This is a genomic window from Falsiroseomonas tokyonensis (assembly GCF_019024325.1).
GTDB lineage: Bacteria > Pseudomonadota > Alphaproteobacteria > Acetobacterales > Acetobacteraceae > Falsiroseomonas > Falsiroseomonas tokyonensis.
In genome coordinates, this window is sequence record NZ_JAFNJS010000015.1 from 1 (window position 1) to 46,584 (window position 46,584).

A 46,584-nucleotide genomic window follows, 5' to 3' on the forward strand; every position below is an offset into this window, starting at 1 on the left:
CGGTATGGCGACCGCTTCTGGCAGCAGCTGCGCGACCAGATCGCCGATGCTCCGCTGCGGGTGAGCGAACTTCCCGCCGCTGGGAATGTCGCTGACCCGCCGCCGCCATCGCAGGCCGCGCCGGCGCTAGCCGCATCCGACACCCAGCGCCCGCGTGGCTGGCTCGCGCCGCGCAGCGGCTGGCTTCGCTGAAGGAGGACGATCATGGACCCGACCGTCCTCGCCTGGGCACTGGCGCAGCCTGCCGGCACCCGCGCCGCTGTGCTGGCCGCTGCCTTCACTGGTGGCACCACGCGCGTGACCTTCGACGGCCGCACCGTGGAATACCGGTCGCTCGATGAGCTCGGTCGTGCGCTCTCGGTCCTGCATGCTGCCGAGAACACCGCGGCACGCCGGCCCAGCGTGACCTTCGCCAGCTTCTCTCGCGAGGGCAGCAGGTGATGGGGCGCCTCCGCGATGCTTGGCAGGCGCTGCGTGGCTATGCCGCCGCCCAGGACAGCCGCGCCTCCTCCTGGGCGGCCTCGGGCGGCAGCGCCACGGCCGAGGTCGGCGCCGCGGCCCCCACCGTGGCCCGCCGCGCCCGCGACGCCGTGCGCAACGACCCGTATGCCGCCCGCATCGTCGATCTCTGGACCGGCAACGCCGTCGGCGCCGGCATCACCACCCGCTGGCCGGACAAGCCACATGCCGAGGCCTGGCGCCGCTGGTCCGACAGCACCGCCTGCGACGCCGAGGGGCGGCTCGATCTCTATGGCCTGCAGGCCCTGGTCATGCGCGCCGTGGTCGAGAGCGGGGAATGCTTCGTCCGGCTGCTGCCGGCCGACATCACGCCCGCCAATCCGATCGGGCTGCGCCTGCAGGTGCTGGAGAGCGACCACCTCGACACGGCGCGGCAGGGCGTCATCGAGGGCGTTCCCACGCTGCAGGGTATCGGCCTCGGCGATGCGGGTGAGCCGGTCGGCTACTGGTTGCATCGCGTGCATCCCGGCGCATCCTGGGTGCTGCCGGGCGGCGCCACCTGGCTGAGCAGCCAGCGGGTCCCCGCCCGCGATGTGCTGCACATCTATCGCAAGCGCCGGCCCGGCCAGCTGCGTGACGTGTCGTGGCTCGCCCCGGTGCTCACCCGCCTGCGCGACCTTGGCGACTACGAGGCTGCGCTGCTGATGAAGGCAAAGATCGAGGCCTGCCTCGCCGCCGTCGTCTCCGAGGATGGCGACGAGGCGATGACCGGGCCGGCTTCGGGTCTCCTCCGCGATGCGCAGGGCCGCACGGTGGAAAGCTTCGAGCCCGGCATGATCCTGTATCGCCGCGGCATGGGATCCGTGGAGGTGGTGAACCCGTCTGGCGGCGGCAGCCACGCGGCCTTCGCGCGCCGCGCGCTCGAGGCGTCGGCCGTCGGCACGGGCCTGACCTACGACCAGGTCGCGGGTGACCTCACCCAGGCGAACTACTCATCGCTTCGGGCCGGCAAGATCGAGTTCCGGCGCCTCTGCGAACAGGTGCAGTACGGCATGCTGATCCCGATGCTGGTCCGGCCGATCGCCGGCCGCTTCCACGCCCAGGGCGCGCTGCTCGGGTTGTGGGGCGCGGAGGTGCCGGACGGCCTGTCCCACGTCCCGCCGGCCCACGAGATGATCGACCCGCTCAAGGACACCACCGCGCTGATCGCGCAGGTGCGTGCCGGCTTCGTGCCGCAGCCCGAGGCGGTGGGCGCCTTCGGCTATGACTTCCGCCAGGTGGTCGAGATGATCCGCGAGGCCAACGCCCTGCTCGACGAGGCGGGCCTCTCCCTCGACAGCGATCCGCGCCGCGTCGCGAAGTCGGGCGCGGCCCAGGACGCGGCGCAGCTCGCCGCCATCGAAATCGCCGCCACTGGTGCCGCGTCGCCGCGCGCCGAGCCGACACCCGGAGCATCCCCATGATCGCAGGCGCCTACGACTGGACCGACGACATGCTCAAGATCAAGAGCATGCAGAAGAAGTTCCGCGATAGCTTCAACGGCACCGAGATCAACCCGGCGCGGTGGGAGATCGCGGCCAGCGGCGGCGGCATCACACACACCGTCGCGGATGGCGCCGTGACCATCTCCGCCGGCACGACCCTCGACGATGAGCTGACGCTCACCAGCCGCACCACCTTCACCATCCCGCTCCGGGTCATGGTGGCGGTGAACATGAGCCAGCGCATCGTCGGCCAGTCGGTGTGGCTCGAGCTGGTCAGCATCGATCCCACCACCGCCCAGCCGGATGGGCGCAGCGCCGCGGCTTGGCGGCTGGACGGCGCCAGCGCCACGCTCGCGAACTACGAAGTCCAGAGCGAGGGGGCGCCGCGCCTCGGCAGCACTTCCGGCAGCACCATTCCCACCACCGCCCCCGCGGGCTGGTCGGTGCTGGAGCTCGAGCCGACCAACGACGAATGCTACTTCCACGGCCGCCTGCTCGACACCACAGCGGCGCGCTCGAACTCCTATGTCCGCCATCAGCAGATTCCCGAGCCGAATGCGCTGTATCGCTTTCGGATCCGCGTGCGGAACCGGCAGTTCATCAGCGGTATTTCGGCGGTGGCGAACAATGGCGGTGGGGCGGTGCGCATCACTCGCGCGGCGCATGGCTTTGCCACGAATGACACGGTGACGGTGGCGGACGTGTCGGGCGTGCCCGGGGCGAATGGGACCTTCACCATCACGGTGATCGACGCGAACAGCTTCGATCTGGTGGGCTCGACCTTCACCGGCGCCTATCTCAACACCGGCTGGGCCTCGATCTCGCGCAACCTCGCGCCGGTCTCGAACACGGACATCAAGGTCCAGTTCGTCACCATCGCGGACTATGCTGAGCTCACCACCGAGATCACGGCCGGCCGCGGCCAGTCGGTCGCGGGCCAGGGGCTGGGCGTGAACGTCCTCAGCACCATCCCCCCGACGGTCACGCCCGTGGGTGGTCAGGCGCGCAACACCAGCGGCGCCGTGCCGGTTCTGGCCGCAACCGGCTACTCGGCCAACCCGGTCGCCGTCACAACGGCGCGGGGCGTCGATCTGCTGGCGACGCTGATCGGCGCGCTGGTCACCAAGCCCTATGCCATCCCGGAGGCGGACTGGCAGTACGCCGCCGCCGCGGGTGGGATCATCAACACCGCCGATGTGGCGCTCCGGGCTGCGGCGGCTGCCGGCATCCGGAACTACGTGACCTCGATCGACATCCGCAACGCGCACGCGACGGTCGCGACGGAGGTGGTGATTAAGGACGGCGCCACGGTGATCTGGCGGCAGCTGCTGCCGGCGGCGATGGCGGCCCCGGTGGAGATCACCTTTCCCACGCCGCTGCGCGGCACCGCGGCCACGGCCATGAACGTCGCCTGCATCACCACCGGCGCGCAGGTCTACGTCAACGCGCAGGGCTTCGCCGCGCCGTAACGGCGCAGCCCAGGAGCACACCTCATGACCGAGCCAATCGAACCGAGCGCGGAATCCCCCGCGCCGGATCGACTTCCCGACGCTGGGCAATCGATCGTGGCCTGCCGCGCCCTGGCGGCGCCCGTCACGGTCAATCGCTCTGCCCGCACCGTCGAAGTGGTGTGGAGCACCGGCGCACGGGCCCGCAACTTCGTGCCGCCCTATGGGCCGATCCTCGAAGAGCTCGACATGGCACCCTCAGCGGTGCGCATGGATGCGCTCCGGTCCGGCCGCGCCCCCGTGCTGGACACGCATCGGCGTGCCGGCACGCGCGATGTTCTGGGTCGCGTCACCGCCGCTCGCCTCGAGGCCGGCCGCGGCTACGCCACCCTGCAATTCAGCGGTGCCGATGACGTGGAGCCGGTCTGGCAGCGCGTCGCTGACGGCACGCTGCAGTCTGTCAGCGTCGGCTACCGGGTGCATCGCTACGAGCCCCGGCCCGACGCCAGCACCGGCCAGACCATCCACCGCGCCGTGGATTGGGAGCCCTACGAAATCTCGATCGTGCCCGTCCCCGTGGACGGCCTGGCCGTGATCCGTGGCGAGGGGGATCAGGGCACCCCCGCCACCGCCATCGAACCCGCCCTGACCATCCTCGAGGAACCACCCATGCCCGAGACGACGCCGGCTTCGCCGGATCCCGCGCCGGCGCCGCCCGCGCCGCCCATCGCCCCGCCCCAGGAGACCATCGTGACCACCACCGCTTCGCCCGAGCCGACCCGCGCTGTCCCGCCGGCCCCCGACCTGGAGGCCATCCGCGCCGAGGCGGAGCGCGCCGCCGTCGAGCGCATCGCTGGCTACGAGCCGGTGCTGGCCGCCGCCCGTGGCCTGGTGACCGCCGACATGCTCGACACCATGCGCGAGGCCGCCATCCGCGACCGCGTCTCGCCCGAGGTGCTGCGCGGCCGGCTGTGGGAGGCCTTCACCAGCGGCGCCGCGCGCCCCTCCCTGCCGGCGCGCCCCGACACCGGCCCGTCCAACGAGGACCCGTCGCAGCTTCTCGACGCCATGGCCGAGGCGCTCGCCGCCCGCACCATGCCCGGCTACCAGGCGCCGGCCACCGGCCGCCACACCGAGTTCCTGGGCTGGCGGCCCTCCGACATGATCGGCGAGCTGCTGCGTGCGCGCGGCGAGCGCAACGTCCCACGCAACCCGACCATCCTGGCCGAACGCGCCTTCCACACCACCAGCGACTTCCCGGCGCTGCTCTCGGCCGCGGCCAACAAGATGCTGCTGGCGGCCTACGCGCCGGCCGCGCCGACCTACCGCACGCTGTTCCTGCGGCGCGATTTCCGCGACTTCAAGCCGCACCGGCATCTCCGCGTCGGCGACTTCCCGACGCTGCTGCCGCTTTCGGAAAATGGCGAAGTCCAGGCCGGCACCATGTCCGAGAGCCAGGAGCTGGTCTTCCTGCAGACTTTCGCGCGGCGCATCCGTGTGACGCGCCAGATGCTGGTGAACGACGATCTCGGCGCGTTCACCGACTTCGCCTCCATGATCGGCCGCCGCGTCGCGGACTTCGAGAACGCCACGGCCTACGCGCTCGTGAACAGCGCGGCCGGCGACGGCCCCACGCTCACCACTGGCGCGGCGGCGGTGTTCGGCACGGCAGCAGCGCGGGCCAACAAGGCGGGCGCGGGCACCGCGCTCGACCTGCCCAACCTGGCGTTGGGCCGTGCCGCGGTGATGCGCCAGAAGACCCTCGACGGGCTTCCCATCGCGGTCGGCGCGCAGATGCGCCTGCTGGTCGGGCCGAACCAGGAACTCGCGGCGCGGCAGCTCACCGTCTCCGTCCAGGCGACGCAGACCAGCAACGCCAATGTCTACGCCGGCTTCGTGCAGCCGCTGGTCGAGCCGCTGATCCCGGCAAACCGCTGGTATCTCTTCTCGGATCCGATGGCGGCCCCGGTCTACGTCTACGGCTACCTGAACGGCGCCGAGGGTCCGCAGGTTACCACCGGGAATGTCCAGGGCGTGGACGGCGTCGAGGTCAGCGTGATCTTCGACTTCGGCGTCGGCGCCATCGACTGGCGCGGCGCTTGGTTCAACCCGGGCACCTGACCCCGGCTCCTCCCGTACATCGTGAACCCATGCAGAGGGCGCCCCACCGGGCGCCTTCTGCGTTTCTGGAGACCTCATCGCCATGCGCAACTATGTCCAGCCGGGCGACAGCCTGGCGCTCGCCGTGCCCTATGCGGGCGGCGTTACCTCCGGCCAGGGCGTCCTGGTCGGCGCGCTGTTCGGTGTCGCCGCGGTCGATGGCGTGCAGAACGCCGTCATCGAATGCCAGACCAAGGGTGTGTTCGACATCACCAAGGAGCCGGCGCTCGCCATAACCGCCGGCGCCCGGGTGTTCTGGGACAACACGAACCGGCGCCTCACCACCACCGCCACCGGGAATTTCCAGGTGGGCCTCGCCACGGTGGCGGCGCTCGCTGCCGACACCACCGTGCGTGCCGTGCTGCTGCGCGTTCCGGCGTCCGGCGCATGAGTCTCGATCCCAAGGCCACGCGGGGCTATCGCAACCGCAACCCAGGCAACATCGAGCATGTCCCCGCCAATGCGTGGCAGGGGCTGGCCGATCCGCCCTCGGACGGGCGCTTCTGCCGCTTCACCAGCCACGAGTTCGGCATCCGCGCGCTCGCCGCCCTGCTGGTCACCTATCAGGACCGGCACAAGCTGCGGACGCCGCGGGCGATCATCGAGCGCTGGGCACCCAAGGTGGAGAACGACACCGCCGCGTACATCGCAGTGGTGGCGCGGCGGATCGGCGTTGGGCCGGACGAGGCGATCGACCTGCATCGGCACGATCACCTCCGGTCGCTGGTCGAGGCGATCATCCACCACGAATGCGCCGGGCTGTCCTATCCGGCCGCGGTGATCGATCGGGCCCTGACGCTCGCCGGGGTGCCGCCGGCGCCACCGGTGACGCTGCGGGAGGTCGCGGCTGTCACCGGCACCGGGCGTGGTGCGGTGCTGGTGGGTGCGGCGGGCATCGCGACCGCCGTGGCGCAGGCCGCGCCGGCGATCCAAGCCCTCGGCACGTTAGCGCCGGCCGTCGCCATCGCGGTCATCGCCGCCGCCGTGGTGGGCGTGCTCGCCTGGCGACTGCGACGGCCGGCATGAGCGCCTTCGCCGCGGCCATGGACGTGCTGGCCGCGGATCCGAACATCGGGACGGATGCGAGCTATCGCGCGGGCGGGATCGGGGCGCCGGTCCTGCTCCGCGTGATGCGCTCGGCGCCGGACCGGCTGGGCGACGCCTTTGGCACCAGCGTGATCCAGGCGAGCGACGTGTTGACCGTCGCCATCGCCGTGCTGCCCGCTGTGGACGCGGACGACACCTTCACCCTGGGCGCCGACACCCTGACCGTCCAGCACGCCGAGCGCGACGCGGCCGGCATCGCCTGGCGCGTCTTCTGCCGCCGATAGGAGCACCGCCATGATCGACCCCGAACGCATCGGCGGCATTGTCGGCGAGGCGCTGCTCGCCGGCGCCCTGGGTGCGCTCGGGGCGATGGCGCGCTTCTCGTCCACAGACCGACCGCTGCTGACCCGCGCCTATCTGCTGCACGCGCTGGCCGGTGGCAGCCTTGGCACTGGCGCCTGGCTCATCGCCCATGCCTTCGAGCTCGATGGCTGGTGGCTCTTCGCCGTCGCGTGGCTGGCCGGCACGCTCGGCTATGCCGCCCTGCATGACCTGCTGCTGCGCATCCTGAGCCGCAAATTCGGTGGGCGCTGATCCATGCGGCTCGGGGCCGCCATCGTCGGCGACCTCCGCAAGGTGCTGGCCGATGAGGTGAAGGCGGGTGAGCGCGCGGCCATGACCGCCATCCGCGCGGAAACCGACCAGGTGAAGGCCGAACTCCGCCGCCAGGTCACCACCGCCTTTTCGGCCAACGCGCGGGGCATCGCCAATGCTTGGCGGTCGATGATCTTCCCGCGGTCCGGCCAGTCACTGCGGCCGGCGGGGCTGGTCTTCACCAAGGTGCCGAACGTCATCGACGCCTTCGAGCGCGGCGCCCTGATCCGAACCAAGGGGGGCGGGAAGTTCCTGGCCATCCCGACCGGCTTCAACGCCGCCAGGGGGCGGCGTGGCCGAGGCGAGAAGGGCATGCGGGTGACGCCCGCGCAGATGGTCGCCTCCGGCCAGGGCTTCCTCCGGCCCTTCAAATCGGGCCGGGGCTTCGTGTGGTGCCTGCCGCTGCGGCAAGGCGAGCAGATCGGGCGGCGCCGCCGAACCCGGCTGGTGGCGGGCGGGGTCACGGAAGTAGGCACGGCCAACCGCAAGGGCCGCGAGGCCTGGGCGCGCGGCCTGCTGGAGCAGGGAATGGTGCCGATGTTCCTTCTTCTGCCGCAGGTGAAGCTGGCTAAGCGGCTCGATGTGCGCGGCGCGGCTGAGCGAGGGCTGCGCCGTCTGCCGGGGCGCTTCGTGGCGGCGTGGGAACGCGAGAGCGGCAGGGCCGCGTGAGCGCGCGCGAGACCGCCATCGCCGCGCTGCACAGCCGGCTGATCACGTCGCTGGCCGTCAGGAACCCAGCGCCGACCGTGCTGCGGGGCGAGACCATCCCGCAGCGCATCCCCGCCGGCGGGCTGGTCGTGGTGCGCGACGGCGAGGCGGTGGAGGAAACGCCGATCCTTTCCCCGCTCGCTTGGCAGATCGAGCATCGTGCCGAGGTCGAGATCACCGTCGCCGGCGCCACGCCCGCTGCACGCAACACGCTGCTCGACGCGCTGCTGGTGGATATCGCTGCAGCCATCACCGCCAACCGCAGCCTCGGCGGTGCCGTTGAATGGGCGCAGCCCGGCAGTGCGTCCTTCGAGGATGTCGAGTTCGAGGGCGCTGCCGCGGCCCGCGCCGCAGCCATCCCCGTCACCCTCTGGTTCACCGTCGCCGGCTCGCCGCTGGCCTAATCCCCCTCCAGGAGAACGACCATGCCCCGTGCCATTGGCGCGAATTGCCGTCTGCTCATGCTGCCCGAGACCGTCTACGGCACCGCGCCCGGTAGCAACTGGCGGCGCATGCCGTTCCTGTCCTGTGATCTTGGCGCAGAGCAGCCGCTGCTGGATGCCGACGTCATCGGCGTCGGCAGCAACCGCGACCCGGCCGCGCCCTTCCTCGACACGGTCACGGTCGCCGGCCAGGCGGTGGTGCCGGTCGACCTGATCAACATCGGCCACTGGCTGCGGCTGCTGTTGGGCCCGCCGACCACTACCGGCACCACCAACTTCATCCACACCTTCGGCTCGGGCGCGGCGTCGCTGCCGAGCAACGCGATGGAGATCGGCTATCCCGATGTCCCGTCCTTCGACGTGTGCACCGGCGTGCGCGCCGACACGCTGGAGATGGACTTTACGCCGACCGGAGCGGCGACGGCGACCTTCGGGCTGCTCGGCCAGGGCTCGGTGCGCACCGGCGCAACGTCGGGTGGCACTCCGACCAGCGCGGCCTACACCGCCTTTAACAAAGCGCAGGGGAGCATCACGCGCAGCGGCTCGGCCCTAGCGCAGGTCACCGGCGCGCGGCTCACCTACGCCAACGGGATGGAGGCGGTGCGCACCATCCGCGCCGATCGGCGCGTCGATGGCGTAGACCCCGGCATCGCGCGCTGCACCGGCCAGATCACCGTGCGCTTCGAGAACACGACGCTGCTCGCCCAGGCGCAGGCCGGCACCTCGGCGGAATTTGCGCTGGCCTTTACCATCGACGCGAACCGCAGCCTGACGATCACGCTGCACGAGGTCTATCTGGCTCTCGCCAAGACCCCGATCGAGGGGCCGGCCGGGGTGGAGGCCAGCTTCGAGTTCAGGGCCGCGTTCAACGCCACGGCGACGCGCATGATGACGGCGGTGCTGCGGAACCAGCAGGCTGGGACGGAGTATGCCTGAGCCCATTAAGCGGCCAGGACATCATAGATGGATTGCGGTTCTGCGCTGTCAGACCGCATCATTGTCTTGATGAATGGTCGGGGGGAGTAGAGGTTGGGAGTTCTTCAGCCGGTTTGGACGGAGCGGGCGACAAAAAGTTCTGGCCGGGACCCTTTGGGGATGCAGGCCACCTCGGTCCGCATCTACCGTACCCTGGTACCCGGGCTAACCAACGTGACGAACCGGCTCCGCTATTACAGCTTCTACTGCTGGACAGTGGCGACCTTTAACCGAGAGGTCCACAACAACGACACTGCACATTGGCGGCGCTTCATCCGCCGCGCCGAGGCCCTGCTTGCCCTCGCCAGTTACCGCCACGATAGGGACCGCTCGGGCGGCATGGCCGGGAGGGAATGGGCCGAGCGCTTGGATCGCGAGCGCCTGTTGGATGGCATCAGTGTCCTCGATCTCTCCATTCAAGATGCGGCGGCAACGCGAGCTAGATCTCTCGACAGCTACCTCGGGGCGATCGGTGGAAATTTTGGGCAGTTCTACATCGCCAGCATGTTGGAGGTTGGCCTACTGTCCCCCTCGAAGGGCGTGCCGCTCATTGCGGATGGTCCGGGCCGCGCAATGGCGGCAGCCTATCGCCAGGCGGTGGGTCCGATGGGCGATGTTGCCCTGAAGGCTATCCTGACGGGCGAGGTAGCTGTTGCCGACCTGGAGGCCATCGGCGAGGCGATGGGGCCTCATTGCATTCAGCTGCCAAGCGAGGAGATGAATCTGCTCCGCGGCTTTATCCGCGGCGACGGTGGCCGACCAGGTGTCGGTGGTGCACGCCGATCCAGTGCCTGGCTCCTTCTCCACTACATGCGGCGTCTGCGCGAAGTTGGAGGCGACCCGAAAAAACATAAGGACGACCACGTTCGTGAGGCCTTCTACAACGGCTTGATGCCAGGGAAGGAGCCGTTCGAAGCGCCGGGCGAGACCGTCAAAGTTTGGCGTGCCTACCAGGCAAATGAGCTCTGCCATGCTGCGCTCGCCGCAATCTTCAATGTCATGCTGAATCACGCAGAGCGTGCTGACGGACCCGCGCCGGACGTGCTCTGCGCTGAGGTTTCCGGTCGGCTAGCAGAGGCGGCCGGCGCTACAACAAGTTGGGCTGATTGGGCAGAGGCTTGCGGCGAGCGGTTCACGCAAAAGGAGGCGGAACTTGAGGATGCAGCTCGACGCTGCCTGGTGAAGCTTCCTGAGCAGGAGGGATTGCCCGAAGGTGCGGTCGAGGCACTACAACTGCTTGGCACGCTTTGGGCGCGCTGGGCGGCTCGGCAGGATGGAGTATTGGCGGTGGTCGATCGGCACGCCGGTGGGGGCGCGCGCTCCCTATCCGCGGTGCTTCGAACGCTCAACGACCACCGCGATCAACCTCTTGCAGAGGCACTGGCCTCTGTCATGCGCCTCCACCTCATCCGCCAACACCTGGAGATTGCTGGCCACAAGCTGCTCGCGAACAGCCTCGATACCTTCCACTTCACCCTTGAGGACGGCCGGGTGTGCGAGAGCTACACACGCGCCTTCTTCAACACTGCGCCTCGGCTTACAAACCTCAGCCGCTTTCTTGAGGACGCCCGCTACCACGAAGGCAACCAGCTAACGGCCGATGGCCACGCATTCCTGGACAGCCATGCTCCTGACTAAGCTCCTCGACGAGGTGAAGAAGCAGAAGGGTTTTCACTCCTCCATCACCACCACCTTCTCGGTGGACGGCGCCTTCTACGACTCCGGCATTGAGCGGCGGCTGAACCGCGATAGCTGCCGCAACAACATTCTCCTTGCGGATGCGACGATGTTCGCGACGTCCCTGGCTACGTTGCCGGAGGCATTTTCGCGCGCGGGGCGTCGCTATGCAGTCGTGCCTGCCCGCGCCCAAGCCTGTTTCCACCCAAAGCTGATGATCCGCTTGGGTGAACGGCGGGCACGGCTTAGCGTGTCCTCCGCTAACGCAACCGCGGCAGGTTGGTGCAGGAATCTCGAGCTGGTCGGCTCTCTCGCCTGGGACGCCAGGGACGACGGCCTGGACAATGCCGCGCAAGGGCAACTGATCCGCAAAGCGTTCAACTACGTACTTCCCTGGATGAGGGCCGTGCCAGGTGATGCCATGGAACACAAGTTAGCGCTGCTGCACCGTGACAGCCCTTGGCTTGCCGAATTCCGTGAAAACATCGAGCCACTCACGCTGCAGGATGGAACGCAGATTGACCTGCTGCTGGAGCGGGGCGACGGGGCCGGTGTCGGCATTCTGGAAAAGCTACGTGGCATCATCGGCCATCGCCAAGCGCACCGCGTAGTGCTGATCTCCCCGTTCTGGGATGCCGAAGCCCAAGCCATCGAGGACATTGCGAGCGCCTTCCCCAGTGCAGAAATCGTTGTCGGGCTTCCCGACCGACGCCCCAATTTCCCCGCCTACATGAATCTCAGTCATCTGAACCTGCGGCTCGCTCGGCTGCCCGCAGCACTTGGCGCGATGCGCGACCTGCACGCAAAGCTTGTTATCATTCAGTGCGAGGAGGGCGACCACGTCCTCTACGGCAGTGCGAATGTGAGTCGTGCCGCCCTGGGCTCACCCGGTCGGGCCGGCCGAAATGCTGAGGCCTGCGTCTATCGGCGGTATCCACGAGACGAGGCACTCTCCTGGCTAGGGTTGGAACTGGACCAGCCATTCGATCGGAGCTTGCTTCCCTCGGTCCGACCAGAGCCCGAGCCTGCAGGTGACGCCGAACTCCTTCCCGGTACGGTCGAACTGGATGAGCAGCAGCTGAGGTGGTGGCCACTGTCCAGCGGGTACTTAACCTCAGCGACGGTCCTGTTGCCGGGCGGTTCTGAGCACGCGGTGCGCGTGGGGGGCAACGGTCAAGGACTTGCCGACATTCCAGGTACGCCGAGCTGGCCGCTGATCGTGCGCTTCCGCCTTGCTGATGGTCGCAGGACGCTGCCTGCCCTCGTACATGACCCTAAACGACTTTGGCTGGCCTCCCCGGGATCCTACGGCGGCGCCACGTCGCTCGTTACCGGCTTCGAACAGGGCCGATTTGACATCATGGATCTTGCGGAGCTGGCCGATCTGCTCTTCGAGCGGCCTGATCGTGCCTCGGGTGGCGGCGGAAAGGGAGGCTCGGGGGAGGAACACCGCGACCACTACGACAGCGAGGAGGAGTTCCGTCGCGAGACCGAGGACACCAGCCGCAAGCATGCGATCTCTTTCCAGGCCAACCACGGTATCTGGAGCGGCCATCCCATCCAGGCTCTGGCCTCTCGCATCGCCATGGGCTGCCTGACCGGTGCCCCCGACCCGCGCACCGAGCGCGAGCGTGAACTGCGCGAGGAGGACGACCTAGCAGCGGGAGAAGACGAGGACGGCGAGCATGACGCGATGCCTAGGCCGGAGGACGTCGCCAACCCAGCCGAACAGGAGGCATCCTCGGCGGCCCTCTCCCCAGAGGAACAGGCCAAAGCCGAGGCTCGGCGGCGGCGACAGCACGACAGGCGCCGAAAGGTGCTTTTGCGCGCGCTCAAGCTTTTCGATGCCTGGCTTGCCGAACGCGTCCAGAACGCGTCCTTGCCTGTAGATGATGTTCCCGCCAAGGCATCCTTCATTCTCCGCCTGTTGCACGAGGCAGCGCGGCTTCGGCCCGATTCTGAGACATCCGCTTTTGCGCCATTGCTGAGCGAGTTGCCGGTGGGCAGGGACCGCCTGAGCGGCACGACCACCCTAGTGATTTCGATCCTTGAGCGGATCTGGGCCAGCCAGAAGGGCCAAGCCCCCTTGGCGCAACGGCTTGATCCAGAAGCCCGCAACGCCCGCGATCGTACAGATGCACTCGCGTTTGCCCGTTACAGCCGATGGGCGGCGGTGCGTTCGCTCCTGCTGCTGGAGGCCGGTGGACCGGCCCTAGCCACGCTGCCCCTCGTCCTGCAGCGCCCGATCGTCGCCATTTTGCGCAGCACCTATCTCGTCGCTCCGGATGGCCCGGACGAACACGAAAGCCTTCAGAAGCTTGAGGCAAGTATCGGTGGCGAGCCAGAACTGGCTGATGCCACCTACGAGCGCCTACGGCAGTTCCGCCTCCAATCTGCCGCAACGCATTAGCTGCTCCTCTGATCTGGCAGCACCGAATGGCGGCGGCATCGACATGACAGCCGACCCGTAGCGGCTCACGTCAAGTGCCTGACATCGAGACGTCTCGTCCGAGTATCACGCAAATGGAGAAATGCATGCTCACCCTCGACCTCCCGGTCGAGCCGTACTGGCTCGACCTGCCGCGCGGCGTCCGCGTGGAAATCCGCCCCGTCACCACCGCTGTCATGGCCGCGGCCCAGGCCGGCTCCGCCCGTCGCCTCGGCGCGCTGAGGGCCGCGGAGGCCGACCTCGACCCCGACATGGCCCGCGGCCTGGCCTTCGCCTTCCTGGTCAAGGCGCTCGCCCGCCACGCCGTCACCGCCTGGGAGGGGGTGGGCGACGCCGCCGGCAAGCCGCTGCCGCTCTCGCCGGAGGCCGTCGAGCGGCTGATGGATAGGGACGAGATGGCCGCCGCCTTCTGGGATCGCGCCACCGGTCCGGTCGCCGCAGTGGCGCTGGAGGGAAACGGCTAAGGGCCCGGGCCGAATGGCACTTCGGCCAGGGCCCTGACTACTGCCGCGGCTGCGCGGCCCTCGATCGCGACTGCGGGCTCGCCTGCCCCTACGCCGCCCACGCGCCGGCCAGCGTCCCGGGCGCCGCGTGCTGGGCTGCTGGCACCACCTGCGCCACGGCGACCATGAGCGGCCTCGACCTCGACATGCCGGCCGCGCTCGCCACCGCCCGCGAGATGGGGGCGGCCGGCTGGGCCGCGGCGGAACTGCTGCTGGCCATGCGCATGGGCCTCGCCGCCGGCAGCGCCGCTCGCCGCAGTGATCCCCCCGGACCCTGACGACCCCACCGACGCAGGAGGCGTGACGCATGGCGGATAGCACGCGCCGCGTCTCGGTCCGGCTGTCGCTCGACGATGCCGCCCGGGTCAATCAGGAGCTGCGCGAGGTCGGCGAGACCGGCCAGCGCAGCCTGGAGCGCATCCAGGGCGGCGCCGATCGCGCCTCCCGCGCGCTGGACCTGCTCGACGTCGCCGTCCGCGGCGTGCAGATCGCCGGCCTCGCCGCCGGGCTTCGCGCCGTGGTCGTCGCCGGCGACGCGCTCACCCAGTCCATGGGCCGGCTGAATACCGCGCTCGGCTCGATCGAGCGCGCCGGGGAGATCTACGACCGGCTGTACCGCGACAGCCTGCAGACCGGCGTTGCCGTCCGCGAGAGCGTCGACGCCTTCGTCCGCTTCTCGATCGCGGCCCGCGAGATCGGCGCCACCTCCGACCAGGTCGCCACCCTGGTCGGCGGCCTGCAGCGCATCGCCATTGCGTCGGGCGCCTCGCAGCAGGAGATCGCCTCCTCCACCCAGCAGCTCGCCCAGGCGCTGGCCTCCGGCACGCTACAGGGCGATGAGCTGCGCAGCATCCTCGAAGGCCTGCCGACGCTGGCGCAGGCGCTGGCGCGCGAGCTCGGCGTCTCCATCGGCGAGCTCCGCAAGCTCGGCTCCGAGGGCAAGCTCACCGCCGACACGGTCTTCCCGGCGCTGCTGCGCGCCGTCGAGCGGCTGAATGGCGAGTTCGAGCGCGCGCCGCTCTCGGTCGGCCGTGCCTTCGGGCAGCTTACCGCCGCCGCCGACCAGTTCCTCGCCCGTCTCGACCAGGCGATTGGCCTGTCCAACGCGCTGGCGCGCGCCCTGTCCGGCGCCGCCCGCGTGCTGGACGGCGTGCGTCGGGGCTCCGGCCTGCTGCTGCCCTCGGAGCAGGAGGCGGACCGCCGCGCCCAGGCCGAGGCGCTGCGCGCCCAGATCGCGCGCATCGAGGCGGAGAGTGACGGCCGCGACAGCCTGCGCTCCCAGCCGCGCCGTGGCTCGATCCAGAGCGGTCTGGTCGGCACCGCCCAGCGGCAGGCCGGCGTGGACCGCGCCGCGCGCCTCGAGGAACTGCGCCGGCAGTACAGCGAACTCCAGGAGGAAATCACCCGCGGCGAGCAGGCCGCGGGCGAGCGGCAGCGCACCGAGCAGGAGACCGCGGCCGCCCAGGCCGCCGAGGCACGCCGTCGCCGCACCGCCGCGGATGCCGAGGAACTGCGCCGCGCGCTCGACGACCGCTTCCGGATCAACAGCGAATACGACGACCGCGTCCGCCGGCTGCGCGAGGCCGAGGCCGCGGGTGGCATCACCGCCGCCGATCGCACGCAGTTGGAGACACTCGCCCTTCGCGACCGCGACGAGGCGCTGCGCCGCATCGAGGGCACCACCCGCCGTGTGGCCAGCATCCCGCGCCCCGACCGCGAGGCCGAGCGCGAGATCAACGACATCATCCGCGAGCGCGAGCGGCTGATTCAGAACAACGAAAACGCCCAGGAGCGCTACACCCGCCGCCTCGAAACCCTCGGCCGTCTGGTCGAGCGCTCCGAGCGCACCGGCCAGCCCATCCCCGACGAGACCGTCTCGCGCGAGGCCAATGCCGCGCTCGAGGAGCTGGAGCGCAGCCAGCAGCGTGTGCAGCAGGCCACCGAGCGCACCAGCAACACAGCGCGGGAACTTGGCCTGACCTTCTCGTCGGCCTTCGAGGACGCGATCATCAAGGGCGAGAGTTTCTCGAAGGTCCTGCAGGGCATCCTGCAGGACATCGCCCGCATCGTCGTTCGCCGCACCATCACCGAGCCGCTGGGCACGGCGGTCACCTCCAGCCTCAGTGGCTTCGACTTCGGCTCGATCTTCTCGGGGATCGGCTCGGCACTGGGCGGGTTGTTCCGCGCCGAGGGCGGGCCGGTGGCCGGCGGCCAGCCCTACATCGTCGGCGAGCGCGGGCCCGAATGGTTCGTGCCAAACCGCAGCGGCACCGTGCTGCCGAACGGCATGGCGCCGGGCGGGCCGGTGATCAACCAGAGCATCACCATCGATGCCCGCGGCGCCGATGCCGGCGTAGAGGCGCGGCTGCGGGTGCTCTCGGCGCAGATCGTGCGCCAGGCCAGTGCGGCCACGCTCGACGCCATCCGCCGCGGCGGCAGCGCCACCTCTATCGTGCGGGGATAGCCATGACGGAATATGCTTGGCCCGCCGTGCTGCGGCCGTCGCGGCTCAGCTTCTACCTGCAGCACAACACGCTGCGCTTTGTCTCGCCGGTCACCCGCGCTACGCAGGTGCTGCGGCGCGAGGGTGCGCGCTGGGTGGCAGAGGCGAGCTTCGAGCCGTTGGGCCGCGTGCAGGCCGGCGTGATGGACGGGCTGCTGGCGGCACTCGCCGGTTCCGCCAACACGGTGCGCATATGGGACTGGCGGCGCGAATACCGCACAGGCGATCCCCGCAGCCAGGGCGACGTGCCGACCGGACCCTACAGCTTCTCGGACGCCACCATCTTCACGGACGGGACCGGGCTGGTGGTGGGCTCCGGCAATCCGTCCCTGGCGGCCGGCGCACCACGCGGCGCGCTGTCGATCGTCACGCAGGGCTGGTGGCCGAGCACGGTGGCCGTCGGCGCGGGCGACTACATCGGCCTCGGCGGGCGGCTCTACATCGCCACCGCCGCGGTCGCTGCCTCCGGCGCGGGCACCGCCACCATCGCCATCGCGCCGCCACTGCGCGCCGCGGTGGTGGTCGGCGAGCCGCTGATCCTCTCGCTGCCGAGCGTGCCGATGCGCCTGGTCTCCGACGACGAGGCGGCGAACCCGACACGGCCCGGGCCCTTCGCCGCCGTGACCATCCGCTTGGAGGAGGCGCTTTAGCCATGTCCGGCACCCCACGCCTCAGCAACCAGGCGGCGGCCGCGGCCACCGCGCCCATCGCAACACCGGTGGTGCTGGTCGAACTCGACTTCGCCACCGGCCCCTTTCGCGTCTGGACCGGGCTCGGCCCGCTCGACTGGGCCGGGAAGGTGTTCGAGGGCGCCGGTAGCATTGGCGCCATCTCGGATGTGGAGGAGACGGTCGAGTTGCGTGCCGTGCGGCTCACCCTCGCCCTGTCGCCAGTGCCGCAGGAGGTGGTGGACATCGCACTGGCCGAGCGCAGCTATCGCCTGCGACCGGTCACGCTGTGGGGCGCGCTGCTGGACGCGCAGGGCGCCTTTGTCGCGGACCCGTTTCCGCTCTGGGCCGGGCTGATGGACACCATGGAGGTGACGGACGGCGGGGAGCCCTCCGTCGCGCTGGCCTGCGAGAGCCGGCTCGTGGACCTCGAGCGCGCCGAGGTGCGGCGCTACACCGACGCCGATCAGCAGGCCGAGTATCCGGGCGATCGGTTCTTCGAATTCGTGCCGGCACTCCAGGAGGCGGAAATCCGGCTGCCGAACCAGTGAGCCGGCTGCCCGACTGGCCGGAGCGGCTGGCGGCGCTGATCAGCGCCGCTGAGCATCGGCCCTTTGATGCGGCGCGCTGGAACTGCGGGCGCTTCGCCCTGGCGGCGGTGGTGGCCTGCACCGGGCGGCGGCCGTCGTGGCAGCACCAGCCCTCCCTCGCCGCGATGGCCGACACCGCAGGGTACCCGCGCGTGCCGGTCCCCTTCGCCCGCGCCGGCGACGTTGTGCTGGCCAGTGACCCGGATCGCCTCGGCGTCGTGCTCGACGCCGGCCGCGCCGCCTTCGTCGGACCCGCGGGCCTGCTCCGCCGCCCCATTACTGCCTGCACCATTACCTGGAGGGTTGGCTGATGCCCGTCGCCATCCCCTTCATCGCCGCTGCCGCGGGGGCCGCCGCCTCGGCCGTCATCGGCGGTGGCGTCCTGGGCGCCGTGGCGGCCGCCGGCGCCGCCCTGGTGGTCTCCGCCGTGGGTGCCGCGGTCTTCCGCCCCAAGTCGCCCTCCGCCGCCCGTAGCGCCAATGTCACCCCAGGGACGGACACCGGCCCGGGCTCCGGCTTCGATCCCCGCACGCCCGGCGCCGGCCGCACCCAGTCCTTCCGCCAGCCCATCACCGAGCACCAGGTCGTCTTCGGGCGCTGTCGCACATCGGGCCCCGTGGTGTTCCTGCATTCCGCCACCGATGACGAGGGCCGCGCCGACGGCTTCCTCCACGTCGTCGTGGTGCTGGCCGCCCACCGCGTCCGCGCCATCGGTGAGGTGTTCCTCAACGGCACCGCCTCCACCGACGCGAAGTTCGCCGGCCTGCTGCGCATCGACCGCGCACTGGGCGATCCCGGCCAGGCGGCCAACGCCAACCTCGTCGCAGACACTGGCGGCCAGTGGACCGCGGCCCATCGTGGCCAGGGGCGCGCCTATCTCGCCGTGCGCCTCAAGCTGCGGCCCGAGGCCTTCCCCTCCGGCGCGCCCAGCCTCTCGGCGATCGTCGAGGGTGCGGACACCATCCTCGACCCGCGGACCGGCGCCGCCGGTTGGTCCGACAATCCCGCGCTGTGCCTGGCCTGGTACCTGACTTCGCCCTTCGGGTGGCGCGCCGCGTGGTCGGATATCGACCTGCCGGCGCTGATGGCCGCGGCCAACATCTGCGACGAGATCATGGGCCGCCGCGATGGCACCGCGGAGCGCCGCTACACCGTCAACGGCGCCGTCACCCTGGGCGAGGGCAAGATCGCCATCACCCGCAAGCTGGTCGCTGCCATGGCGGGCGCGCTGGTCGTGAGTGGGGGGCGCTTCTACATCCATGCCGGCGCGCCGGCGCTGCCGGCGGCGACCCTCACCTCGGACGATCTGCGCGGCGACGTCACCATCGTAGGCTCGCGCCCGCGACGGGATCTCTTCAACGGGGTGCGCGCCGTTTATGTCGAGCCCGCAGCCGCCTGGCAGCCGACCGATGCCCCGCCGTTGCTCGCCAGCAACTACGTCACCGAGGATGGCGGCGAGGCGATCTTTCGCGACATGGAGTTCCCGCTCACCACCTCCGCCGCCACGGTCCAGCGCCTGATGAAAATCGAACTGGAGCGCAACCGCCGCCAGCGCGAGGTTGCGATGCAGGCCAACCTCTCGGCGCTGCGGCTGCGGCCCTGGGACGGGGTGACGGTGGCGCTCGAACGGCTGACGCCCTTTCCGGCGCGGGTGACCGGCTGGGCTCTGGCGCCGGATGGCGGGGTGAACCTGCAACTGGCGGAGGAGGATCCCGCCGTCTGGGCCTGGAACCCGGCGACCGATGAGCGGGCGACGGGCCAAAACCCGTCCGTGGTGCTGCCGAACCCGGGGGTGATCGCAGCGCCGGCCGCCATCCTGGTGGAGACGCCGCTCGGGACGTCGTTCACAGCGATGGCGGTGTCCTGGTCGGCGGTGGGCTCCGCCTATCTCGCCGGCTACGAGATCGAGTTCCGGCCGACCTCGGTGGCGGTCTGGCAGGGCTACGCAGGGGGCTTCGGCGCCACCGCCGTGGCCATCCCCACCGCGGAGCCGACCGCCTTTCGGGTGCGGGCGCAGGCGCGTAGCGGGGCGGTGTCAGGCTGGCGCGAGGCGCTGGTGCCGGCCGCCGCGTCCGGCCTGGCCGCGACCGGCATCGCTGGCGGCGTGCGGCTCTCGGGTGGCTTCCCCGCGGACGGGGTCCGGCTGCAGGTCTTCGAGGCCAGCAGCGCCAGCCTCTCCGCCGCCACCAAGCTCGCCAGCGAGCCGACCGCGCTGCCCTGGGACCGCACCGGCATCACCGCCGGACAGACCCGCTGGTACTGGCTGCGCAGCGTTTCGCCCGAGGGCAACGTCTCCGCCTTCGCCGGCCCGGTCACCGCCACCGCATTGTAGGAGGCCCACCATGCCGGCCCGCATCGATGACCTGCTGGTTCTCAACGCCAATCTCAACAAGACCGACTTCGCGAAGTACCTGCGTGACCGCGAGGCGGTGCTGCCGACCGATTTCGGCGGGTTGGGCGATGGCGTGGCCAACGACCGCACGGCCATCCAATCCTGCTTTGACCGGGCGGCGGCCGACCAGAAATTTGCGGTCATCCCGCCCGGCACCTGGAACGTCGGCAGCGGGGTCACGCTCGGTGGCGGCGCACGCGGGCTGATCATGCGCGGCGTCATCCGGTACACCGGCGCGGCCAACGCCCCGGCCACCGTGCTGACGCTCGGCGATGGTGGCACCACGCGCAACGGCGAGAAGCTCTACGCCGGGCTGCAGGTGGTGCGGCAGATCCAATCCGACTGGGCCTCCGAGGCCGATATCGGCATCCTGGTGCGCAACATCGACGCCACGGTGGTCGACCTCCGCCTGGTCTCGGGTTTTTGCATCGGCATGCGCACGCTTGGCGATGGTCGCGGCGTGGAAGACAGCACCTTCCATCTGCTGCGCATCCTGAACAATCGCTATGGCCTCGACATCCGCGCCGAGACAGCGACCGCCTGGAACACCTCGATCCGCTACTACGGCGGCCACTTCGCCCTCGCCACCGGGATCAATCCGACGATCGACCGCTATGGCATCCGCTTCTCGCGCGGCGCCGGCGGCTACAACAACCATAACCGGCACGTCTTCGACGGTCCAAATTTCGAACTGCGCCAGCTCGACCCGAACGTGGCGATCCCCTTCCTGAACGAGACGGACGGCACCGCCATCATCGGCCGCGCGCTGCGGATGGAGGCCTGCTCGCCGATCGTCGCCCGGCACACCGGCAGCGCCACCGACTGTGAGTACGAGGTGGCCTGGGCCAATACCTATGCCGTGCGGATCGACTACACCGCGACCGCGGACCGCGCTGGCAATGCGGTGATCAACCGGCACCGCGCGCCGGCCTCGCGGCTGCTGCGCGTGCTGGAGGCGGTGCCGAACATCCGCGCCGCGGCCTTCCGGCAGAGCGGGACCGAGATCGGCGTCGAGAAGCTGGCGACGCTGGCTACATCGACCACCGCGGCGACCACCTTGGCGGGGCTGTGCTTCAACGGACTGGACGGGATCGCGGCCACGGCGCGCGGGCTGCTGCTGGACGCCAACCGCGGCATGGCCTTCGTGGTGGACACCTCCTCGGCCAAGGAGTTTGCGCTCGCGCATTGGCTGGCCGGGGGCGTCGATGGCGGGCGGCTCTTCGTCCGCGTGTTCGATGGGGCAGCCAATGTGCGGGAGAACATCGCCGGCGACGTGCTGGCCTCCGGCACCACCATGCAGTGGAACAGCCCGGCAAAAGGGTGGAACGCCGGCGCGGTGATGGCAGACGCTTCGCTGAACCGGCGGCAGACGATCCGGGTCGGCGCGGGCGTGGCCTTTGCACAGGTGGGCATCGTCGGCTTCGACGGACAGATCGAGCTCGAAGCGCTGCGGCTGTTCGGGTTGCCAGAGGCAGCGCCGGCCGTGCTCTACGCCTGCCCCTCGGTGCCGATCGGCACGCGCAGCTTGGCGCTGGAGACGACTTGGGACCTGCCGAGCCTGACCGCAGGCTCGACGGCGAACATCGACGTGACAGTGCCGGGCGCGCGGCGCGGCGACTACGCCGATGCCTCGCTCGACACGAGCAGCATCGCCTTCGTGCTCGACTGCCATGTCTGGTCGAACAACAGCGTGCGCGTCACGGCACGGAATGTCAGCGCCTCGACCGTCGATCTCGCCGTGGCAGCGCTGTCGGTACAGGTGGTGAAGCGGCGGGTGCCGTGACCTCATCAGCCTGCTAGAGGCGGATAAGCGTGCCCAGCGGTGCCATCATGCTGGGCACGCTCCATCCCTTTCGGCCGGCCTTATGACGGCCAGCCTGGTGGGCACCAGCAGGTTCGCCGCCATTCCCACCACCGCTCTCGATCTGCCCCTCGTGCAGCGTCTCCGGCGGTCCCCGCGCTTTCGGGTCCGGGTCCCCATCGACCCAGAGCATAAGCAAGCTGCGCCACGTTGGTCACGTTCCGCGATCCGTAGATCAGCCAAGCGTCGCCGGGTCCGCCTCGCGAGGGTGAAGCCAGAGAACCAGCAATCCGCGCTTCGATAGCGACTGCGGTGGGCGACGCCGCCGCATCGCCGATCTCGGCGCTATCCCTGTGTCGCAAGCAATGCCGGCAGCTCGGCAAGGCTATGGACTTCGTGGTCCGGTATCCCAGGCAGCCGTTCGCGCCGCTGGCTATAGCGATTGCACCACACCACGCGCATGCCGAAGGCCGAGGCGGCATGCGCATCCCAGGCATTGGAGGATTGGAAGGCAATAGCCTCCGCCGGGACACCGAGCCGGTCGACCGCGCGTTGATAGACGCGAGGGTCCGGCTTGAAGTTGCCGACCTCATCCACCGAGATCACCGCATCGAAGGCCCCGGCGAGCCCGGCGCCCTCCACCGCGCTTGCCAGCATGTCCGGCGAGCCGTTCGATAAGATGGCGGTGGCAAAGCCTGCCTCGCGCAGCGCGCGGAGCACGCCAGGCACTTCGGGAAATGTGCCGAGCGTGCGGTACAGATTCATCAGACGCTCGCGCAGCGGCCCGTCTGCCGGGAGATCAAGTGTCTCCAGCGCGAAGTCCAGGGCGTCGCCAGTGACCTGCCAGAACGGCACGTAGCGGCCCTGCAGCCCGCGCAGCCAGGAGTACTGCAGCTGCTTGTCGCGCCAAAGGGCGGTCAGCGGACCCGCCTTGTCACCCAACACGTCGGCGCAGCCGTCTGCCGCCGAGGCAAAGTCGAACAGCGTGCCGTAGGCATCGAAGACGCAGGCGCGGATGCCGGTCAGCATGGCGCGATCAGACCAGCGTGCCGCGGATCGGGTAATTCATCTCCTGAATGCGCTTGGCTCCACGGGCGATGCCCGCGAGGTCCGGCCGCGCGAAGGGCGCGTTGGAAATGTCGATCAGCTGCACTTCGCCCGCCGGGTTGATCAGAAACAGACCGGGCTCTGCGAAGGGCCGATCGGTTTCCTGGGCCGAGCGTGGGTTGGATACATAGAGGCCCAGCGCCTGCATCTGCGCGACAGTCAACCCGTAGCCCAGCGGGAAGCGCCAGCCGAACTCGGCATGGTCGGCCGCAGCCTTCTCCTCCGGATCGGCGGAGATGGCGGCGACCGAGACGCCGGCGGCCTCGAACTCCTCCAGCAGCTTATCGAGCGTGCCGAGATAGGGCTTGCAGAGAGGGCAATGCTTGCCGCGATAGACGATCAGCAGGCGCCAGCCCCCGGCCGCAGCCGGCGCGATTTCGCCGCCGCCGAGGCGCGGCACGGTGATCGCGGGAAAGGCCGCGCCGGCGGCAAGCTTCGTGGTGTGGGTCATGATCCAGGGCTCCTTGTCGCGTGATAAAACGTCACTCGGCCGCAGCCCGGTGTTCGAGCAGCCGCAAGACCTCTTCGGGGTCGGTGCGCTCGCGGTAATCGGTGCGCGTATCGGCGAAGAGGATCGTCCCATCCCTGCCGATGACATAGGTCGCCGACAGCGGCAGCGACCAGTCGTCGGGTGCGCCGTTCTTGCCGGGGATGTCGAGCTTGAAGCCGTCGTAGACGGTGCGGACCTCGGCGGTGAAGGCGTAGTGGACGCCGAAAGCCTTGGCGACCGTGTGGCCGATGTCGCTGAGCACGGGAAAGCTCAGTTCGTTCTTCGTCGCGGTATCAGCCACGTCATCCGGCTTCTCCGGGCTGATGGCGACCAGGCTGGCGCCGGCCGCGGCGAGGCGCGGCAACACCGCCTGGTAGGCCTTCAACTCCATGTTGCAGAACGGGCACCAGCCGCCGCGATAGAAGGTGACGACGACGGCTCCCTTGGTGAGCAGGCTTGCCACGTCGAATTCGGCGTCATGCTGGTCGCGCAGCTGGATGGCGGGGGCGCGGTCACCGACCTGCTTTGCGGTCTTTGCGATGCCGCTGGCGGCGAGGTGCGCGACATGTCCGTCCATCACCGCCTGGCGGTCGGTAGGAACGCGGGCGCGCCAGCCAGCCCTATAGGATTCAAGCTGCTCGGAGAGTGTCTCGGTCATAGGGTAGGTCCTTCTTGGTTAGACAGAGCGGAAGTGGCGGCGATGGGCGGCGCTCACGCCGGCGCATCCGCGATCTTGTCCTGCGTCCTGGTCTCGAAATCACTGGCATCATGGCGTTCGAGCAGCTGCTCATGCGGCTCGCCCCGCACCCGGTTCACCATGCGGCCGCGCTGCACCGCCGGCCGCGCGAGGATGGCATCGGCCCAGCGCTGGACATGTTTGTAGTCCTGCACGCTCAGGAACTCCGCCGCGCCGTAGGACCAGCCCTTCACCAGGCCGCCATACCAAGGGAAGACCGCGATATCGGCGATCGTGTAGTCGTCTCCAGCGAGATACGGGCTCTCGGCCAGCCGCCGGTCGAGCACATCGAGCTGCCGCTTCACCTCCATCGCGAAGCGGTCGATCGCATACTCGATCTTGGTCGGCGCGTAGGCGTAGAAATGGCCGAAGCCGCCCCCCAGATACGGCGCGCTGCCCATCTGCCAGAATAACCAGCTCAGCGCCTCGGTGCGGGTAGCGATGTCGGTCGGCAGGAAAGCGCCGAACTTCTCCGCGAGATAGAGCAGGATCGAGCCTGATTCGAACACCCGGATCGGCTTCGGTCCGCTTTGGTCCAGCAGAGCGGGGATCTTGGAGTTCGGATTGACCGCCACGAACCCCGAGCCGAATTGGTCGCCATCGGCGATCTTGATCAGCCAAGCGTCGTACTCTGCGCCGGCATGGCCGAGTGCGAGCAGCTCCTCGAGCAGGATCGTGACCTTCACGCCGTTCGGCGTGCCCAGCGAGTAAAGCTGAAGTGGGTGTCGCCCGACCGGCAGCTCCTTGTCATGCGTCGGGCCGGCGATCGGCCGGTTGATGCTCGCGAAGGCGCCACCATTGGGCCTGGCCCAGGTCCAGACCTTTGGTGGCGTATATTCTGGGGTATCTGCCATGTTCGCTTCCAAACGCGCTCGGGGTGGCTCTACGCAGCCGGTGGATAGTTGGACGGGAACAGGTGCCGCCGGGCTTCCTCGTCCTGCACCTTCTTGAACTCATGGTCCTGCCCGACCGCCCTCGCGCGCGCCGCGGCAGGACGGCTGTCGATAGCGGCGAACCAGCGCTTGATGTTCGGATAGGCCGCGAGCGGATCGCCCTCGCCTTTCAGCACGCGCGACGCCCGGTCGATCCAGCCCCAGGCGGAGATGTCGGCGATGGTGAAGCTGTCGCCGACGATGACGTCGCGTCCGGCCAGATGATCTTCCAGCACCTGGTAGTGCCGTTCCGCCTCGCGCCGGTAGCGGTTGCGCGCATAGTCCAACCCCTCGGGCGCGGCGAACTGGAAATGCACCGCCTGGCCGGAGAAGGGACCAAGGCCAGTGCCGAGGAAAGCGAGCCAGGACAGCAGTTCCGGCCGATCCTCAGGCGTGCCGAGCAGCTGGCCGGTCTTCTCCGCGAGGTAGAGTAGGATCGCCGTGGAGTCGAAGACGCGCGCCTCCTTGCCGCCCGGCCCCTCCGTGTCGACGATGGCCGGCAGCTTGCCGTTGGGATTGACGGCGCGGAAGGCGGCCAGATGCTGCTCGCCCTTGCTGGTATCGACCGGAACGACCTCATAGGTGAGCCCGGTTTCCTCAAGGAACAGCGAGACCTTGGCGGGGTTCGGGGTTGGGTGGAAGTAGAAGCGGATCATGGCGCGTTTCCTGTGTCAGTTTGTGCAGGCCGGTGGATCGAGCAGCGTCAGCGCCTGGCGCGCGGCGCCACGCAGCAGGGCAGGCTCCGGCCTGGCGCGTGACAGCACGCGCAGGCCCATCACCGTGGTCAGCAAAAGCCGCGCGAGGTCGCGCGCCGAGGGCGCTGCGGTGATGCTGCCATCGCGCTGCCCGGCGATGACGCAGCGATGAAAGAAAGCTTCCAGCTCCGCCAGCCTTGCCGCGATGACGGCGCCAATCTCCGCATCATGCGGCGCGACTTCCAGCGCCGAATTGACCAGCAGGCAGCCGCGCGGATCGGCAAGCGAACGCGCCACGATCTCGTTCAGGAAGGTCTCGATGGCCACGCGCGGTGGTTGCTTCGCTTCCAGGCGCTCGATTCGTTCGCGCATGTTGCGGTCGAGGTAGCGGTCGAGACACAGGGCGAACAGCGCGTGCTTGCTGCCGAACGCGTTGTAGAGGCTCGCCGGCACAAGCCCCATTGCCTCACCGAGGTCGCGCACCGAGGTCGCGGCGTAGCCCTGCCGCCAGAAGCGGTCGGTTGCGGCGTCGAGGACCGCGTTGTCGTCGAACTCACGGGTGCGAGCCATCAGGAAGCGATATTCCTCATTCTAGAGCGATCGTTTTAGAACATCTGCGATTGCCGGCAAGATCCAAATTTCTGCTCGACCCGCGTAACCTTCGATCGAAGTTCAGCGAAGCCGACGCGAGCGGGTGCTCCCGCGCCACTGAGGAGACAGACCGCTATGCCGAACCTGCCCCGCCGCCCCCTGCTGGCGGCCCTCGCCTTCAGCTGGGTCGCTGCCGCTGCTTCGACCGCCCGCGCCGCCGAGCGCGCGCCCTGGTCCGACGCCGCCTTCGCCGCGGCGCAGGCCGCCGGTCGGCCGTTGATCGTTGAGGTCACGGCACCCTGGTGCCCGACCTGCCGCGCCCAGGCACCGCATGTGGCCGCCACCCTGGCGGAGCCGGCGCTGGCATCAGCGCTGCTACTCACGGTCGATTTCGACACCCAGAAGGACGCGCTGCGCCGCCTTGGCGTTCGGCAGCAATCCACGATCATTGCCTTCAACGGCACGCAGGAGCGCGGCCGCATCATTGGCGTAACCGACGCGACGCAGATCCGCGACCTGATCCGCCGCGCCGTCTGACGCCGCGGCCATGGGAACGTTATTGCTGGCGGGGCTGGCGGGGATCCTCGCCAGCCTGTCGCCCTGTGTGCTGCCCTTGCTGCCGATCGTGCTCGGTGCCGCGACCGCCGAGCATCGCCTGGCGCCGTTGGCTTTGGCGGGTGGCCTGGTGACCGGCTTTGCCGGGCTGGGCGTTGTGCTTGGCCTGCTGGCGACGTCGATCGGTTTCGATCCCGAGGTGCTGCGGGTCGGGTCTGCGGTGATGCTGTTGCTGGCGGGCCTCGCCTTGTTGGTCGCGGGCCTCGCCACACGCCTGACCATGGCGGGCGAAGCGATCATGGCGCCGATCTCCGCCCTGGCGCAGCGCATGCCGGCGCAGGGGCTTGGCGGTCAGTTCGGGCTCGGCGTCGTGCTGGGCGTCGCCTGGGCGCCCTGCACCGGGCCTGCGCTCGGCGCGGCTTTGGGGCTGGCCGCCCAGGCCGGGACGGCGGCGCAGGCCACCTTGGTGATGGCGGCCTTCGCGCTGGGTGCGGCCCTGCCGCTTCTGGCGCTTGGTACAGTGGCGCGCAGTGCCATGCCGGCGTTGCGTCGGCATCTGGCCAAGGCGGGGGGCTGGGGCCGGCCGGCGCTGGGCGGCGTGCTGGCACTGGTTGGGGTGGCCATGCTGAGCGGCCTGGATCGCCGGGTAGAGGCGGTGCTGACGGCGGCGTTGCCGGACGGGTGGGTGGAGTTGATCACCCGGTTCTGAGCGGCGTCGAGAAGCAGAAGTGCAATATGAACAGGGATGAGTTTTCGACCATGAACCTTACCAGCACCCGATGAGGCGCCGCACCATCTTCCTCGGCGCGGCGCTCACGATCTTCGCATCCAGCCTTCCCGCGGATGCGCAGCAGGCCGGTCTCGTGACCAGGCCAAGCGCGCATGGGACCCGCGCAACGCTCGATCGCTTCGCGGCCGCGGTGCGCGAGGCCGGCTGGTTTGTCTTCACCGAGGTGGACCACGCCGCCGCGGCACGCGATGTCGGCATGACGCTGAGGGCGCGCACGGTGGTGCTGTTCGGCAATCCGCGCGCCGGCACGCCAGGCATGGCTGCAAACCCGATGCTCGCCATCGACCTGCCAATGCGTGTCCTGGTGTGGGAGGACGACCAGGGCCGGACCTTCGTCACCCGGAGCACCGGGGCGGATATCGCGGAGCGGGTCTTTGCCCGTCACGGCGTCACGGTCCCGCCCGAGGGCCAGCGCAGCACCGAGGCCTTCATCGAGACCCTGGTTCGCAAGGCCGCCGAATAGCGTGGCCGGCGCGCTCTCGGCCGATCCGCCGCGCGTCCAAGTGACGGGCCTCCTGCTCGGGGCGGCCGGCACCGTTCTGGCCATTGCGGGCATCTCCGGAATTGGCGATGCGGCGCTTCTGCCGGTCCTGGCCGTGGCGATCCTGCTTGGCGCCATGTTCGTCTGGCTCGACTACGGCTTCGCTGGCGGATTTCGCGCGCTGCTCGTGGAGCGTGATGGCCGCACGCTCGGCGCAGCCTTCATCGTGCCCGCGGTGGCAGCGCTGGTCGTGCTGCCCGTCGGCATGCTGGTGGAAGGCTATGGGCGCTTCGCCGCGCCCATCGGCCTGCCTCTGCTGGTCGGCGCAGCGATCTTTGGCGTTGGCATGCAGATCACCAATGGCTGCGGGTCGGGCACCCTGGTCGCGGCCGGCCAAGGATCGCGCAGGATGTGGGTAGCTCTGCCATTTTTCTGCTTCGGCGGCGTGCTGGGTACGTTGATGCTCCCTGCGGCGCTGCGGCTGCCGAGCCTAGGCGAGATCGATCTGCCGGCCCTGCTCGGCCCCTGGGGCGGGCTTATTGTGACCGAGGCGCTGCTCGGCCTCGGCGCGCTGGTGGTTCTGCGCGGCGCGCGCCCACCGCGCGAGCGATTGTTCGCAGGGGCGGCGATTGGGGCAGGCGCCGCGGCGCTGTTCCTCGTCTCGGGCACGCCCTGGGGCATCACGATGGGCCTGACGCTTTGGGGCGCACAAGCCTTGCAAGCCCTAGGATGGGACCTTTCTGGCTTCGAGTTCTGGTGGTCCGGCTGGACACGGGAAGCGCTCGACGGTCCGCTGCTCGCGATGCACGGTTCGCTGTCCGATGTAGGGCTGCTGCTCGGTGCCCTTCTCGCTGCGGCAGGGCAAGGCCGGTTGCGGCACGGCACGCCGATCGGCTGGCGCGGTGCCACAGGGGCGGCGCTGGGCGGGCTGCTGATGGGGGTGGGCGCCAGGCTGTCCTTCGGCTGCAATGTCGGCGCCTTCCTCGGTGGCGCATCATCGGGCAGCCTGCACGGCTTCGTGTGGCTCGCCGCCGCGATGCCGGGCTGCTGGATCGGGATCAGGATGCGGCCGATGTTCGGCTTCACGGCACGCTGACGTCTCATTGCAACGCCGTTACATCGGACCGCCGATAGTGGCCACCAGGTTGTTCCGTTTCTCGACTGGCGGCACAAGTCAGCATGTTGGAAATCCTTGTCACTTACAGCGGCTGGACCCTGCTGGCTTTCGTCCTGGCTGGCGCGGCCATCGGCGTGGTCGGGGGATTGCTCGGCATTGGCGGTGGCGTCATTGCCGTGCCGGTGCTGCTTGAGGTCTTCGCAGCAGGCGGCATGTCAGACGCCGATCGCGCCGCGCTGGCCATCGGCACCGCGCAGGCGGCGATCCTGCTGTCCTCACTGGCGGCGGCAGCGGCCCACGCTGCGGCCGGGACCATCGATCAGCCGATCCTGCGGGCCTGGATGCCCGCACTCCTGGCGGGCGCGCTGCTCGGGTTGGGGCTGGCACCCCTGATTCCTGCCTCGCTGTCGGTCGGCGCCTTCGCTGCCGTCGCCATTCTGCTTGGCATTCAGATGATGGCGGGTGCTCGCGGCGTGCTGGCTTCCGGCCTACCGGCCCCGCCGCTTGGCTGGCTGCCGCCGGCAGCCATCGGCGGGTTGTCCGCCGGCCTCGGGATCGGCGCAGGCACGTTGAGCGGCCCGGCCCTCGGCCTCTTCAACACGCCGATCAATCGCGCCGTCGGTGCCGGCGCCGTCTTCAATATCGCAGTCGCGCTGCCAGCGACGCTCGGCTTTGCCGCCCTTGGCTACGGCAGGCCCGGCCTGCCTCCTGATTCCCTCGGCTACGTCAGCCTGAGCGCGGCGATCCTGCTGGCCCTCCCAGCCACCGTTGTGGCGCCGTTTGCCGCGCGCCTCTCATCGCGGGTTCCGGTGCCGCTCCTGCGCCGCGTCTTTGCCGGCTGCCTTTTCGCCATCGCCCTGCGTGTCCTTTGGCGCGCGGCGGCCGGGCAATGAACGCTGGCTGCCTCGGTCGCCAGGATTGTATCAACCTCAATCGTCTACATCAGATGGCGGTCGTGTGGGGCCTGAGAGGTGCATGTGAAATTCCCGCCGAAGCCACATCGCTTCGCCGAAGTCCTCAGGTCTGCGATGGGCGACGATGTCCGCTGGCCTGCTCTCCAAGGCTCCAGCCTTGAGACCGTTCGCATCCGGGTGCACTCCCTCCGCCAGTTCCAATACGAGCCGCACTCTCCCCCCGACCGAGGGCCGCGCTGAGTGGCAGGTTTCCTGGGGTTTTCAGGGCAGACCTGTTGACTGGCCCGGCGCGGAGACGGGCGAAAATCGCTCTCCGGAGGCCCTTTCTCTCCGGACCTCCTGACTTGGGCGTTTCAGTACGGAACTCAAAAACCTAGGTAAAAGGCCGGTTCCCGCGCGGCGGACGCTTGCCCTGGTTCGAACCCCACTTGCCCGAAATCCGTACTTCGAGAGCGAACACTTTGGTACGGAACCCTCGGCGAGGCGGAGACCTGGCTTGTAGTGGTTCGACGGTCCACTCGATGAAACGCGCGAGAACGGTTTACCATCGCCACAGCCTTTCGGCTCAGTGGCTTTCCGTCAATTAACGCGCGATAATCTAACCGAGATGGCAACCTTCGAAGATATCAAAGCCGGGGCGCGGCTTCGCGGCCTGGACGCGGCCGGCATGGCCGAGATCGTCCAGGTCACCCGGTTCGGGCCGGATGCGCTCAACCTCGTCTTCCGCGTGAGCGGGCGCGTCGGGGAGCGGCTGGTCTACCGTGGCGAGGAGGCCGGTTTCGAGTTCCTCGAAGCCGGACGGGCCTATGCTTTCGACGCTGATGGCGGGCTGCTGCGTCTTGCCTCCGAGGCTTACAGGCTGCGGCTCGCCCATCTCTTCGACCCCTACCTTGCGGTCAGCGCGTCCCAGATCGAGGCGCTCCCCCATCAGATCACCGCCGTCTATGGCGAAATGCTGCCCAGGCAGCCACTACGCTTCCTGCTCGCCGACGACCCCGGCGCGGGCAAAACGGTCATGGCGGGTCTCCTTATCAAGGAGCTTCTGATCCGCGGCGATCTTGAACGCTGTCTGATCGTCGCCCCCGGTAGCCTCGTCGAGCAGTGGCAGGAGGAAATGTCGGAGAAATTCGGCCTGGCCTTCGACCTCCTGTCCCGCGACCAGATCGAGAACTCCGTCAGTGGCAACCCCTTCGCCGAGCGCAATCGCCTCATCATGCGTCTCGACATGGCGGCACGTTCGGACGACCTGAAGGCCAAGCTGCTGGCGGCGCCTGATTGGGACCTGGTGATCTGCGACGAGGCTCACCGCATGGCCGCGTCCTATTTCGGCGGTGAGGTGAAGGAGACCCAGCGCCACAAGCTTGGGAAGCTCCTCGGCGGCAAGGCGCGCAACTTCCTCCTGATGTCGGCGACGCCCCATAACGGCAAGGAGGCGGACTTCCAGCTGTTCATGGGGCTGCTCGACGCCGACCGATTCGAGGGCCGCTTCCGCGAAGGCGTCCACAAGGCAGACGTATCGGACATGATGCGCCGGCTGACGAAGGAGGAGCTGTACCGTTTCGACGGTACCCCCCTCTTCCCCGAGCGCAGGGCCTACACGGCCAGCTATGAACTCTCGCCAGCCGAGGCGGACCTCTACCAGGCCGTCACCACTTACGTCCGGGAGGAGATGAATCGGGCCGACCGCTCGGGCGACGGCAAGCGGCAGAACAGCGTGGGCTTTGCCCTCCAGATCCTGCAGCGCCGCCTCGCGTCCTCGCCGGCCGCCATCCATCGCTCCCTGGAGCGCAGGCGCAAACGGCTTGAGGAGCGGCTGCGGGAGGAGAAGCTCCAGCGCCAGACTGGCACAGCCCCCCTCACGCGGGCCCCCGCATTGCCGAGCTTCGACGCCGACGACCTCGACGATGCCCCGGGCGAGGAAGCAGAGGCGATCGAGGAACAGATCGCGGACCAGGCCACCGCCGCCGCTACGCTGGCCGAGCTCGAGGCCGAGATCATCATCCTCAAGGACCTGGAGGCGCAGGCGCTTCGCCTGAAGCTCTCAGGCAAGGACGCGAAGTGGCGGGAACTCGAGTCCATCCTCGACGACCCGATCATGTTCGACCAGGCCACGGGCCTACGCCGCAAGATCCTCATCTTCACCGAGCCGAAGGACACGCTGGAATACCTTCAGCAGAAGATCACGGCCCGCGTCGGCGACCCGGCTTCAGTGGTCGTCATCCATGGCGGCATCGCGCGGGAGGCCCGTCGCGCCGCCATCGCCGCCTTCAACTCCGATCCCGTGGTCCGGGTCATGATCGCGAACGACGCCGCTGGTGAGGGCGTGAACCTCCAGCGCGGCGCGCACCTCATGGTCAATTACGACCTGCCGTGGAATCCGAACCGGCTGGAGCAGCGCTTCGGCCGCATCCACCGCATCGGTCAGACCGAGGTCTGCCATCTGTGGAACCTCTGCGCGACCAACACCCGTGAGGGCGAGGTCTATCAGCGACTCCTGGAAAAGCTGGAGCAGGCCCGCGCTGCGCTCGGCGGCAAGGTCTACGACGTGCTAGGCGAGCTCTTCGAGGGCCAAGCCCTGCGCGACCTGCTGGTGGATGCCATCCGCTATGGCGACGCGCCCGAGACCAAGGCCCGCCTGTTCCAGAAGGTGGATGACGCCGTCGATGTCGAATCCATCGAGCGCCTGGTGGCCGAGCGCAAGCTCACCTCCGAGGGGATGGACCCGAACGCTGTCGCCGCCATCCGCGAAGAGATGGAGCGCGCCCAGGCTCGCCGGCTGCAACCCCACTTCATCGGTGCCTTCTTCCGCGAGGCGTTCCTGCTGCTGGGTGGCCGCATTGCCGAGCGCGAGAAGGGCCGCTTCGAGATCCTGCGCGTCCCGCCCTCGCTGAAGCACAGGGACCGGCTGATCGGCCGCGGCGACCCCGTGCTCGATCGCTATGCCCGGGTCACCTTCGACAAGACGCTGATCGTCGGTAAGCCGCAGGCCGAACTACTGGCGCCGGGCCACCCCCTGCTCGACTCGGCGCTGGACTTGGTGCTGGAGCGCTTCGCACCGCTGCTCCAGCAAGGTGGTGTGTTGGTGGACGACGGCGATGAGGGCCTCGCCCCGCGGCTGCTGGTCTATCTGGAACACGCCATTCGGGACGGCCGCGTGGCGAAGTCGGGGGAGCCGCGCGTGATTTCGCAGCGGCTGCAGTTCATCCATCTACGGGAGGACGGCACTGCCACTGATGGCGGGCCGGCGCCCTACTTGGACTGCCGCCCCATCACGGCGGAGGAACGCGAGCTGGTCGCTGACGCGATCGTCGCCCCCTGGCTTTCGGGCCGCGTCGAGCAGCAGGCGCTCGGACACGCCATCGCCAAGCTGGTGCCGGAGCACCTGGGCGAGGTGAAGCGCCGCCGGATCGCGGAGATCGACAAGGTGGAGCGGGAGGTGCGAGCCCGCCTCACGCGCGAGATCAATTACTGGGATGCCCGCGCGGCCCGGCTACGGGAGGAAGAACGCGCCGGTAAGGAGCAGCGCATCAACGCCAGCAACGCGGAGGCCACGGCGCAGCGCCTGGTCGAGCGGCTGCACAAGCGCCAAGAGGAACTGGCGCGCGAACGTCAGATCACCGCCCTGCCGCCGGTGATGAAGGGTGCCGCGCTGGTCATCCCAAAGGGGCTGCTGCTGGTCCGGAGCAAGCCTGTCGACGCACGCGTGCTCGCCGGTTTCGCCGAAGACGCGACGTCACGCGCGGAGGTGGAGCGCCTGGCGATGGAAGCCGTCATGGCTGCAGAGCGGTCGCTTGGCCACGAACCGCTGGATGTCTCTGCCGAGAAGAAGGGATGGGACATCGAGAGCCGCAACGCAAAAGCGGGCGCCTTGCGCTTCATCGAAGTGAAGGGCCGGCATGTCGACGGCGACGTGATCATGCTGACGAAGAACGAGCTGCTGGCCTCGCTGAACAGCCCGGATGCCTTCATCCTCGCAATTGTGCAGGTGGAGGCCGGCTTCGCGCGGGAGCCTGCCTACGTGCGCCGGTTCTTCCAACGCGAGCTCGGCTTCGCGGAAACCGCCGTCGCCTTCCACGTGGGTGATCTGCTGACCCTCGCGGCGAGGCCGGCATGACAGGACACGCTGTTCCAGAACTCCAACTGGACCTGCTCGTGGGACAGGTCATCCCGGATACGCGCGTTCTGGATGGCTCCCGCCGCTATGCCGCCCCGACAGCGCTTCGCGATGTTTTCGACAAAGCGACCCATGTCAGAGGCCTGCTCTCGGGCCTCGACCATCGTGGAGTGGAATGGCTTCGGCACACCGCCAAACAGCAAACCCTCCAGGCCTGCCATCTTGTGCTTGGCCTATATCCCGGCTGCCCAACCTGGGACGACGTGCTCCTCGACGCATTCGAAATTCAGGAGCAGGCCGCTGGCCGGATGCAATTCCGGGTCCGAGCTCGGCGCGATGGGCTCGACCGCCCAGGCAATCTGCTCTGGGTCAGCCGCGGAAGTGAGCCCAGCGTCCTCGTGGTAGGGAACCTCGGGAATGGCCTCATCACCACCCGCTGGGACGCGACGGATGCCAATCTGGTCTTGCCGCTCACCGACGTCGGCGAACAGGCCCTGATCAATTGGTTCGACCTGCTTCACGCCAACAGCAGTCCACTGACGCGCGACACGGCGAAGGCGCCGAGGCTCCAACTGCCAGACGGCGACGAGGAGGGCGAGCGTCTATGGCGCGATTACCTCGCGAAGCTCGCGGCGGTCGAATCGGAGCAGCCCGCACCGGTCGTGGACCCTGAGACCGGGGCAGTTGATCACCCGACTGACCCGCCGCCGTCGAAGCAGGTGATCACCGTTGCAGGCGTTGCACGGGCGACCTTCCCGCAACCTGATCCGGTCCTGCTGGCCGTGCAGGCTGCAATGGCCAGGGGGGCGCTGGTCTCGCTCGATCGGGTGGATCGGATTCCACCGCTCGACCTGCCGATCCGGCCAGAAATGCTGGGCGAGATCGGCACGCGCCGTGTCGGCGGCGCATCGCGGCGCGTCGCTTACCGCGTTAGCCTGTTCGACGAGAAAACGCAGAAGCAGCTCAACAACCGCCACGCCGATGCCTCCACGCGGCTGTCGGCCTTCAGCCTGATGGTGCGTGACGGGCAACGCTGGATGCCGCAGGCAGCCTTTTCGCTATTTGAGCAGGAACTGGCCGCGTCCCAACAGAAGTCGCGGGAGGTGCTTCTGGCGGCTATCGGCGGCAAGGCGGCCGCGGACGTCGTGACAGCGCTTGCCGACAAGGTCGCTCGGGAGCTGCGAGAGTTGGCGAAGCAGGCAGGCCTCACCACAGCGCCGCCCGACAGTCTCCTGGATGAAGTGCTGGCTGGCTTGCGCAAGCGGCTTGAAGGCCATCTGGGCAAGGAGGCTGCGCCCGGCATCACTCGCATGGAAGCGAAGCTCTCCCTGCACGAGGATGAGCATCATTCACCATGGGGCACGGTGCAAACCTTCCTCGCCTCGGCCGTGCGGCTGCCGCGTGAAGTGATGAGCGACCCATTCCGCATGCGCGGCTTGGTGAGCAAGCCCGAAGCGCTCCTCACCGCCTTCGATCTCTTCGGCGATCCTCTTGTGAAGCGATATCTCGACCGCCAGCGCGTGGACGATCAAGCCAAGCATGAGCTGGAGATGGTTGACGACATTCTCGCCACTGAGACCGCCACCCCCTGGCATCGCGCCCAGGCGCTGCATTGCCTCATCACCGGTGCGGCACCAGCCGACGTGACAAAGGCGCTGAAACAGGAACGCCCCACCGTATGACTACCCATCGCAAGAAGCTCATCGAAGTCTCCATCCCGCTGGAGGCGATCAACGTCGCCTCCGCGCGGGAGAAGTCTATCCGGCACGGGCACCCCTCGACGCTCCATCTGTGGTGGGCGCGGCGGCCTTTGGCGGCGTGCCGGGCCGTGCTGTTCTCGCAGTTGGTGGACGACCCCTCCGCCTGGCCGGATCGCTTTCCGACGCCGGCGGCAGTGGAGGCGGAGCGGAATCGGCTGCACAAGCTAATCGGCGGGACGAAGGAGGCCGAGTACAAGGACGGCCTGGTCGCCTGGGAAAGCTCGAACAACGAAGCGGTGCTGAACGCAGCGCGATGGGAGATTGCGCGCAGCGTGGCCTGGGGTCTCGGCGAAGAGCCGCCGCCGCCGGAGGATGGCGCGGCCATCCTGGCCTACCTCCAGGCCAAAGCGCCGCCGGTCTATGACCCCTTCTCGGGCGGTGGCTCCATCCCGCTGGAGGCGCAGCGCCTGGGGCTGCGGGCCTATGGGAGCGACCTCAACCCGGTGGCAGTGCTGATCGGCAAGGCGCTGGTCGAGATCCCGCCGAAATTCGCAGGTCTGCCGCCGGTGAACCCGGCCTCGCGCGACCAGCGAGCGCGGGGCGGGCGCTGGCAGGGGCGCGGGGCGCAGGGACTGGCCGAGGATGTTCGCCACTATGGCGTCTGGATGAGGGAGGAGGCCGCGCGGCGCATCGGCCATCTCTATCCCGAGGCGACATTGCCGGATGGCAGCAAGGCAACCGTCATAGCCTGGCTGTGGGCGCGCACCGTGCGCAGCCCGGACCCGGCAGCGAAGGGGGCGATGGTGCCGCTGGTCTCTTCGTTCGTGCTCTCTACAAAAGAGGGAAAGAAGGCCTGGGTGGAACCAGTCTTCGACGCCGCGGCGCCGGATGGCTGGCGTTTCGAGGTGCACACCGGGACGCTGACGAAAGTGGAGGAGGAGCGTCTTAAAAAGGGAACCAAGAGCGACGGACGCGGCGCCGGGTTTGCGTGCATTTTAACGGGCGCCGGCATTACCGGCGCGCACATCAGAGCGGAAGGCCAAGCGGGTCGGCTTGGCGCTCGGCTTCTTGCGATAGTCGCCGAAGGCTCTCGTACTCGCATTTACCTCTCGCCGACCGACCAGCAGGAAGCCCTGGCGGCATCTCTTGCTAACGACGAGCGGGTTCTCGATGCGCACATCGGAACGTTGGCTCAAGCTGTTCCGGAGCGGCTCACTGGCGGGACCTGCTACGCCTATGGACTGACGACCTTCGCCTCGCTCTTCACCCCGCGCCAACTGGTGGCGCTGACTACCTTGTCCGATCTGGTGGCAGAGACGCGAGAGAAAGTGCTGGCGGATGCCATGTATGCGGGCCTGCCCGCAGACCCCAGCTCCCTCGCCCAATCCGGCACCGGCGCCACCGCTTACGCCGATGCGGTAGCAACGTATCTTGGCTTTATGGTGGATCGCGCGACTGATCGGAACTGCTCAATTTGCTCTTGGGATGCTGGCCCGCCTGGCTCGAAGTCATCAACTGGCGGCTCCGCGCGAACTGCTGGCGTCCGTAATGTCTTTGCGCGGCAGGCTATTCCCATGACCTGGGACTATGCTGAATCAAATATCTTCAGCGAGTCAGGTGGCGGATTCCTTAGTGCATTGGACTGGATCATCCCAGCAATTCAGCGGAGTGCAGTGCCAATTGGGCCGGGTGGCCTGTTCCTGGTTGATGCTGCCAAGAATTCATTCCCAGTTCGTCCTGTGATTATCTCTACAGACCCGCCGTATTACGACAACATTGGCTATGCCGATCTTTCAGATTTCTTTTATGTCTGGCTCCGCCGCTGCCTGTCCGGCATTTGGCCTGACCTGTTCCGCCGCCTGACCACACCGAAAGAGCAAGAGCTCGTGGCCACTGCATACCGTCACGGCGGCAGGGACCAAGCCGAAGCCTTCTTCATGCAAGGCATGGGCGACGCGCTTACTGCAATGCGCAAAGCGGCCGTCGATGACGGGCCCTTGGCTATCTACTACGCCTTCAAGCAGGCGGAAGTGGCGCAGGAAGGGCTAACCTCCGCGGGCTGGTCATCTTTTCTTCAGGCCGTGGTTGATGCTGGGCTCGGTATCGATGGGACGTGGCCAGTCAGAACTGAGATGGCAAATCGAATGATCGGCAGCGGTACCAATGCACTCGCTTCCTCTATCGTCTTGGTGTGCCGCAAGCGCGCGCAAGACGCAGGCATAGCTACCCGTGCAGAGTTCATCCGTGCGCTAAAGCGCGAGCTGCCCGACGCGATAGCCGCGATCCGCCGGGCCGGCGTCGGCCCGGTAGATATGCAGCAATCGGTCATCGGCCCCGGGATGGGCGTCTTCACCCGCTTCGCCAAGGTGCTGGAGGATGATGACAGCGCCATGCCGGTGAAGACCGCGCTCTCCCTGATCAACCGCGTCTGGGACGAGATCGAGAATGAACTGACCGAAGCGTTCGACGCACCGACGCAGGTCGCGCTGGCCTGGTTCGCCACCTATGGCTTCGACGCGCGCCCCTCGGGCGAGCTGATCACGCTGGCGAATGCGAAGAACATCCCGCTTGCCACGCTGTTCAGCTCCGGCGTTTTCCAGGATCTGCGCGGCAAGGCCGGCCTCGTCGCGCGCGATGATCTGCCAGATGGCTGGTCGCCCGCCACCGACAGGGCTGCGACCATCTGGGAATGCGTTCAGCACACCATCCGTGTGCTGAACGCCGAGGATGGCGGCGCCGAGGCCGCGGCCGCGCTCGTCGCGCAGATGGGCCAGCGGTCGGAGGATGCGCGCGCGCTCGCCTACCGGCTGTTTGAAATTGCTACCCAGAAGGGCTGGGCGTCGGAAGCACTAATCTACAACGCGCTCGCGCAGGAATGGCCGAGGCTCGCAGAAATGGCGCCCGCCGTCATCGCGCGGGGCCCCGTGGCCGCCGCGCAAGCCACATTGTTCTGACCGACCAGGGGGAGAGTCGTATGTCGGCAGAAAAGGAAACGCTGCGTCGGGTCCAGGATGGCATCTTCCATCTGCAGCGCGGCTTGGTGCCTTTCGTCGAAGGCTGGATGCGCAAGTCGCATGGCGAGCAGTGGCTGGCCTACGCCAGCCGAGCAAGCGGCAGCGGCAACGGCGCGCTGGATGCCTATGGCTTGCTCAAGACCATGATCGATCGCTGGCGCGAGGTGTTCGAGGCAGCCTTTGCGCAGAAGGACCGCCATAGCGCCCGCAACTTCGTCTCCATGGCGCTGGAGGCGCGCAACGCCGTCTCCCACCTCACGCTGCCCCTCCAGGATGACGAAGCCCTGCGCTACCTGGATGCCATGTGGGCGCTGCTGCGCCTGACCAAGGCACCTGCGGTGGAAGTCACTGCGCTGAAGGCACTCTATGACGCGCAGCGGAACTCGGGTGCGGAGCGCGCCCCTCCGCCTGCTGAGGCGCCGCCCGCTTCGCCGCAGCTGACTCTCTCGCCAACCGATGGGCCGACGCGGGCGCTCAAACCTTGGACCGAGGTCGCGCTGCCGCACCCGGACGTCATCGCAAACCGCTTCAAGGAAGCCGAGTTCGCCGCCGACTTGTTCGCGGTGGATAGCGGCAATGTCGCGGTGGGCGATGCCTACGCGACCCCACAGGACTTCTTCGGCATCACCTTCCTTACCGAAGGCCTGAAGCGCGTCCTCGAGGCGGCGCTCCTCCGGCTGGCAGGGCGCGGCGGCGATCCGGTGATCGGGCTGCAGACGTCCTTCGGCGGCGGCAAAACGCATACCATGCTGGCGCTGTTCCACCTCGCCGCGCATCTGCGCGCCGGCGGTGACCCGCGCACGCTGCCGGGGCTGGCGCCGCTGGTTGAGAAGATCGGCGTCACGACCTGGCCGAAGCCTGAATTCGCGGTGTTCGTCGGCTCCTCGAAGGGGGCGGACACGTCGCTCACGCTGAAGAACGCGCCGGTGGTGCGGACGCTGTGGGGATACATCGCGTGGCGGCTTGGCGGCGAGCTTGGCCTGGAACTGGTGGCGGAGGCCGAGGCCGCGCGCACCAGCCCGGGCTCGGAGCTCATGGTGGAGCTGTTCCGCCTGGTGGGGCCCAGCGTCATCCTGCTCGACGAGCTGACGATGTATGCGCGGCAGCTCGACGAGGATCGGTTCGAGGCCTTTCTCTCCTTCATCCAGTCCCTCACCGAGGCCGCCAAGATGGTGCCCGGTGTGCTGATCGTGGGCTCTCTCCCGGAGAGCCGCGCCGAGGCTGGTGGCGCACGCGGCGAGATCGCGCTGTTGCGCCTGGAGAAGGTGTTCGGGCGCGTTCAATCGGCGTGGCTGCCCGCGACGGGTGACGAGACCTACGAGATCATCCGCCGGCGCCTTTTCCAGCCCCTCGACGCGGAAGGCGAGAAAGCTCGCACTGAGACGGTGAAGGCGTTCCACGACCTCTACCGGAAGAACCCCGCGGAGTTCCCGCCCGAAGCGCGCGAGGCCCGCACCCTCGATCTGATGACCCTCTCCTACCCCATCCATCCGGAAGTGCTCGACCGGCTGTCGAAGGATTGGGCCAGCCTGGAGAAGTTCCAGCGCACGCGCGGTGTGCTGCGCTTCATGGCGAACGTAGTCGGCGTGTTGTGGCACATGCAGTCGCGCGACCCGCTGATCACACCGGCGCGGATCCCGCTCTCGCACGAACGCATCCGCGCCAGCGTGCTGTACCCGCTGAATCCCGCCTTCGCCTCCGTGGTCGATCGAGAGGTGGATGGCGAGGGCGCGCTGCCGGCGCGGATGGAAGTGAACCCGACGCGGCGCATCTCGCAGTCTCGTGCCGCCACGCGTGCGGCACGCGCGGTCTTCCTGTGCTCGGCGCCGCTGGTCGGACAACCGAATGCTGGGCTGACTGGACAAGGATTGCGGCTGGCCTGCGCGGAGCCGGGTGACCAGCTGGCGATCTTCGGGGAGGCGCTGCGCGAGCTGACAGAGCGCGCCACGTATCTTTACGAGGAGGCTGGCCGCTACTGGTTCTCGACACAGCCCACGCTGAACCGGGTCGCCGATGAACGTGCGAAGGCGCTGCCGGAGCACGAAGTCGACGCGGAGATTATCCAGACCCTGCAGAACGACGCAGGCTCGAAGGGTGGCTTCCATCGTGTCTATGCCGCGCCAGATGATCCGGTGACGATCGACGAGGCGCAGTCGCTCTCGCTGGTGATCCTCGGACCGAACACGCCGCATGCGGGGAAAGGCGTCGGCCAGACCTTGGCTGCCGATGCTGTCACCGAGACGCTCACGCGGTGCCGGGCATCGCAGCGTCGATTCCGCAACACGCTGGTCTTCGTCGCCCCGGACGAGTCGCAACTTGCCGCCGCCCGCGAAGTGACGCGGCGCGCGATGGCCTGGGCTTCGATCGTGAAAGACGCGCAACTGCGCAAGGAGATGACGCAGGGCCAGGCTGACGACGCAGCGGAGAAGACCAAGACGAACACTGAGGGCGCACGGAAGGCGGTGCGCGGGGCGTGGAGCCACATCTTCTATCCGGTCCGCAGCGACACTGCCGGCAAGCCCTTCGACCTCGAGCATAGCCTGATCTCTGCGCGTGACCGCGCCGCGATCCCCGTGGTCGTCTATGACAAGGGCAAGGCCGACGGCGTGCTGCAGGAGCGGTTGGGCGCCGAGAGGCTTTGGATCGCGCTGAAGCCGATTTGGCCGGAGGATCGGCCACACCTGCCGCTTACCGAGATCGCGGACTGGTTCGCTTCCTACGTATATCTGCCGCGGCTGCGGGATCGGGTGGTTTTGGAGACGACGATCCGTGACGCCGTGGCCAAGCTCGATCCCGAGTTCGGCTATGCCGACAGCTTCGACGAGACAACCGGCCAGTATCGGAACCTGGTGTGGGCCAAGAACCCGCCAGAGCTGCCTCCCGCGACCGCGGTGCTTGTGCGCGCCGCAGAGGCGAGGGCGCAGTCCGCCAACAGGCCAAAGGCGTCACCGGAACAGCCGGGCAGCGGCCCGGGGCCGGTCGCACCAGGCGGACTGCCGAATGGCAGCACGGATCCGCGCGAACCTCCGGTGACGCCCGCCGCGCCGCGGAAGCCTCGTCGGTTCTACGGGTCCGTCGAGATCGACATGGTGCGCCCGATGAAGTCGTTCGACGCGATCTTCAATGCGGTGGTCATGGAGCTTCAGCGGACGAACGGCGCGAAGATCAAGTTGACCCTGGAGATCGAGGGTGAGGCACCCGAGGGCTTCGCTGAGGGAGAGGTCAGCGTCGTTCGGGACAATGCGAAGCAGCTGAAGTTCAAGCCTGAGTCGACCGGCTTCGAAGAATAGCGGCTCGCTGCACATCCCACTCCACTGGAAACGGCTCCATCAGCCCTGGCAGCGTCATCCCATCCGGTTGCCGCCCGTCCAGGATCGCCTCGACGATGTCGGGGGACAGCAGCGTCAGGCGCAGCAGGCGTGAGACATAGGACGAGTTGATCTTCTCCGCGGCTGCCAGCTCGTCAATCGTGCCGTAGCGGCCCGCCTCCATCATCCGCCGCCACCGGAACGCTCGGGCTACCGCCTTCACCAACGTGGTGTCCCCAGCCCACGCCGCCCGGTTCGTGGGGCTGGCAGGCGCGACCATCAGCTTCCGCCCACCCCGCTGCTTTCGGATCGCCAGCGGCACCCGGACGGTCAGCATCTGCGCGGCGCCGGTCATGCTGCCACCCTCGCCGGTTCCTTAGTCGGCGTCGCCAGATCCCGCGCCAGGTTGGCCAGCCCCTCCAACTTCAGCCGCACGTCAGCGCCGCCCACCCCGATGTCCACCCGGTCGACCAGGAGGCGGATGATGCGCGCCTGCTCCGCGGGGAATAGCTCCTCCCACAGCGGGTCGAGCCGCTCCAGCGCCAGCCGGGCCTCGTCCTCCGTCATATCCGGCACCGAGGCCCGTGCCGCGCGCCAGGCCCCGAGCACCACCTCGGGCTGCCGGAGCAGGCCCCTGACCTGCGCGATGACCGCGCCCTCGATCTCCGCGGCGGAAATGCGCGCGATTGCCGGGCCGTCCGCGGCGCTGCCCTTCAGCACGGACTGACTCACATAGTAGCGGTATTGCTGGCCGCGGCGCCCCCGCGCGTGAGTGGGCGACATGGCACGCCCGTCGCTACCGAAGATCAGCCCGCGCAGCAGCGACGGCGTCTGGCAGCGCGTGCGATTCGCGCGCGTCTTCGGGCTGACCGCCAGCAGGGCGTGCGCCGCATCCCACACCGCCTGCGGCACGATGGCGGCATGCTCGCCGGGGTGCGACTTCCCTTTATGCATCGCCTCGCCGAGATAGGTCCGGTTGCTCAGCACCCGATAGACGTCGCTCTTGGTGAAGGCGCGGCCGCGCTTCGTGGTGGCGCCCTCGGCACGCAGTGCCTGGACCAGCTTCGTACCGGATTCCGTCTCGACGAAGCCTTCGAAGATGCGCCGCACCAGCGCCGCTTCCGCCTCATTCACCAGCAGCTTGCGATCCCGCGCGTCGTAGCCGAGCGGCACGAAGCCGCCCATCCAGATCCCGCGCGCGCGCGACGCTGCTACCTTGTCGCGGATGCGCTCACCGATCACTTCGCGCTCGAACTGCGCGAAGCTGAGCAGGATGTTCAGCGTCAGCCGGCCCATGCTGGTGGTCGTGTTGAAGGACTGCGTCACCGACACAAAGGTCACGCTGTTCGCGTCGAAGACTTCCACCAGCTTGGCGAAGTCCATCAGCGCGCGCGACAGCCGGTCAATCTTGTAGACCACCACCACATCGATCAGCCCGCGCTCGATGTCCGCCAGCAGGCGGCGCAGCGAGGGCCGCTCCAGTGTCCCGCCAGAAACGCCGCCGTCGTCGTAGCGATCGCGGACCAGCACCCAGCCCTCCGACCGCTGGCTGGTGATGTAGGCCTCGCAGGCCTCGCGCTGCGCGTCGAGGGAGTTGAACTCCATGTCGAGCCCTTCCTCGCTCGACTTGCGCGTGTACACGGCGGCGCGGATCTTCCTGACCGTGGCCGGCATGGCGGCGTCGGCGGGCGGCTTCCGCTTCATGCCGTGCCCCTCCGGTTCTTCAGGCCGAAGAACAGCCAGCCGTTCCAGCGCGTGCCGGTGATGGCGCGCGCGATGGAGGAGAGCGACTGGTACGGACGACCCTGATACTCGTACCCGTCGTGCAGCACGGTGACGCTGTGCTCGACGCCCTGGTACTCACGGATCAGCCGCGTGCCCGTGATGGGTTTGTCGTCGCCGCGGATGCGCCGCAGGACGGGATTGCCCCCGTCCAGCTGCTCGCCCAGCGCCTCGAGGCGCTGGATGGTCTCGGGCTTCAGGCCGCCATAGGCGAGTTCCTGGATCCGGTAGGCCAGGCGGCTCTCCAGGAAGCGCCGGTTGTATGGCGGCGGCTCGGCCGCGAAGAGCTCCCGCCACTGCTGCTTCAGGTCCGGCGTGCCGGTGGTCTTCAGGGCAGCCAGGCGCCCAAGCACGTCGGCCGGTGGAATGGCGGGGATGGTCGGCGCCGGCGGGATGCCGGCTTTGGATTTCGTGGCGCGTGTCATGCGGGTCTCCGGTTGGTCCGGTTCGCATGCAGGCGCTGGGGTGCCGGGAAGTGTAGGCCACGCTCTCCCCGGTCGGAGGTCTCGCGCGCAGCTTCCTCGGCAGCGCGGCTGCGCAGCCGCAGCAGGCCGGCGGCCAGGATGCTGCAGACCTCGCGGAGGTGCGACGGGAGGTGGGGATTGGCCGCAGGGCGGAGGGGTTCGCTTGCCACCCCCACCATTTACCCAGGCACGCGGGAATCCGTCTCACGGAGTGCAGATTCGATTCGACATACGCGCGCATGGGTTGATAGAACGAAAAATGAACATCATCGGGCGAGAGCATGGCCAGGGACCTCAAGAAGTTTGTCAATCCGAAGTTCTTGAAGACCGTCAATCTCGGTCTGTTCCGGCGGCTATTCGAGCGCCAGCCTGAGGCATTGCGCGGCTTCGATCTGGCTGACTTTGACGGTGATGATGCGGACGTCCGGGATCGGCTGAAGACCTTCTTCGAAGGTACCGAGGATGCGTTGCCGCGCGGCATCGTGGCAGACCTTCATCACATCGCTGAGCTCGGCACTGAGAACGGCATGCACTTGCTTCAGGAGCGTGCCGCCGCCCGCGACATCAACATCGCCGCGCCACTCGATCTGGATGGCAACCCAGTCCCGCTTGATCCGAAGCACTTCGCCCTTCTCGCGTTTCTGGACCACCGCCCCGTCTTCGACGCTGCATCGGACATGCTTGCCCGCCAGGCCCGATCCTCCCTGGCGGAGTATGTGGGCCTTGATGAAGGGATCGAGCCACGCCTCGATGACGACTCACGGGCGGCCTTCGAGGCCGCGGCAGCCGAGATGTTCCAGCGCGACCACCGCGGCGCCTTCTGCCGCGTGGGGTGGTACGAAGATGGCGACCAGACAGTCCTGGTCGTCACCCACGGGGCGCCTGTGGCCGTCGTACCGGTGATCAATGGGGACCAAGAGGACGTCATCAGCTATCGCAGCGTCGAATATGCCGTGCTTGCCTACAATGTGGGCACTGGGCGCATGGGTGTCGGCGGCGTCCGGAAGGCGCTGCGCGCGGAGCTGGCTGAGTTCTTCGCTGTGCATATGCTCAGGCGCCCAGGCTTCTTTGCCGGTGAGGACTGCCAGGACCTCTACACGCTGGAGCGCATCGAGAACGTGGGCTTCGGCTTTCGGGTGAACCACGCCTTCGATGCTGGCATCCAGCAGGTGGACATCGTCGAAGTGCAGATCGACCGCATCGGCACAGATCCCCGTAGCGGCGAGGCGGCCGTCGAAGCGCAGAATGTGACCCGGGACTTTCGTGGCAATGCGCTGACCCGGCTCCATGAATTCGGCGATCGGGTCTCGTTCAGCACGGGCCGCTACCGGATCGGGCACATCGTCATCCGCATCCACTTCGGAGATGGCCGTAGCCGTGCGTCACGTGTGACCATCAAAATCAAACCGCCCTCCCTCGCCGTGTTCAAAAGGCAGCGCTTCGAGGCGCGTGTCATGGAGCTCCTTCGCCGGAATGGATTCTGCCGTGAACGACAGCCTGCCGAAGCTGCTGCTGCGGCGGAGTGAGGCAGGGCACGGCGCTGTTCTGTGGGGACGCGAGGCACAGCCGCATTTCGGCAGGGCGTTCGACCGCCTGCTGGCCGAAGGCCTGCTGACGGAACGCGCGCCGGCGACAATCTGGCCACCTTGCTCGACCTGCGACGGCCGCTGTGAAGGGCGGGATATCGTGCTCATCGGCGATCTGCTGGTCGCCGAATGCCCCGAGGATCACCGCTGCAACAGCACCCTGGCGCCATACCTGATCCGCAGCTTCGAGATCGACGCGGCCGTACTGTGCCGCCTGATTGCTGCTGCGTCTGGCCTCTCCGGTGAT

At 68.5% G+C, this 46,584-nt stretch carries 42 protein-coding genes; 33 read left to right on the forward strand and 9 right to left on the reverse strand.

The window, feature by feature from the left end; translation table 11 throughout:
* The 22 genes from J3S20_RS27860 to J3S20_RS27965 all read left to right on the forward strand — a co-directional run.
* Positions 1 to 192 (forward strand): hypothetical protein (locus tag J3S20_RS27860; RefSeq protein ID WP_216840201.1); only part of this gene is annotated, 192 nt, incomplete at its 5' end.
* A gap of 12 nt (positions 193 to 204) precedes the next feature.
* Positions 205 to 441 carry a phage head-tail joining protein gene (locus tag J3S20_RS27865; protein WP_216840202.1) on the forward strand — a complete coding sequence of 79 codons (237 nt, stop codon included), beginning with the start codon at positions 205 to 207 and terminating at the stop codon, positions 439 to 441.
* Positions 441 to 1,922, forward strand: a complete 1,482-nt coding sequence (locus tag J3S20_RS27870) for a phage portal protein (protein WP_216840203.1) — start codon at positions 441 to 443, stop codon at positions 1,920 to 1,922. Before J3S20_RS27865 ends, J3S20_RS27870 begins: the two co-directional genes overlap by 1 nt.
* Positions 1,919 to 3,412 carry a ubiquitin-activating E1 FCCH domain-containing protein gene (locus J3S20_RS27875; RefSeq protein ID WP_216840204.1) on the forward strand — a complete coding sequence of 498 codons (1,494 nt, stop codon included), beginning with the start codon at positions 1,919 to 1,921 and terminating at the stop codon, positions 3,410 to 3,412. The genes J3S20_RS27870 and J3S20_RS27875 overlap by 4 nt, the downstream gene beginning before the upstream one ends.
* Before the next feature lie 24 nt (positions 3,413 to 3,436).
* A complete protein-coding gene (locus J3S20_RS27880; protein WP_216840205.1) occupies positions 3,437 to 5,512 on the forward strand; it encodes a prohead protease/major capsid protein fusion protein in 2,076 nt (691 codons plus the stop codon).
* An 82-nt stretch (positions 5,513 to 5,594) separates the two neighbouring features.
* On the forward strand, positions 5,595 to 5,942 hold the full coding sequence (locus J3S20_RS27885) for a DUF2190 family protein (RefSeq protein ID WP_216840206.1): 348 nt from the start codon (positions 5,595 to 5,597) through the stop codon (positions 5,940 to 5,942).
* Positions 5,939 to 6,577 carry a structural protein gene (locus tag J3S20_RS27890; RefSeq protein WP_216840207.1) on the forward strand — a complete coding sequence of 213 codons (639 nt, stop codon included), beginning with the start codon at positions 5,939 to 5,941 and terminating at the stop codon, positions 6,575 to 6,577. Before J3S20_RS27885 ends, J3S20_RS27890 begins: the two co-directional genes overlap by 4 nt.
* A complete protein-coding gene (locus tag J3S20_RS27895; protein WP_216840208.1) occupies positions 6,574 to 6,882 on the forward strand; it encodes a head-tail joining protein in 309 nt (102 codons plus the stop codon). The genes J3S20_RS27890 and J3S20_RS27895 overlap by 4 nt, the downstream gene beginning before the upstream one ends.
* Before the next feature lie 10 nt (positions 6,883 to 6,892).
* Positions 6,893 to 7,192: a hypothetical protein gene (locus J3S20_RS27900; RefSeq protein WP_092963389.1), complete on the forward strand. Its 300-nt coding sequence runs from the start codon at positions 6,893 to 6,895 to the stop codon at positions 7,190 to 7,192.
* 3 nt (positions 7,193 to 7,195) lie between these two features.
* Positions 7,196 to 7,921, forward strand: a complete 726-nt coding sequence (locus J3S20_RS27905; RefSeq protein WP_216840209.1) for a DUF6441 family protein — start codon at positions 7,196 to 7,198, stop codon at positions 7,919 to 7,921.
* Complete coding sequence (locus J3S20_RS27910; protein ID WP_216840210.1) at positions 7,918 to 8,364, forward strand: hypothetical protein; 447 nt, start codon at positions 7,918 to 7,920, stop codon at positions 8,362 to 8,364. The genes J3S20_RS27905 and J3S20_RS27910 overlap by 4 nt, the downstream gene beginning before the upstream one ends.
* A gap of 21 nt (positions 8,365 to 8,385) precedes the next feature.
* Positions 8,386 to 9,339 carry a phage tail tube protein gene (locus J3S20_RS27915; RefSeq protein ID WP_216840211.1) on the forward strand — a complete coding sequence of 318 codons (954 nt, stop codon included), beginning with the start codon at positions 8,386 to 8,388 and terminating at the stop codon, positions 9,337 to 9,339.
* A gap of 159 nt (positions 9,340 to 9,498) precedes the next feature.
* Complete coding sequence (locus tag J3S20_RS27920) at positions 9,499 to 11,016, forward strand: hypothetical protein (protein WP_216840212.1); 1,518 nt, start codon at positions 9,499 to 9,501, stop codon at positions 11,014 to 11,016.
* Positions 10,979 to 13,465 carry a hypothetical protein gene (locus J3S20_RS27925; RefSeq protein ID WP_216840213.1) on the forward strand — a complete coding sequence of 829 codons (2,487 nt, stop codon included), beginning with the start codon at positions 10,979 to 10,981 and terminating at the stop codon, positions 13,463 to 13,465. Before J3S20_RS27920 ends, J3S20_RS27925 begins: the two co-directional genes overlap by 38 nt.
* A gap of 125 nt (positions 13,466 to 13,590) precedes the next feature.
* The gene (locus tag J3S20_RS27930) at positions 13,591 to 13,968 is read left to right on the forward strand and encodes a hypothetical protein (protein WP_216840214.1); all 378 of its coding nucleotides are present in this window, start codon (positions 13,591 to 13,593) and stop codon (positions 13,966 to 13,968) included.
* Positions 13,969 to 14,132: 164 nt separating this feature from the next.
* Positions 14,133 to 14,285 carry a hypothetical protein gene (locus tag J3S20_RS27935; protein ID WP_216840215.1) on the forward strand — a complete coding sequence of 51 codons (153 nt, stop codon included), beginning with the start codon at positions 14,133 to 14,135 and terminating at the stop codon, positions 14,283 to 14,285.
* A 29-nt stretch (positions 14,286 to 14,314) separates the two neighbouring features.
* A complete protein-coding gene (locus J3S20_RS27940) occupies positions 14,315 to 16,471 on the forward strand; it encodes a tape measure protein (protein WP_216840216.1) in 2,157 nt (718 codons plus the stop codon).
* Between the two features lie 2 nt (positions 16,472 to 16,473).
* The gene (locus tag J3S20_RS27945) at positions 16,474 to 17,160 is read left to right on the forward strand and encodes a hypothetical protein (RefSeq protein ID WP_092963421.1); all 687 of its coding nucleotides are present in this window, start codon (positions 16,474 to 16,476) and stop codon (positions 17,158 to 17,160) included.
* 2 nt (positions 17,161 to 17,162) lie between these two features.
* The gene (locus tag J3S20_RS27950; RefSeq protein ID WP_216840217.1) at positions 17,163 to 17,729 is read left to right on the forward strand and encodes a hypothetical protein; all 567 of its coding nucleotides are present in this window, start codon (positions 17,163 to 17,165) and stop codon (positions 17,727 to 17,729) included.
* Positions 17,726 to 18,079 carry a DUF6950 family protein gene (locus J3S20_RS27955; RefSeq protein WP_216840218.1) on the forward strand — a complete coding sequence of 118 codons (354 nt, stop codon included), beginning with the start codon at positions 17,726 to 17,728 and terminating at the stop codon, positions 18,077 to 18,079. The genes J3S20_RS27950 and J3S20_RS27955 overlap by 4 nt, the downstream gene beginning before the upstream one ends.
* Positions 18,079 to 20,100, forward strand: coding sequence for a phage tail protein (locus J3S20_RS27960; protein ID WP_216840219.1), 2,022 nt, complete (start codon positions 18,079 to 18,081; stop codon positions 20,098 to 20,100). Before J3S20_RS27955 ends, J3S20_RS27960 begins: the two co-directional genes overlap by 1 nt.
* 10 nt (positions 20,101 to 20,110) lie before the next feature.
* The gene (locus J3S20_RS27965; protein ID WP_216840220.1) at positions 20,111 to 21,943 is read left to right on the forward strand and encodes a hypothetical protein; all 1,833 of its coding nucleotides are present in this window, start codon (positions 20,111 to 20,113) and stop codon (positions 21,941 to 21,943) included.
* 363 nt (positions 21,944 to 22,306) lie between these two features.
* Here the strand turns inward: J3S20_RS27965 and J3S20_RS27970 are convergent, their stop codons facing one another.
* From J3S20_RS27970 to J3S20_RS27995, 6 genes are read right to left on the reverse strand one after another with little or no spacing between them, the layout of a single operon-like run.
* Positions 22,307 to 22,990 (reverse strand): haloacid dehalogenase type II, encoded by a 684-nt coding sequence (locus J3S20_RS27970; RefSeq protein ID WP_216840221.1) that lies wholly within the window; start codon positions 22,988 to 22,990, stop codon positions 22,307 to 22,309.
* A gap of 7 nt (positions 22,991 to 22,997) precedes the next feature.
* On the reverse strand, positions 22,998 to 23,519 hold the full coding sequence (locus J3S20_RS27975; protein WP_216840222.1) for a peroxiredoxin-like family protein: 522 nt from the start codon (positions 23,517 to 23,519) through the stop codon (positions 22,998 to 23,000).
* Positions 23,520 to 23,550: 31 nt separating this feature from the next.
* Positions 23,551 to 24,216 (reverse strand): peroxiredoxin-like family protein, encoded by a 666-nt coding sequence (locus tag J3S20_RS27980; RefSeq protein WP_216840223.1) that lies wholly within the window; start codon positions 24,214 to 24,216, stop codon positions 23,551 to 23,553.
* A gap of 53 nt (positions 24,217 to 24,269) precedes the next feature.
* Entirely contained in the window at positions 24,270 to 25,160 is an 891-nt protein-coding gene (gene yghU, locus J3S20_RS27985) for a glutathione-dependent disulfide-bond oxidoreductase (protein WP_456305715.1), read from the reverse strand.
* A 17-nt stretch (positions 25,161 to 25,177) separates the two neighbouring features.
* The gene (locus tag J3S20_RS27990; protein ID WP_216840224.1) at positions 25,178 to 25,882 is read right to left on the reverse strand and encodes a glutathione S-transferase family protein; all 705 of its coding nucleotides are present in this window, start codon (positions 25,880 to 25,882) and stop codon (positions 25,178 to 25,180) included.
* Between the two features lie 15 nt (positions 25,883 to 25,897).
* Positions 25,898 to 26,491: a TetR/AcrR family transcriptional regulator gene (locus J3S20_RS27995; RefSeq protein ID WP_216840225.1), complete on the reverse strand. Its 594-nt coding sequence runs from the start codon at positions 26,489 to 26,491 to the stop codon at positions 25,898 to 25,900.
* Between the two features lie 156 nt (positions 26,492 to 26,647).
* On the opposite strand from J3S20_RS27995, the gene J3S20_RS28000 reads away from it, so the two are divergent.
* The 9 genes from J3S20_RS28000 (at position 26,648) to J3S20_RS28040 (ending at position 42,487) form a co-directional block, all read left to right on the forward strand.
* Positions 26,648 to 27,049 (forward strand): thioredoxin family protein, encoded by a 402-nt coding sequence (locus J3S20_RS28000; protein WP_216840226.1) that lies wholly within the window; start codon positions 26,648 to 26,650, stop codon positions 27,047 to 27,049.
* 22 nt (positions 27,050 to 27,071) lie between these two features.
* A complete protein-coding gene (locus J3S20_RS28005; protein ID WP_216840227.1) occupies positions 27,072 to 27,776 on the forward strand; it encodes a cytochrome c biogenesis protein CcdA in 705 nt (234 codons plus the stop codon).
* Between the two features lie 70 nt (positions 27,777 to 27,846).
* Complete coding sequence (locus tag J3S20_RS28010) at positions 27,847 to 28,320, forward strand: DUF302 domain-containing protein (protein ID WP_216840228.1); 474 nt, start codon at positions 27,847 to 27,849, stop codon at positions 28,318 to 28,320.
* Between the two features lies 1 nt (position 28,321).
* Positions 28,322 to 29,434 carry a YeeE/YedE thiosulfate transporter family protein gene (locus tag J3S20_RS28015; RefSeq protein ID WP_216840229.1) on the forward strand — a complete coding sequence of 371 codons (1,113 nt, stop codon included), beginning with the start codon at positions 28,322 to 28,324 and terminating at the stop codon, positions 29,432 to 29,434.
* Between the two features lie 83 nt (positions 29,435 to 29,517).
* Positions 29,518 to 30,348 (forward strand): sulfite exporter TauE/SafE family protein, encoded by an 831-nt coding sequence (locus J3S20_RS28020; protein ID WP_216840230.1) that lies wholly within the window; start codon positions 29,518 to 29,520, stop codon positions 30,346 to 30,348.
* Positions 30,349 to 30,976: 628 nt separating this feature from the next.
* The gene (locus tag J3S20_RS28025) at positions 30,977 to 34,483 is read left to right on the forward strand and encodes a helicase-related protein (RefSeq protein ID WP_216840231.1); all 3,507 of its coding nucleotides are present in this window, start codon (positions 30,977 to 30,979) and stop codon (positions 34,481 to 34,483) included.
* Positions 34,480 to 36,165 (forward strand): hypothetical protein, encoded by a 1,686-nt coding sequence (locus J3S20_RS28030; RefSeq protein WP_216840232.1) that lies wholly within the window; start codon positions 34,480 to 34,482, stop codon positions 36,163 to 36,165. The genes J3S20_RS28025 and J3S20_RS28030 overlap by 4 nt, the downstream gene beginning before the upstream one ends.
* Positions 36,162 to 39,137 (forward strand): DUF1156 domain-containing protein, encoded by a 2,976-nt coding sequence (locus J3S20_RS28035; RefSeq protein WP_216840233.1) that lies wholly within the window; start codon positions 36,162 to 36,164, stop codon positions 39,135 to 39,137. Before J3S20_RS28030 ends, J3S20_RS28035 begins: the two co-directional genes overlap by 4 nt.
* A 20-nt stretch (positions 39,138 to 39,157) precedes the next feature.
* Positions 39,158 to 42,487, forward strand: coding sequence for a DUF499 domain-containing protein (locus J3S20_RS28040; RefSeq protein ID WP_216840234.1), 3,330 nt, complete (start codon positions 39,158 to 39,160; stop codon positions 42,485 to 42,487).
* Here the strand turns inward: J3S20_RS28040 and J3S20_RS28045 are convergent.
* From J3S20_RS28045 to J3S20_RS28055, 3 genes are read right to left on the reverse strand one after another with little or no spacing between them, the layout of a single operon-like run.
* Positions 42,456 to 42,860 (reverse strand): type 2 periplasmic-binding domain-containing protein, encoded by a 405-nt coding sequence (locus J3S20_RS28045; RefSeq protein WP_216840235.1) that lies wholly within the window; start codon positions 42,858 to 42,860, stop codon positions 42,456 to 42,458. The two genes, J3S20_RS28040 and J3S20_RS28045, sit on opposite strands and share 32 nt — an antisense overlap.
* Entirely contained in the window at positions 42,857 to 44,179 is a 1,323-nt protein-coding gene (locus tag J3S20_RS28050) for a recombinase family protein (protein WP_246603353.1), read from the reverse strand. Before J3S20_RS28050 ends, J3S20_RS28045 begins: the two co-directional genes overlap by 4 nt.
* A gap of 26 nt (positions 44,180 to 44,205) precedes the next feature.
* Positions 44,206 to 44,712, reverse strand: a complete 507-nt coding sequence (locus J3S20_RS28055) for a DUF2924 domain-containing protein (protein WP_216840237.1) — start codon at positions 44,710 to 44,712, stop codon at positions 44,206 to 44,208.
* 320 nt (positions 44,713 to 45,032) lie between these two features.
* On the opposite strand from J3S20_RS28055, the gene J3S20_RS28060 reads away from it, so the two are divergent.
* Together J3S20_RS28060 and J3S20_RS28065 are read left to right on the forward strand one after the other, a co-directional pair.
* Complete coding sequence (locus tag J3S20_RS28060) at positions 45,033 to 46,277, forward strand: hypothetical protein (RefSeq protein WP_216840238.1); 1,245 nt, start codon at positions 45,033 to 45,035, stop codon at positions 46,275 to 46,277.
* Positions 46,237 to 46,584 (forward strand): hypothetical protein (locus J3S20_RS28065; RefSeq protein ID WP_216840239.1); only part of this gene is annotated, 348 nt, incomplete at its 3' end. The genes J3S20_RS28060 and J3S20_RS28065, both read left to right, overlap by 41 nt.

What these genes read in the sequence shown, in the direction of transcription:
- J3S20_RS27865 (WP_216840202.1), top strand. Translation starts at nt 205, where the DNA reads ATGGACCCGACCGTCCTCGCCTGGGCACTGGCGCAGCCTGCCGGCACC.
- J3S20_RS27870 (WP_216840203.1), top strand. Translation starts at nt 441, where the DNA reads ATGGGGCGCCTCCGCGATGCTTGGCAGGCGCTGCGTGGCTATGCCGCC.
- J3S20_RS27875 (WP_216840204.1), top strand. Translation starts at nt 1,919, where the DNA reads ATGATCGCAGGCGCCTACGACTGGACCGACGACATGCTCAAGATCAAG.
- J3S20_RS27880 (WP_216840205.1), top strand. Translation starts at nt 3,437, where the DNA reads ATGACCGAGCCAATCGAACCGAGCGCGGAATCCCCCGCGCCGGATCGA.
- J3S20_RS27885 (WP_216840206.1), top strand. Translation starts at nt 5,595, where the DNA reads ATGCGCAACTATGTCCAGCCGGGCGACAGCCTGGCGCTCGCCGTGCCC.
- J3S20_RS27890 (WP_216840207.1), top strand. Translation starts at nt 5,939, where the DNA reads ATGAGTCTCGATCCCAAGGCCACGCGGGGCTATCGCAACCGCAACCCA.
- J3S20_RS27895 (WP_216840208.1), top strand. Translation starts at nt 6,574, where the DNA reads ATGAGCGCCTTCGCCGCGGCCATGGACGTGCTGGCCGCGGATCCGAAC.
- J3S20_RS27900 (WP_092963389.1), top strand. Translation starts at nt 6,893, where the DNA reads ATGATCGACCCCGAACGCATCGGCGGCATTGTCGGCGAGGCGCTGCTC.
- J3S20_RS27905 (WP_216840209.1), top strand. Translation starts at nt 7,196, where the DNA reads ATGCGGCTCGGGGCCGCCATCGTCGGCGACCTCCGCAAGGTGCTGGCC.
- J3S20_RS27915 (WP_216840211.1), top strand. Translation starts at nt 8,386, where the DNA reads ATGCCCCGTGCCATTGGCGCGAATTGCCGTCTGCTCATGCTGCCCGAG.
- J3S20_RS27920 (WP_216840212.1), top strand. Translation starts at nt 9,499, where the DNA reads ATGCAGGCCACCTCGGTCCGCATCTACCGTACCCTGGTACCCGGGCTA.
- J3S20_RS27925 (WP_216840213.1), top strand. Translation starts at nt 10,979, where the DNA reads ATGGCCACGCATTCCTGGACAGCCATGCTCCTGACTAAGCTCCTCGAC.
- J3S20_RS27930 (WP_216840214.1), top strand. Translation starts at nt 13,591, where the DNA reads ATGCTCACCCTCGACCTCCCGGTCGAGCCGTACTGGCTCGACCTGCCG.
- J3S20_RS27935 (WP_216840215.1), top strand. Translation starts at nt 14,133, where the DNA reads ATGAGCGGCCTCGACCTCGACATGCCGGCCGCGCTCGCCACCGCCCGC.
- J3S20_RS27940 (WP_216840216.1), top strand. Translation starts at nt 14,315, where the DNA reads ATGGCGGATAGCACGCGCCGCGTCTCGGTCCGGCTGTCGCTCGACGAT.
- J3S20_RS27945 (WP_092963421.1), top strand. Translation starts at nt 16,474, where the DNA reads ATGACGGAATATGCTTGGCCCGCCGTGCTGCGGCCGTCGCGGCTCAGC.
- J3S20_RS27950 (WP_216840217.1), top strand. Translation starts at nt 17,163, where the DNA reads ATGTCCGGCACCCCACGCCTCAGCAACCAGGCGGCGGCCGCGGCCACC.
- J3S20_RS27960 (WP_216840219.1), top strand. Translation starts at nt 18,079, where the DNA reads ATGCCCGTCGCCATCCCCTTCATCGCCGCTGCCGCGGGGGCCGCCGCC.
- J3S20_RS27965 (WP_216840220.1), top strand. Translation starts at nt 20,111, where the DNA reads ATGCCGGCCCGCATCGATGACCTGCTGGTTCTCAACGCCAATCTCAAC.
- J3S20_RS27970 (WP_216840221.1), bottom strand. Translation starts at nt 22,990, where the DNA reads ATGCTGACCGGCATCCGCGCCTGCGTCTTCGATGCCTACGGCACGCTG.
- J3S20_RS27975 (WP_216840222.1), bottom strand. Translation starts at nt 23,519, where the DNA reads ATGACCCACACCACGAAGCTTGCCGCCGGCGCGGCCTTTCCCGCGATC.
- J3S20_RS27980 (WP_216840223.1), bottom strand. Translation starts at nt 24,216, where the DNA reads ATGACCGAGACACTCTCCGAGCAGCTTGAATCCTATAGGGCTGGCTGG.
- J3S20_RS27990 (WP_216840224.1), bottom strand. Translation starts at nt 25,882, where the DNA reads ATGATCCGCTTCTACTTCCACCCAACCCCGAACCCCGCCAAGGTCTCG.
- J3S20_RS27995 (WP_216840225.1), bottom strand. Translation starts at nt 26,491, where the DNA reads ATGGCTCGCACCCGTGAGTTCGACGACAACGCGGTCCTCGACGCCGCA.
- J3S20_RS28000 (WP_216840226.1), top strand. Translation starts at nt 26,648, where the DNA reads ATGCCGAACCTGCCCCGCCGCCCCCTGCTGGCGGCCCTCGCCTTCAGC.
- J3S20_RS28010 (WP_216840228.1), top strand. Translation starts at nt 27,847, where the DNA reads ATGAGGCGCCGCACCATCTTCCTCGGCGCGGCGCTCACGATCTTCGCA.
- J3S20_RS28020 (WP_216840230.1), top strand. Translation starts at nt 29,518, where the DNA reads ATGTTGGAAATCCTTGTCACTTACAGCGGCTGGACCCTGCTGGCTTTC.
- J3S20_RS28025 (WP_216840231.1), top strand. Translation starts at nt 30,977, where the DNA reads ATGGCAACCTTCGAAGATATCAAAGCCGGGGCGCGGCTTCGCGGCCTG.
- J3S20_RS28030 (WP_216840232.1), top strand. Translation starts at nt 34,480, where the DNA reads ATGACAGGACACGCTGTTCCAGAACTCCAACTGGACCTGCTCGTGGGA.
- J3S20_RS28035 (WP_216840233.1), top strand. Translation starts at nt 36,162, where the DNA reads ATGACTACCCATCGCAAGAAGCTCATCGAAGTCTCCATCCCGCTGGAG.
- J3S20_RS28040 (WP_216840234.1), top strand. Translation starts at nt 39,158, where the DNA reads ATGTCGGCAGAAAAGGAAACGCTGCGTCGGGTCCAGGATGGCATCTTC.
- J3S20_RS28045 (WP_216840235.1), bottom strand. Translation starts at nt 42,860, where the DNA reads ATGACCGGCGCCGCGCAGATGCTGACCGTCCGGGTGCCGCTGGCGATC.
- J3S20_RS28050 (WP_246603353.1), bottom strand. Translation starts at nt 44,179, where the DNA reads ATGCCGGCCACGGTCAGGAAGATCCGCGCCGCCGTGTACACGCGCAAG.
- J3S20_RS28055 (WP_216840237.1), bottom strand. Translation starts at nt 44,712, where the DNA reads ATGACACGCGCCACGAAATCCAAAGCCGGCATCCCGCCGGCGCCGACC.
- J3S20_RS28060 (WP_216840238.1), top strand. Translation starts at nt 45,033, where the DNA reads ATGGCCAGGGACCTCAAGAAGTTTGTCAATCCGAAGTTCTTGAAGACC.